Raw genomic sequence first — 57,671 nt, 5'->3', positions numbered from 1 at the left:
TTTAACTGATTAATATGTATGGTGTTGCCGGTTAATAATTTAATGGCCTGTAACGACTGCATACCGGCTATAATCGCTAATACCGGACCGACAATACCAACGGTTTGACAATTTTGGCTAGGCGCTTTTTCACTCGCAGGAAACAAGCATTGATAGCAAGCACTCGCTGGATTTCTGGGGTCAATCACTAATTGCTGACCGTCAAAACCCGTAGCCGCACCAACAATTAACGGCGTTTTTTGCTCAACACAGATTTGATTTAATAAATAACGCGTGGTGATATTGTCGGTACAATCAAGCACCACATCGACCTGTTCAATGTAATAGTTTGCTAATTCTTCATCGAGCATCTCATCAATTACTTCAATCGTAATATCACTGTTATGTTGTTGCAATTTTTCAGCACCAACATCAGCTTTATTATGACCAATGTCATTTTCAGTGAATAATATTTGTCGCTGTAAATTAGTCATCTCGACCTTGTCACCGTCGGCGATAAATAAAGTACCTACTCCGGCGGCCGCTAAATATAAACTGACCGGATTACCTAGCCCGCCGACACCAACGATTAGTACTTTAGCTTCACGCAGCGCTAACTGCCCTTGCTCACCTATTTTATTGAGCATAATTTGACGACTGTAACGTAGTTGTTCGTGTTGAGATAACATTAGCTAAATAATTTCCTTATGGCGATTAACGCAGTATACGCACAGCATTAGCTTTAAATTGAATATAGATAGACTGTTCAAGCACCAAGGATAAGCGATTAGCTGACCAGGCGGTAATGGTGACAAAAAAATCTTGTCCTGAGCAATTAACCGTTAACAGTATTTGTGCATTACAGCGATTAAAACCGGTTATAATTCCCTGTAAATGATTCACTATCGAGCTTTCTCTTGGCTCATGCAAGGTGACACTAATGTCACTAGCGGCAATAATACAGCGCGCTTGTTTAGCTATTTCAAGATGATCATTTAAGGCCATTAATATTTGCTGCTCAGCCAAAACTAAACTTGTTAAGCCATACGCGGGTAAGTGCTCTTTTACCGTTAATGACAAACTCGTTTGATGCAGTATTTCATTGTCGGTGGTCAACTGATGTATCACTTGATGAATATCACCATAATGGCTGACTTTTCCTGAGGATAACACTAACAGACTATTGGCTAACTGCTGAATTTCAGCCAAAGAATGACTGACATATAACATAGGTAAGTTTAACTGCTTTTGCACTTTCTCTAACAAGGTCAGCATCAGGATTTTATTCTGATCGTCTAATGCACTGAGCGGTTCATCGAGTAATAGTAATCGTGGCTCAGCTAATAATGCTCGAGCTAATGCCACACGCTGCTGTTCGCCACCTGAAAGCTGCGCGACTGATTTCACCAATAAACTTTCTAGCTGGGTTAAGGCTACAATTTCTGAAAAATCTAATGGCTTATTCGTAACATTATTCTTTTTACGTTTTTGTCCATAACGTAAATTTTCTTCAACCGTAAGATGAGGAAACAAACGACTATTTTGAAACACTAAGCCTATATTTCTTTGCTGTGGCGCAAGAAAAGTTTTCGCTTGGCTGTCGAATAAAATAGTATCATTAATCAACAACTGACCCTGAGCATCTTTATCAAGCCCCGCAATAACTTTTAATAGCGTCGACTTACCTGAACCCGAATGACCAAAAATACCGGTAATGCCAGTAAGTGATATTTGCTGATCAATAGATAACGAAAAATCGTCATAATCGACATTAATTTTTATTCGTAAATCGGCCATCAGCTAAACCTCTTTGACAAAACAGGCTGAGATTTTTTTGGTCGATTAAGTAAATAAATTAAGGATAATAAAATAAGCGAGCAGATAACCAAACTTATAGAAATAATATGTGCTTGTGCGTAATCGAACGCTTCGACATGGTCAAAAAGAGCAATGGACAACACGCGGGTTTCACCCGGAATATTACCGCCAATCATCAAAACCACGCCAAACTCACCAACCGTATGAGCAAACCCTAAACTAGCTGCGGTAATAAAACTGGCTTTAGTTATTGGTAATACTATGGTGAAAAACCGATCAATCGCGCTAGCGCCAAGCATGGCTGCGGCCTCTAATAAGTCATCACCCAATTGCTCAAAGGCCTTTTGTAATGGCTGCACCACAAAGGGTAAAGAGTATAAAACAGAGCCAATAACAATGGCCGAAAAGCTAAATGCCAGCTGTTGACCGGTTGCCTGTTGCCAAATTTGTCCCGGGAGGTATTGTGGAGAAAACAGCAATAGTAAATAAAATCCCAGTACTGTTGGTGGTAGCACTAAAGGTAAAGCGACTAATGCTTCAATAAACACTTTCGCTCGGCTTTGCATTTTAGCGAGGTACCAAGCGAGTGGTGTGCCAATTAACATCAAAATAACCGTGGTTAAGCCCGCCATTTTTAATGTGGTGATCAGCGCCAGCATATCTGGGTGGCTATTACTCATTGGCACTTATCTCACTCGAAGATGCATAACCTGATTCAACAATAAACTGCTGAGCTTGCTTACTCATCAACAAGGTAACAAAACGTTCAGCTTGGGCTATTTTTTTACTGTGCTTTAAAATCACTAATTGCTGTTTTATCGGTTGATGTAGATGTGAAGAGATCAAGACTCCCTTAAAATTATTGAGCACTAATTGACTATTACTGACAATGCCTAAGTTTACCGCTTGCGAACGTGTTTGCTGAAACGTTTGGCCAATATTAATCCCTTGAATTAAGCGGTTTTTATAATCGTCCCAACGTTGTAAACTTTCTAATACTTGCTTAGCAGCCTTACCGTAGGGCGCGATTCTTGGGTTAGCGATGGCGAGGCGTTGCTTGTTATTATTAAGGGCTACCAATAGATCGCTGTCAATATGCCCCTTTGCAGACCAAAGGGCTAGCTGCCCAAAAGCATAGGTTTGTAGACTATCCTTAACGGCTAAATCACTTGTTGATAATAATTGTGGTCGTTCACTGTCAGCGGATAAAAACACATCAAAAGTAGCGCCATGTTCAATTTGTAGAAATAAAGTACCACTGGATGCCGCGATAAGAATTGGCGCTAAAAATTGTTTTTGATTTGGGTTATAGCGAGCCAGTAACTGTTTTAATGTCGGTGCAAAATTCGAAGCAACCGCAATGCGCAAAGGTGCTTCATTGACACTGACCATGTCTTTAGCCGCCACTAAACTTACCGGTAACATCAGTAGCGCTATCAATAAAAAACGAGTAAATATACCCGCCAGCATTAATGCCAAAGCTATTTACTCCACGCCTGTGCTTTTTCTTTATCACTGGCTTTCGCTGCTAACCAAGTTTCGCCAAGTTCAGTGAGTTCTTTTTTCCAAAACGGCGCTGATACTTTTAAAAAATCCATAATAAATTCATTAGCGGCAAATGCATCTTGACGATGTTTACTGGTTACACCAACAAAAACAATTTGTTCACCAATAGCTAACTGCCCAATGCGGTGGATGATTTTTACACGGCCAATATCCCAGCGTTTTTTTGCCGTTTGAATTATTTCGGCTAATAGCTTTTCGGTCATGTCGGGGTAGTGTTCAAGGAATAATCCTTTAACTGTTAAACCCAAATTATTATTGCGTACTCGACCGCTGAAGGTAACAACGGCGCCATCTTCAACATTATTATTTTCTAACAGATTAACTTCAACACCGTGATCAAAGTCTTCTGTTTGAATACTAATTTCTGGGTACTTATTATTGAGGCTCGTCATATTAACTCTTTTATCCTCCGGTGACGGGTGGAAAGAAAGCCACTTCGTCTCCTGCTTTCACCGAAAAATCACTATTAACCATTTGATGATTAACCGCACAAAGTAATGAATTATTAGTGAGGTAATGTTGCCAATTATTATTTTTTTCACCTAACGCAACTTTAACTTCAGCGACAGTAGTGGCAGAGTCGGCGTTTATTTCCGTACCAGCAGAGCCAAGTTGTTCTCGCAACGCGGCAAAAAATATTACTTTGATCATAGTTTATCCTTTATTCTTTGAATCCTGTAAAGCTTGCTGGGCTTTTGCTTGCCAAGAGCCTGATTTACCACCTTCTTTGGTCATCACCCTGATACCATGAATTTCCATTAAAGGGTCAGCCGCTTTACACATATCAAATAATGTTAAGCAGGCCACAGCAACCGCTGTTAGGGCTTCCATTTCGACACCGGTTTGTCCGGTTAGTTTACATAAACTCGTCACATGCACTTGGCTATTTTCTTCATCAATGGTGAAATCAACTTTTACTTTGGTCAACATCAACGGATGACAAAGTGGAATTAAATCACTACATTTTTTTGCCGCTTGAATACCCGCAATACGAGCAACAGAAAATACATCACCCTTTTTATTATCACCTTGAGTAATTAACGACAAGGTATGTGCCGACATTTGAATAAAACCTTCGGCAGTCGCAGAACGTGAGGTCAGCGCTTTTTCAGTGACATCAACCATATTCGCTTCACCACGTTTGTTGACATGGCTTAACGTGGGCGCATGGCTATTATTTGTTGAATCATTCATTAATCACGCGTCTCACAAACTTCTGCCATTTTTAAATGGGGCACAAAGTTACAAGGGCGATGGCTAGCATCAAGCTGCTCTTTAATGAGTTTATCCCAAGCAGTACGACAAGCATTGGTTGATCCCGGTACACATAAAATAACGGTACTGTTGGCAATGCCGCCAAACGCTCGCGACTGAATTGTCGACGTGCCAATTTCATCAAGCGAAATAGCGCGGAAAACTTCACCAAAACCTTCAACATTTTTATCAAACAACGGCATTAAGGCTTCAGGAGTATTATCACGAGCAGTAAATCCGGTGCCGCCAGTCGAAATAATTGCTTGCACATTATCGTCGGCTATCCATTTTGAAACAATGGCGCGTAGTTGATAAACATCATCTTTAACAATCACTTTATCGGCAAGTTTATGACCTGCCTCAGTTAAGCGTTCAACAAGGACTTGTCCTGAAGTATCATTTGATTCGTCACGGGTATCAGAAACAGTTAATACGGCAATTGATAAGGGAATAAAAGCGTTACCGCTATGTAAAGAGCTCATGGTTTTTCCTAAATGGTATTAAGATTTAAATTATCTGCTAAATCAATTAGTTCAGCATGACAACTTTTTAATTTTGTTGTCTAAATGATTAATTCCCAACTGCGCTTGCTGCCATTCTTGCGGTGTGTTGGTATTAAATAAACACTGTGGTGACTTTAAAGCTAAAGCTTGATGTGGCACCTGTGCAAACATCGAACGGATGGACGGGCCATTTTTCTTGCGATTATTTTTTTCGCTTAACGCACTTTTGTTATTTTGTAGATACTGGACAAAATGTGTGATAAAAAATTGTTCGACAAAAGCATTATTGGGTAAATAAAGTGGTAAAAAATGATCAGCAAAAAAGCAGGCTTTTTGAGCTAATTCACCTTTAATTTTTAACTGTGCAAGTGTTTCCTTGGTCATTAAGGGTAAATCAACCGGTAAAATGAGTAATGATTTAGGTTGGTATTTTTTGATTACACTGTAAATACCGCCCATCGGGCCAAGCTCTGCAAATTGGTCAGCAACATAATGTTCGCTGTTGCCGTTTGCAATATCGCTACCATCAAGATTGCCACTAACGACAATATTATTTATACCAATATTTTTCAGCAAGCCTTTACTGTAACTGAGCATATTTTCATTGCGACCTGCTTGCCCATGCACGGCAGCTTGATTACGCATTAACAAGGCTTTATTACTCCCCATGCGAGAAGATTTTCCGCCGGCTAATACGACACCTAAACACCCTTGATTGAAAAAGGCAGCGCTCATCTTAGCCCCCCAACATCGCAAGGTTTTTAGTGGCACCGGTGAGTTTATCTTGCAGAAAATGTGTCGCTTTTTTATCAGTCATCATCGCGCGAATTTGTGCTTTCAATGGCTCAACATCATCTTCTTGTAAATACTCTTTTAACGGTAAGCCTTCTTCGGTAAATAAACATAAATGTAATTTACCTAATGAACTTACCCGTAAACGGTTGCAGGTATTACAAAAGTCTTTGCTGTACGGCATAATTAAACCGATTTTACCTTGATAATCAGGATGATAAAATTCTTGCGCTGGGCCTGCTGCTTTATCGTTAACTACCGGTAACCAACCATCTAAGATTAGATTTTGCTTAATACGTGCACCTTGTACATGTTGTGCATCAAAAAATTCTTGGTTGTCACCGGTTTGCATTAGTTCAATAAAGCGTAACGTCACCGGAGTCACTTTCAGCCAATCAAGAAAGGTTTTAATATCGTGACCGTTGTATTCGCGCATTAATACCGTATTAATTTTAATCGTTGCACGACCATCTGCCAACGCCATATCTATGCCTTTTAAAATATGGGGTAACTTATTATGACCGGTGATTGAATGGAACATGCGCGGGTCAAGGCTGTCAATACTAATATTAATCGCGTCAATTCCGGCATCTAACCAACTTTCTAGGTGCTCAGGTAATTTATAACCATTAGTGGTTATTGCAACTTTTTTAATCCCGGGCGTTTGCTTACAAGCAGCAATAATTTCAGGTAAGTCTTTACGCAGTGAAGGTTCGCCACCGGTGATACGAATTTTTTCTGTGCCCATTTGAGCAAAAGCGTTAGCAACACGCTTAATTTCGTCAAAGGAGAGAAAGTCACGATCATGGTCGCATGAATAGCCGTCAGGCAAGCAATAGGTGCAACGGAAGTTGCAAACGTCAGTAATAGAGAGGCGCAAGTAATAAAACTTGCGACCAAAGTTGTCTGTTAACATCTCACCTTTCCAAATGTAGGGAGGCTAACAAGTTTCCTTGTTAACCCTGGTGGTTATAGCAAAATTACTATTAACCACGGCTTAAATAGCATTCTAAAAAAAGATTTAGCTAGAAAAGCTCGGCGAATAATTCATTTAATGAATACAAGTATAGTAAACTATTTCACTATTAAAATACGGCTAGACGATAAGTAATTTTGATATGCATCAAAAAGTCATCACTTTGCACGTATTCTTTACTAGCGAATTTACGTCATAATAACGTATTCCTATGCCATTAAGTGAGTTGTAATAGGCGCTTATTGGAATACCCCCGCAAGCGGTGCTAATTTACCGTGTAAAAAAACAAATAAAATAGAAGAGTTACTTATGGTTGATTGTTGTTCTGCTCCCGGATTATTACCTTTCGAACAAGCGATGGAAAAAATGCTATCGGCTATTAAACCCATCAATGAAACTGAAACTATTTCTTTGGCGCTAGGTTTAAATCGTGTACTGGCGCGTAACATATCGAGCCCATTAAATGTTCCTCCTCATCATAATTCGGCCATGGATGGTTATGCGTTTAAGTTAGCAAGTTTACAAACGACCGATAAATTAACCCTGATTGGCCGGTCAATGGCTGGCGCGCCTTTTCAAGGTGAATGCAAAATCGGTGAATGTATTCGTATAATGACAGGTGCAAAATTACCAAGCTGTTGTGATACTGTTGAAATGCAAGAAAACTGCCAAGCAAACGATACCAAGATTACATTTCTAGAAGCCAGGGAATTTAACGACAACATACGCTTTACCGGTGAAGATATTGCGATAAACCAAGCAGTTTTTAGCCAAGGTAAAAAACTCTCAGCGATAGATATTGGCGTGCTGGCCTCTTTAGGTGTGCCAACAGTAGAAGTCTATCGTAAAATTACGGTTGCGGTATTAGCGACCGGTGATGAATTAAAGTCTCCGGGCGAAACTCTCAATGACGGTGATATTTATGAAAGTAATAGCCATGCATTAATCGCGATGTTAACCAAGCTTAATGTCACGGTGATTAACTTCGGTATTATCGCTGATGATGAACAAGCAATACGCGCGGCATTTGAACAAGCCGATCAGCAAGCCGATGTTGTTATTTCTTCAGGAGGTGTTTCTGTAGGTGACGCCGACTATACTAAGTTGATACTTGAACAATTAGGCGAGATTGGTTTTTGGAAAATAGCGATGAAACCAGGTAAGCCTTTTGCTTTTGGAAAATTACCTAATAGTTACTTTTTTGGCTTACCCGGCAACCCTGTTTCAGCCTTGGTCACCGCCCATCAATTAGCCGTACCCGCATTATTAAAATTACAGCATGCCCAAGCTAAAAAGTTACCGCTGTTAAAAGTAAAAACAGCCACCCAATTAAATAAACGCGCCGGACGCATGGACTTTCAACGGGCAGTATTGTCAACTAATCAGCAAGGCGAGATGATGGTTACCAGCACAGGTAGTCAAGGTTCGGGAATTTTAACCAGCATGTCGACAGCCAACTGTTATATTGTTTTACCGGCAAGCCAAGGCAATGTTCCCGCCAATGAAATTGTTAACGTACAGTTATTTGATGATGTTATTCAATAGTTCACGCTATTTTTGACCTATTTTGATAGCTTCTATGAACATTAAAATATATTGCCTGCCAGGTACCATGTGCGATCAACGTTTGTGGCAGGCTTGCATGACTTATTTACCTGAAAATGTCGAGCTTATCCACATTGCCATTCCGGTGGAAAAGAGTATTAATGCAATAGTCACCGCACTTGAGCAAAAACTCCCCGTAGGAAAAATAAATTTAGCTGGCTTTTCTTTAGGGGGCTATATCGCGTCGGCTTTTGCGTTGAAATATCCTGATAAAATTAACAAATTACTGCTTATTTCTAATATGTCTTATTTGTTACCTGCTGCGGAATTAAAAGAGCGCAGCCGAACGATTGCTTATTTAAAATTGCATGGTTACTCAGGCATCCCCACCAAACGTATAACCGCCTTGCTGCACTCAAGCAAACACAACAATCAAGAGATCATTAGCTGTATTCGAGCAATGGATATTGCGTTGGGTAAAGAAACACTGATCCATCAATTAACAGTGACAACCCAGCGCGAAAATTTATTAGTAAAACTTCCTACACTTGCCATCCCTATTCAATTCTTAATTGGTGATAATGACTCACTGGTTAAGTTAACGCGTATTGCCGATATTTTAACGCAATCGACGCTGATTTCTTTAACAACACTTGTCGACACCGGCCATATGTTACCGCTTGAACAACCAGAAAAGTGTGCCGACCATATGATTCGTTTTTTTATCGAGTAATGATACCAATTCTACTTAGTTTCTTCCCGCTCAGCGATATTTAGAAGGTTTATAGGCAAGGCATTGATTGATGAGAATGGTTATTCCCTTATCAAAATCAATAACGCAGCCTGTAAGCCTTTTAAACTCGCCCTTCGGGAGTTTCCCAGCGATTCGATAACTACAGAGAATTACTTTCATATAGAATAGCTATATACAAAATAATTCTATTTGTTCTCAAAGTGCAGGGAAAATCTGAGAGGGAACTAACTAAGTAGACTTGGTATAAGTAAACAAGGTAAAATGGCGCATTATTTTTATACCAAGGAATTCCCGTTGAGCCAGCTTAGTTTTTCCACCTTACAACTCAAACCAGAGTTAATTCAAAATTTAGAATCTATGGGTTATCAACAGATGACCGACATTCAAGCCCAAAGCTTGCCAACTATTATTGCCGGTGGTGACGTTATTGCCCAGGGTAAAACGGGCTCGGGGAAAACAGCTGCTTTTGGTTTGGGTGTTTTAGAAAAACTTGATGTAAAACGTTTTCGTATTCAATCACTTATTCTTTGTCCAACACGTGAATTAGCCGATCAAGTAGCGAAAGAAATTCGTAAATTAGCCCGTGCTATACATAACATCAAAATACTGACCCTTTGTGGTGGTATGCCTTTTGGCCCGCAAGTCGGTTCTTTAGAGCATGGTGCTCATATCATTGTTGGTACGCCAGGAAGAATTGAAGATCACTTAGGTAAAGGCACCTTAAAATTAGACGATGTAAACATGCTAGTACTCGACGAAGCCGATCGTATGCTAGAAATGGGCTTTCAAGCTTCCGTTGATTTTATTATTAGTCAGATCCCTCAACAGCGACAAACCTTATTATTTAGTGCGACTTACCCTGCAGAAATTGCCGATATTGCTAAAAAAATAATGCAATCACCCACCAAGGTAACGGTTGAGGGAAATCACGAAGAAAGCACGATATCACAGCACTTTTATAAAGTAGAAAATGACAGTGAACGTATCGACGGTATCCGATTATTGTTGTTAAAGCACCAACCCGAATCGACTATCGTTTTTTGTAATACCAAAAAAGACGTACAAATTGTTGTCAATGAACTACGTAATTATGGTTTTAATGTTCAAGATTTACATGGCGATTTAGAGCAAAGAGATCGTACCGAAGTATTAGTTCGCTTTGCCAATAAGAGTATTTCAATTTTAGTTGCCACCGATGTTGCCGCGCGTGGTTTAGACATTGATGCGCTAGATGCGGTATTTAATTACCATATCGCTCGTGATAGCGAAATTCACGTCCACCGTATTGGCCGCACAGGTCGAGCGGGTAGCACAGGTATTGCTTGTTCTTTTTTCAGTGAAAAAGAAAGCTACAAAATAGGTTTATTAGAAGATTACCTTGACCGGACTATCGAAGGCGAATTACTGCCAGACGCTAGTGTATTAAACGCCTCGGTGTATTCTCCGAAAATGGCAACGATACAAATAGATGGCGGTAAAAAACAAAAAGTACGTGCGGGCGATATCTTGGGCGCTCTAACCGGCGATAAAACCATTTCCGCAAGCGAAGTAGGAAAAATTCAATTATCAGATAACTGGGCTTATGTAGCTGTAAGCCGAAAGTTTGCCAAGCAAGCTTTCAAAAAACTCAGTGACGGCAAGTTAAAAGGTCGTAAATTTAGAGTCAGATTACTATAGTGACTATCGGTTAAAACAGTGTTTTTCCATAACGAGGTTTTATAAAATGATTGTATTTAATTAAAAACCTCGTATGATACTGTTGTTTTATACAGTTAATTTTGATTGTATAAGCGGTTTTAAATCATATATGATAAAACCATCAAGCATAATATTGATCCTATAAGGGAAAAAAAATGGCAGTTGAAAGTCGATTTGTCGTCATTAGACAAGGTGTGGAGGTAGAAACATTCATGGATAAAAAAGCAGCAGACGAGTATGACAAAATGCTTGATATGGCTGACAGCTTAGCCGAAATGTTTGAAGCCAGTAGCTTTAATATTGATGAAAAAGTGCGTGAAGAACTCTGTATTTACCTAGCTAAAAATCGTGAAGATGTCCTTGTTGCTCTGCAAGCTAAGAAAGCTAAGCCAGAAACTGCGGTTAAAAAGAACGTTACCGCGCCGGTTGAAGCAGCAAATAGCACTGACTCGTCAGCAGAAATTGAAGCGACAGCAAAAGTAAAAGCACCGCGCAAAGCTAAAGCGAGCGCAAACAAATAAAGTGCGGCGTACCGGTTTGAATTTATCTTTACTAAACACGAGATAATATTTAGTTATGCTGTCATATCAACTTATTCGTAGTGCCAAAAGAAAAACGGTTGGCTTACAAGTTAAGCACGGAAAAATTATTATCCGTGCGCCAAAATATGTTTCTGAAGATGATATAGCGAACATTGTTAACTCAAAAAGTCTTTGGTTACAAAGAAAAATTGCTGAGCAACACGCACAACCTGCCACTCAAAATAATTATTATCAAAAAGATAGTCAATTGCTTATTAATGGCGAACTTAAAACACTTGATATTCATTATGGTCTATTTCCAGAAATAACGCTTCAGCAAGATATCATCATAGCGACTCTCGCTAGTAAATTAAAAATAAAAATAGCTGATAATGTAAAAAGCCAAGACAAATATGTAAAGCAACAACTTGAAGCTTGGTTAAAACAGCAAACTCATGCTTATATTGATGAAAAATTATCTCATTTTGCCGAAAAAATTGGTGTTTTACCCAAATCGTTTAAAGTAAGATTATATAAATCTAGATGGGGCAGCTGTAATAGTAGAAGTGAACTTAGTTTCAGTTCTTTATTAGCGATGACGCCAAAATGGATTATCGATTACGTCATCGTTCACGAGCTTTGTCATCTTCGGCACATGAATCATTCGACGAAGTTTTGGCAGTTAGTTGCTCTGAATTACCCTAACTACGGGTTAGCCAAAACCTGGTTAAAATCCCATCAAAACCAATTACAATGGCCGACTATTTAACCATTATAATATCCTCGTAGACAATAAATGAGCTAACAGATAAATCGTCTTATAAAGAAGATAAAATCACTTCAGCATTAGTCCAATAAAATTTACAACAATTTCCTCGGCTTACATTATATTTTTGGCACGAATATCGCTTAGTTTTAGAGTACTATTTTAAATTCACCAGATATGACAATTTATTAACCTTTGTTATAATCAATAGATGAAGAGATAAACCATGAAACTCAAAACCTACAGCTGGAAAGGCATTGCGATTTATACCCTTTCGGCAATAATGTCTCTCATGTTAATTAACCTAATAGTTGCCTTCTAATTAACCTATAAAAGAAAAATATAGCGGAGAAGTTATGACCAGTTTGTTACGATATTATTTATACTTTGTTGCTATATTAAGCTGGTATCAAAGATATCTTCATTAAAAGCGTAAAAAATCAGCATTTTTATGCTTTATTAATTAACAGTACCGCTTATTTAAGGTAGATTAACGCCTTAAAATAAAAAAAATAAAGGATTACCCATTACATGAGCTTTTCAGTTCTTGTTTGTGATGACTCTAACATGGCCCGTAAACAAGTTTTACGTAGCTTACCAGAGCACTTATCAGCTAACGCACAATTGGCAACAAATGGTCAAGAAGCCGTTGAACTTTTACGCAGTCAAGCATTTGACATATTATTTCTTGATCTTACCATGCCTGTTTTAGACGGCTTAGGTGTTCTCCAAACCCTAAAAGATGAAAACATCACACCGGCAATTTTTGTTATATCAGCCGACATACAACCCGAAATGCAAAGTAAAGTACTTGAACTAGGCGCTAAAGCTTTTTTACGCAAACCGGTTGAATTAGAAGTCCTTAACACTAATTTAAGAAATCATGGGTTTTTATGAGCGATCTCAATTTAAATGAAGATCAGCAAGATTGTTTACAAGAAATAATCAATGTTGCTATGGGTCAAGCAAGTGATCAACTTGCCAGATACTTAAACACCTTTGTTTATTTGAAAGTACCAAGTATCGAGCAAGTTAGCACGATTAGCTTACTTAATATGTTAAACAGTAACGAAAACTCTGCTGCGGTTGTTAGCCAAGGTTTCTTCGGTTATGAAGGCATTCGTGGTGAAGCACTGCTTATGTACAAGCCTAAGGATTCTGATCGTCTTGCCGATTTACTTGGCTATGAGCCTGATGAATTATCAGTTGAAGAGCAGATTATCGACTTAAGTTCGATTTTAACCACCACTTTTTTAAATGTTTTTGCCAAACAAATAGATAATCAAATGTCTTATAGTGCACCACGCTTGTTAGCGGGTTCACAAAGTGCGATATCGGATCATCTTGCTCAGCAATCTTTTAATTGGGACTTAGCTTTAAAAGTTAAAATAACTTATCAAGTTACTGATTACTCATTTAATTGCGATATGGTTTTATTTATTCCTGAGTCGGCAATTATCAATATAAAAACAGTAATTGATAGAATTTTGGAAGAGTTCTAAATGCCCGCTGATGATTTTTGCACAGATATTGCTAATAAATTAAATACCGGTATTCTCATCATAGATAGCCAATATAATATCGTGCTATGGAATCGATATTTAGAAGTTCATGCTAACAAAAAGCCTGAAAATGTTATTGGACAAAATATTTTTGAAATATTCCCAGAGCTGCCAGAAAAATGGTTCAAAAGAAAAATTGAAAGTGTCTTTCAACTAAAAACCCAATCTTTTTGTTCATGGGAACAAAGGCATCACCTTTTTGAATTACCTCATACTCGTCCTATGACCACAGACAGTCACTTTATGGCACAAAACTGTTCATTTCTACCACTTGAAATCAAAGACAATAACGAGCACGTTTGTATTCTGATTGAAGATGTTACCGATGTCTGTCATTACCAAAGCAAACTAAAGAAAACACTCGAAGAGCTTGCACAGGCCAATCGTATTGATGGCTTAACACAAGTCTTTAATCGTAAGCATTGGGAAGAGTGTCTCGAAAAAGAATTTTCACGCGCGCGCCGATATAAGCATGGTTTAGCGCTTATTATGTTCGATTTAGATCATTTCAAATTACTTAATGATACTTACGGACATTTAGGTGGCGACATAGTATTAATAGAAACGGCTAAAGTGATCAGTAAACTGCTACGCTTAGGTGATTTATTTGGTCGCTACGGTGGTGAAGAGTTTGCGATTATTCTGCCTAATACTGATATGGTCGGCGCTTTAGATGTTGCCGAACGGATCCGCGTTGCGATTAGTAAAAATATCATTAACTTTCAAGAAACTGAAATAAAAGTTACCGCCAGTGTTGGCGTTGCGGTGATCACCGAAGCTGACACCCGCTATGAAGACTTAATATCCCACACAGACCTTGCCTTATATGACGCTAAGGCTTCTGGAAGAAACATTGTTTGCGTTGCAAAAGATGTTACTGCAGCCTAAAAAACTGAATATATGCGTTTTATTATCCAAATTAAACTACCTTACTGCTTTTTTATGAATAAAATATAACTTTTTATTCATAAAAAACTATTGACAGTAAAACACTGCTCAGGCATTTTATAACCATGAAAACATTTGTCCGTCGTATTACCATTATTATTATCACTACCACCCTCAATGGGATGGTTGTCATCGGCTGACGTGTAAAAAACACAATAAATAAAAGCCCGTGACCCCTTAGGTTCCGGGCTTTTTTTTGTTTTAAGGTTTTAATCATTGTAAATTTTTTGGCTCGCAAAGAATTTACAATAAAAAGGAAGTAAAATGCGTGTATTAAAGTTTGGAGGTTCATCTCTAGGATCAGCGGAACGTTTTGTGCAAGTTGCCAAAATTATAGCTGACAAAAGTAACGACTCTGCCGTTGCCGTTGTTGTTTCCGCCCCACAAGGTGTAACCAACCATTTAGTCGCTATGGCAGAAAATATTAGTGATGAAATAAAGCTACAAAGCGATTTAGAACATTTCAGAAAAGCCATTATTACCATCATTGATGATCTGGGTGCCAGCTTACCAAAATTCAGTCCCTTACATGCAGAGCAAACCCTTATAAACTGGGAACATAGGCTTTCACGTTATTTACAAGGTGCGACTATGCTGTCTTATTGCCCGGATCATATCCGCGCTATAATAATTAGTATTGGTGAGCGCTTAAGTGTTGCCTTGCTTGAATCAGTATTAAACGCACAAGATATTGCAACGTCGGTTATTGAACCAGAAAAATTTCTAATCACTAATGATGCATCTCTCAATGCTGTCGCTGATTTAGTGCTATCAAAAGAAAACTTCGAAAACCATTACCATAATCTCAATAAAGTCGCCTTAATGCCTGGTTTTATTGGTGTTAACAAACAAGGACAAGTAACGACCCTTGGCCGCAATGGTTCTGATTACTCTGCAGCCGTTCTTGCCGTTTGTGCTCAAGCTGAATGTTGTGAAATATGGACGGATGTTGATGGTGTTTTTAACGCAGATCCACGCCTGATAAAGGAAGCAAAATTACTCGATTACTTGTCATATCAAGAAGCGATGGAACTTTCATATTTTGGTGCTAGCGTACTGCACCCTAAAACGATTGGCCCCATTGCCCAGTTTCATATTCCTTGTTTGATTAAAAACACCGGTAATCCTGCTGCGCCAGGGACCTTAATATCTAATGAAGATGATCAAACTAAAAAAGTTAAAGCAATATCTAATCTCGATGATTTAACCATGGTCAATGTCTCAGGACCTGGCATGAAAGGTATGGTTGGCATGGCAAGTCGTGTATTTGCCACCATGAGCCAAGAAAAAATTTCTTTAGTCTTAATTAGTCAATCTTCGAGCGAATACTGTATCAGTTTTTGTATCCACACCAGTGATGCTGAATTAGCCGAACTAAGTCTGCAGCAAGAATTCGAACTAGAGTTACTGAATGGTTTACTTGAACCACTGAAATTACAACATGAATTGTCGATTATTTCTCTGGTTGGTGACGGTATGCACCATCAACAAGGGGTTGCCGCTAAATTTTTCAGTTCATTAGCTCAAGCACGTGTCAATGTAATTGCCATTGCCCAAGATTCGTCAGAGCGTAGTATTTCTGTTGTGGTAGAAAAACGTAAATGTACCGATGCAATGAAAGTCAGTCATCAGAATTTCTTCACCCACAAGCCGACTATTGATGTGTTTCTTGTTGGTTGTGGCGTCGTGGGTAGCGAGCTTCTTGCGCAAATCGCGCGTCAACAACCTAAACTTAAAAAGCAAAATATTTCCTTAAAAGTATACGGCATTGCTAACAGTAAAGGCATGGTCTTTAATACCGAAGGGATTGATTTAGATAACTGGCAAGCAGAAATGAAAGGTGACTCTGTTCCGGTAAATGTTGAAAACATCAAGGCTTTTGTCCGCGAGAATCACCTGATCAATCCAGTGTTAGTCGACTCAACGTCTAGTGAGTCTTTAGCAATGAGCTATGTAGAGTACCTTGAAGAAGGTTTTAATATTGTAACGCCAAATAAAAAAGCCAATACTGACTCTTGGCAATATTATCAAGCCTTGCGCAGTGCAGCACAGAAATCTAATCGTCGCTTCTTATATGAAACGACGGTTGGTGCTGGCTTACCGGTAATTGACACCTTACAAAGTTTGCTAAAAGCGGGCGATGAATTAGTCCGTTTTGAAGGGATATTGTCTGGTTCACTTTCTTATATGTTTGGTAAGCTAGAAGAAGGTATGACCGTTTCTCAGGCCACAGCTATCGCCAAAGACAATGGCTTTACCGAGCCTGATCCACGTGACGATTTAAGCGGTATGGACGTAGCGCGTAAGCTGCTTATTATGGCGCGAGAAGCTGGAATACCGCTTGAGTTATCTGATATTTCTATAGAATCAGTGTTACCTGCGAACTTTGATGCCAGTGGCGATGTTAATGAATTTATGCAGAACTTAGCGAAAATAGATGATGAATTCTCTCAACGCGTAGAAGTAGCAAAAGCCGAAGGTAAAGTTTTACGTTATATTGGCAATATTGTTGATGGAAAATGTAAAGTAGCCATTGAAGCCGTTGCCAGTGATCATCCACTTTATAGTGTGAAAGATGGCGAAAATGCCTTGGCAATACATAGCCGTTATTACCAACCATTACCGTTTGTATTACGTGGTTATGGCGCGGGTGCAGCAGTTACTGCTGCGGGTGTATTTGGTGACTTATTAAGAACATTAGCATGGGAGCAGCAGCACTAATGACTATATCTGTTTTTGCTCCCGCATCAATTGGCAACTTAAACGTCGGCTTTGATGTTTTAGGCCTAGCGGTTAAGCCCATTGATGGCACTTTATTAGGTGATGTTGTTGCTATCGAGTCCGCCACAGAAAATAAACTGATTGTTATTGGCGAATTTGCCAATAAATTACCGGGTAAGGCGACAGACAATATTGTTTGGCATTGTTTAGAGCTTTACAACCTAGCACTTGAAAAAGCGCAACAACCGGTTAAAAAAGTCCAACTAACATTAGATAAAAAGATGCCAGTTGGCAGTGGTTTAGGTTCAAGCGCTTGTTCTGTGGTCGCCGCACTGGTCGCGCTCAATGAATTTTATCAGCAATATTTTGATGAAAAAACGCTGTTATTTATGATGGGGGCAATGGAAGCAAAGATAAGTGGCAGTTTACATTACGACAATGTCGCACCATGTTACTTAGGTGGTCTACAATTAATGGTGCCTGACAAGCACGTTATTAGCCGGAGTTTACCGCAATTTGATAATTGCTATTACGTAATGGCTTACCCTGGTATTAATGTCTCAACGAAGGCTGCACGAGATGTTTTACCCAAGCAATACAGTCGTGCCGATGCCATTACTTTTGGTCAAAATTTAGCGACTTTTGTCGATGCTTGTCACCGTAATGATAAACAACAAGCCTTTTCAGTGCTCAAAGATGTGCTTGCAGAGCCTTATCGCCAGCACTTACTACCCAAATTTATCGAAGCCAAAGACTATTTAAGCGCTCAAGGCCATTTAGCCGTAGGCATTTCAGGCTCAGGGCCTACTTTATTTTGTGTCTGTGATTCCCTTGAAAAAGCACAAAATACTGCGCTTTGGTTGCAAACAAATTATTTACAAACAGACTCAGGTTTTGTTCATGTCTGTCAGGTTGATTTAACCGGCGCTGAGCGATTGCCCGCTTAATCACTTTATTAAAAATACCGAATTTATTAGGAATATGTTGTGAAATTTTATAATTTAAAAGAAAACGATGAACAAGTCAGTTTTGCTGGTGCGGTTAAGCAAGGACTAGGGAAAAATCAGGGGCTCTTTTTTCCTGAAACAATCCCAGTGTTAGATAATATCGATGAATTACTCGCCATGCCGTTAGTCGAAAGAAGTGTGCAAGTCCTCTACCCTTTTGTAGAAGGTGATTTAACCAAAGCGCAATTAACTGAGATTGTGACCAGTGCTTTTAACTTTCCAGCACAAATTCAACCCATCAATAAAGACAGAGCCATATTAGAGCTTTTTCATGGTCCGACACTCGCCTTTAAAGATTTTGGTGCGCGTTTTATGGCTAAATGCTTGCAAGTTTTTAGCAAAGATAAAAAGATCACTATATTAACGGCAACCTCAGGTGACACAGGCGCGGCGGTTGCTCATGCTTTTCATAACATTGAAAATATTCGCGTGGTGATATTATACCCGAAAGGGAAGATCAGCCTGCTACAAGAAAAAATGTTTACAACCTTAGGCGGCAATATTGAAACACTGGCTATTGACGGCAGTTTTGATGATTGTCAGGCATTAGTTAAAAAATCATTTGATGATAGAGAACTCGCCACTACCATAGGCTTAAACTCAGCTAACTCAATAAATATCAGCCGCTTATTAGCTCAGGTATGTTACTACTTTGAAGGTTTTGCGCAATTATCTCGTCAAAAGTGTAAAGCTGAATTAAACGATGTTGTGGTTTCGATTCCTAGTGGTAACTTTGGTAACTTAACCGCCGGTTTATTTGCTAAAGCACTCGGCTTACCGATAAAAAGATTTATCGCGGCAACCAATGCCAACGATACGGTGCCTCGTTACCTTAAAACAGGTCAATGGACGCCAAATGCTACTGTAGCAACAATTTCAAATGCTATGGATGTTAGCGATCCAAACAACTGGCCTCGCGTTGAACACATGCTAAAGTCTGGCATAGTTCCTAGCGATTGTATTAGCTCGGTTGCTATTGATGAAGAACAAACACAGTCGACTGTTTTACAGCTAGCCAAACTGGGATACATCAGCGAACCACATGCAGCCGTTGCCTATAAGGCGTTACAGTACAATGCCAATGACGATGAATTTGGTGTGTTTTTAGGTACCGCACATCCAGCAAAATTCAAAGAGGTGGTTGAAAGTATTTTAGGACAACCGATAGGTTTACCGAAAGAGCTTGCTGACTGCGCTAGCGAAACCATTTTATCAAAAGATATGGCCGCTAACTTTAACGACTTGCGTGATTATTTATTATTAAACGATCACTAATTTCGTTCAGTTAAAAACACGTTTATAATGGTCGTTAATTTAGATTAACGGCCATTTTTATACCTCATGATAAATCAAAATATTAAGCCACAATGGCAACAACTTATTAATGAAGAACAAGCCAAGCCATATTTCATCGAACTAAGTCAAGCACTTGCTCAACAACGAGCAAAAGGCGAGGTTATCTTTCCGGCGCAAAACGATATTTTTAATGCTTTTTGTTATCAAGATATTAAAGACACTAAAGTGGTAATTTTAGGGCAAGACCCTTATCACGGTGAAGACCAAGCCCATGGGCTGGCTTTTTCTGTACAATCAGGTATCAAAGTCCCACCTTCTTTAGTAAATATTTATAAAGAGCTTGTTAATGAATTCGATGATTTTAATAAGCCAAACCACGGCTGTTTAACGCCTTGGGCAGAGCAAGGGGTGCTGTTACTGAACACGGTATTAACGGTAAAACAAGCACAAGCACACTCTCATGCTAAGTTAGGTTGGGAAAAATTTACTGATGCGGTGATAAAGCACATTAATCAGGAAAGTAGCGGTTGTGTGTTCTTACTTTGGGGAGCGCATGCACAAAAAAAAGGTAAAAATATTAATATTGAAAAGCATTTGGTATTAAATGGTCCACATCCTTCACCCTTATCGGCCTATCGCGGTTTTTTTGGCTGTCAGCACTTCTCAAAAGCCAATCACTGGTTACTCTCAAAAAAAATGTCCCCAATAAACTGGCAGCTTCCTGAATAGGCAATAAGGTGAATTAAAAAAGAGACTGCCCTTAGTGAACAACATTAAAGGGCTCCTTTCTATTGTGCCTACTTTTGACTTATAACTTGAATAGTCCTAAATTTTTATCAGTCAACGCATCACGCCAACCCCCTAGCCACTCTGATTTTGCATCAGTATTTTGATAAGGACATTTTTCTTTGGTTTTTCCAGTAAGGCCTGCTTTATACCCATTAGAATGTGCTCTGCCTAAACGATCTCTTTTCTTTGTTTGCATCGATAACTCTCCATCATTGTCTTGGTAATACTTATTAATACTTGTCGAATAAAACAGCAGTCGACAATTCAGTTAAGATTAAGCAAGAGGCTAAATCAAGTAACATTACGATTAAAAAGTGTTCGATAGTTAATGGTGAAGAGCTGAAAAATCTTAATTATAAGATTAAATAAATAAAACAATTTGTTAGCGAAAAACTTTATACCTTTTGAGTATTAAAAATTTTTTTTTATAAAAAATTATTTCAATGTTTTGGAATACCTAAGCGGCTTGAACGTAATAGCGGTTCTAACATGCCCTCAAGGCCATTAAGTTTTACTTCGTAGATTAATGCAAGTTGCTGCCCTAGCTTGCCTTCAGGAAAACCTTTCGATTTAAACCAAACTAAATAAGGCTCTGGCAATTTTAGCAAGGGTCTGCCGGCATATTTTCCAAAAGGCATTATTTGATTGACGGCATCGAGCAAAGCTTTTTGATCTGAAAACATAGTGTCTCTACTAATTGAATTTTTCCTGTCAGGATGATAACCCAAAACCTTTTAACATCATAAAAGTGTCACAAGGTCTATTTATAATCACTATAAGATTATCGACTAACTTCAAACAGGGAACGAACATGTCTATCGTAAGAAAACGCAGTGCGGCACATAAAGCTTATATTCCTTCAAATTCGCGAGATAACCAATATATTTTAGCTGAGTTTGCCATTACCGATGAATTGATACAGTTAATTTCTCCGAGCATTTCAATGCATAGCGCTCAACCTTACTATGATTTTTATCAAAGCTTATCACAATTATTATTTACACTAAGTAATGACTATGCGATAAAAAGTAGCTTATTTATTGCTAACGATAAATTGGTACGCGTGCGCTACAGTCAAGAAATGCATCAATGGCAAACCAGTCAGCAAATTTTGTTTTATTACGATCCACAAAATCATCAATTACAAAATTCATTTTTTGATGCCAGTATTCGTGCAAAAAAGATCACCTTGCTGTTCTTAGCTTCCGGTGACGATATTCGCTTTAATGCCGCGGTATTTCATCAAAAAGTCACCCAGTTACTGTATAGCTTTACCGAGCAGACAAAACTAGCTAACAAAGCGATACGTTTGCGTGATCATCAGCATCTTACCTATGATTTATTTGCTAAAAACAAAGGTTGTTTAGGTACACAAGCACATAAATTACGACCTATTGATGAACGTTATAAATCGCAAAATGTTGTTATCACACCGAACGCATCGGCAATAAGTTATGCGGTAATTAATCTAACGGTTGATAATCGTTTATTGAGTTTAGTTGACATTGATGCCAATTCTAAAGATCCATACAATCCACTTTATACCTATTTAACCGATACTTTTTCACTGGTAGCAAAGCGCTTTAATCTCAATAATGGCGCGTTAATCGCTAATGGATTAGTGCCCATTGTCCGACATAGTTTGCATGAAATAATTTCAAAAATGGGTGAGTTACAAATGTTAGGCTATAACCCTAAACAAAGTCCGTGTGGCTTGGTAAGTAAATGGAAAGCCGATGAGTTGGTTGATAACGTGCAATTTATTTTTGTCGCTACCGCAGAAGATTCGCAGCACAGCGGCTATGGCAGGTTTATTAACCAAATAGAACAAGCAATGCGTTTATTAGCGACCGAACTCGAAATCCCCATTAATAAAGATGAATTAACGCTGAGATTTCATCAGCATATTGCTTACAACCTTGAAACTAATATTTAATCTACTTCGCCATTAATCGTTGGTTTTTTTTGTAGCTTGCGTTGTAAGGTTCTGCGGTGCATTGAAAGCTGACGTGCTGTTGCTGAAACATTACCATTATTAAATTTTAAGACTTGTTGAATATATTCCCATTCGACCTGCTCGGTTGACAGCGTTGGCTCATTTATAATCTTTTGTCCTGAATTTGCAGTCAACGTTGATTTTTTTAGCGAAGAACTGTTATCGTTTTTAGCTAAGGCCGATAATAAAGTCTGTGTATCGACCGGCTTGGTTAAGTAATCATCTGCGCCAAGCTTTATTGCGTCAACGGCAGTAGCGATACTGGCAAAGCCGGTTAACAAAATAATACGACTCTTTGGCAATAACTTCCTCATCGGATTAATTAAATTTAAGCCACTTTCATGATGGAGTTTCATATCGAGTAATATGAATTCTGGCAATTGTCGATGACAAGTTAATAAGGCATCATTAATATTATCGGCCAACCAACAGATGTAGCCATGCTTTTCCATACGCCTTTTAAGCGTATTAGCAAAAGTACTGTCATCTTCAACAATTAATAATTTCATTCACTTTTTTCCTGCATATTATTAAGCACTAACGGCAATTTCAACGTTACTAATGCACCACCCGCAACGTGATTAGTTAAGGTAAGTGTAACGCCTAATCGCTCTAAACTTGCATGACTCAAAAATACTGCCATACCTAATCCTTGTTTACTGTTGACGGGTTTAACCCCTAACTCACTTAATGTTGACTGAGTAAAACCACGGCCAAAATCACGAATGCTTAGCTGCCAATTTTTTTCATCGTAAATGCTAGATAATTCAATTTTATCACTATCGCTAGTTTTAGTGGCTCGAACCGCATTATTAATTAAGTTTAGAATCGCTGGCAATAAAGACGCATCGGCTAACACTTTAGCGTTTTTATTGGCTATATATTGGTTTTTTTCAGATAAAAACGTCACCCTAACATTAGGGTAATTTAAGTTAATATGATCGCGCATTTGTTTAATAATATCAGCACAAAGCACCTGTTTTGACTTTTGCTCTTTAATCTCAAAAACCATTTCACGAAACTCAGCTAAACTTCTGCCACAACGTAATAACTGTCCTTGTAGTTCAACAATCGCGGGATGCTCAGGTAACTCTTCACTAAGTTCATCGACGAGTAGCTGTACCGTTGCTATAGGTGTAGCGAGCTGATGAGTTATTTGCGCAGAAGCGACCCCTAATGACATGATTTTTTCTTGCTTTAATTGCTCTTCACGAAATGCAGCTATCGCTTGTTCTTTTTGAGAGATCCTTCGTGCCATTTGCCCAACAACAGTTGCAACAACAATGCTCGAAAAGAGGAAGTTAATCCACATACCAATAAAGTGGCTTTGCATATTGCCGTGCATAACTGACATCGGTAATAACCACAGTAAAACACTGTATGAAGCAATCGCTAGTAGTGCGACACCTCCCAGTAAGAGCGGTGTTAACGTCACAGCAGCAATGGCAATAGGAATAAGCAATAATGAGACAAAAGCATTCGTGGCTCCGCCACTGAAATACAAAATAAATGAGAGAAATAGAATGTCGGCACAAATTTGCCCAAGTAAGGCGAGTTTATCAGCCTCCCTCCCAGACTGATAATATAAATAGCTGACTAATGTAAATAAAGCTTCAATTGAAATAACAACAATTAACGGTAACCAAGGCAGCTGATAGTTTAAAACGCCATTGACAAAAAGTATTAATATCAGCTGAATAATAATAGCCACACTGCGCAATAAAAGAACGGTGCGAACTTGATTAAACTTTCTAAAAAATAACGACATAATGTTTTATATTGGTTAATAATATTTGTTGATGTTACGCTAATTTTTATATTTTTAACTGATCAAAAACAGTTTTTATTAAATTTCAGACAAAAACATATAGACATCTAAACGTCTATTGTTATACAGTTATTTTAATCATATCTATTAAGGTTTATTTTAATGTCATCACATGAAGAAAAAATCACCCTGGCAGGCGGTTGCTTTTGGTGTATTGAAGGTGCATACAACCAATTAGTCGGCATAAAATCTGCCGTGTCAGGTTATATGGGCGGCAGCGCAGCGCTAGCAACTTATGAAGACGTTTGCTCAGGTCAAACCGGCCATGCCGAAGTCGTGCAGTTAACTTTCGATAGCGCAGCGATCACCTGTCGTGAAATATTAGAAGTTTTTTTTACGCTACACGATGCCAGTCAATTAAATCGTCAGGGTAACGATATAGGCACTCAGTATCGTTCAGGCGTTTTTTATCACAGTAAAGAACAGCAGCAAATTACCGAAGATATTATTAAAGAAGTCGACGCCAGTAATATGTATAACTCAGCTGTTGTGACCGAAGTGACTCAAGCATCAGAATTCTTTTCTGGTGAAAATGTTCATCAAGACTATTTCAACAATAACCCAGGTAACCCTTACTGTCAGGCGATTGTTTCGCCTAAGCTCGCAAAATTTAGAAAAACATTCGTCGGTAAGCTAAAGCCATCAGAGACTTAAAGCGACATGGTTAGCTTGGGAATAAAAGCTGATATTTAACAGATACGTCGCACTGAAAGATAACAGTGTGACGTATCTGCTGCCAAGTACCGGCTTAATACATCAAGGTATATAATTTTCTGCGGTATTTATTTGCTAATGAATCACCATCAGGTAAGGCTTTTAGCACATCAAGATAAAGATCTTTACTCGCAGCATCACCACTGTCTTTTTGCATTAAACGAAACAGTAAGATTAACGCTTCTTCATGACGATTGACTTGGCTGTATTGCGCCACAAGTTGATGTTGTAGAGCAATGTTGTTAACGTCGTCCACTAATTGCGCCTCTAGTGCTTTAATTTCTGGCGAGTCTGCCGCTTGACTAGCAAGCTCAAGTTTCGCGATAAGCGCTTGGTAATGACTGTCTTGATCAACCATTAAAATAGTGGCTAATAAAGCTTCTGCTTCGCTTATTTTACCGGTTTGTAAATAAACATCTGCCATCATTAATTTAATGTCGGCACGTTCACTGTTAAGTTGATAAGCACTATTAATTACCGTGAAGGCATCATTAATATTATTATCAGCTAACAACTTTTGTGCCTGAATAAGTAATAAGTCTTCTTGTTTAGGTAGATGATTCGCTAAAAATGCTTTAATACTATCGTCATCTTGTGGCCCAGTTAAGCCATCAAGTGGTTGGCCATCTTTCACTAAAATAGCCGTAGGTAGCCCTTGAATACCAAACTGTTGGGCAATTTGTTGCTGAGTTTGACAATCGACCGTGGCGTATAATATATATTGCTCAAAACCTTGTAAGCCAATGGCTAGTTTATCTTTTAGCTCTAAACTTTCAGGGACCTGTTCCGCCCAAAAGTCAACTAAGACTAACTTTGTTTTTGATTCTTCTAAAATAATTTGTTGAAAATTTTCTAGGGTAATTTCAATGGCATTTGTAGTCACATTCACTTCCATTTAGTTTATTGATGAGCGTCTATAATCTATATTTTGGGGCAATTATAAAAAGCGCAAGTGTCTTAACGCAAAAAGCTGAACGCCTATCGATAGAAAGAAGTTCAGCTTTAATATCATTAAGAGTGATAGTAATTAGACTTCGCTTAACAACTCGCGAGCAATAATTATTTTTTGTATCTCGCTGGTACCTTCATAAATAGTGGTAATGCGCACATCACGTGCCATGCGCTCGAGCGGATATTCTTTTATATAACCGGCGCCACCCATTAATTGTAAAGCGTCGTAACAAGCAATATTTGCTTTTTCTGCGGCAAATAACTTCGCCATAGAAGCAGCCTTACCAAAGGGTAAGCCTTGTTCTTTGGTGTAAGCTGCCTGCATTAATAATAAACGTGCTGCTTCTAAATCTGTGTAACGCTCGGCAAGTTTCCATTGTAAACCTTGGAAGTTTGATAATGCTTGGCCAAACTGCTTACGTTCAGTGATAAATGCACGGGCGTAATCCATGGCGGCTAAGCCAATCCCTAATGCTAAGGAACCAATACCAATACGGCCGCCAGCAAGTTCGCCAACAGCAACACCAAAGCCTTTATTTTCTTTGCCCATCATAGCAGTTGCCGGTATGCGACAATTATTAAAATTCACTTCATTGGTAGGTGATGCTTTTTGTCCCATCTTTTCTTCTGGCTTACTGACCGTAATACCTGGCGTATTTGCTTCCACTAAGAAACATGAAATACCCTTACCTTTTCGAGCTGTTGCGTCAGTGACCGCCCAAACAACAAAAATATCGGCAAAGCTAGCACTCGTGATATATAACTTGCTGCCATTGAGAACGTATTCATCACCATCAAGTACCGCTGAAGTTTTCATACCAGCAGGGTCTGAGCCGGCGTCATTCTCTGTTAAACAAAAAGCACCAGCTTTATATTCACCACTACAAATTTTAGGTAAATACTTTTGCTTTTGCTCTTCGTTACCAACCGCTTGAATAACTTCAGCGACCATATTTGTCACTGATGTTGTTACGGCTGTCGATGCGCATGCCCGTGCAATTTCTGTTATCGCTAAACTAAAAGCAACAGTACCCGCTTCTACACCGCCATATTCAGCTTTAATATTTAAGCCCATAAAACCCAGCTCAGTTAACTGTGCAAGGTTGTTGAGAAAAAGTGTTTGATCTTGGGTTTCATCAAGTTCGGCGGCTACAGGAGCTAATTCGCTTTCAGCGAATTTTTTTGCCATATCTTGAATCATCATCTGTTCTTCGGTTAATGATAAATTCATACGTTACTCACTTTTGTATTTTATATTTGTATTAAATGCGCATTTAAAATCAGTTTAAATGCTTTATTTTATCTTTATTATTAGTTATATATTAACTAAACGATCGCAGCATCGATTTAGATCAATCAAGCCAGCACAAACCAAAGTAATGCCACACCCAGTACTAAGCGATAGATAACAAATGGCATCATACCGACTTTTTCCAATAGAATAAGAAAGTAGTGAATGCAGGCATAGGCGCTAAAAAAAGCTAACACACTGCCAAGACCAATAGCGCTCCAATCAACGGGGCCTGTTTCAGTAATTAGCTTTAAGGTTAAATAACTCCCCGCCATTGCAATCGCAGGAATTGACAGTAAAAAAGAAAATCGAGCCGCATTTTCACGACTTAGCCCAAGCATCAAACCGATAGTCATTGTGATACCTGAACGCGAGGTACCAGGAATTAATGCCACCGCTTGTGCTAAACCAATCAGCATAGCGCCTTTAAAACCTAGTTTTTCAAAATCGATATGCTCAGTCGCTTTTCTTTTACCCGCTTTAATGTCTGCAAAGCCCAGTAAAAAACCAAAAATTAAGGTAGTAGCAGCAATAACCAGCGCCGTACGTAAATGCGCTTCGATAAAGTCTTTACCGAGTAGACCAAATATTCCTAACGGGATAGTGGCAAATAATATCCACCAAGCAAGCTTGCCATCAAAGCTAGTATTATCACCCTTTATACTGCCAATCCAAGCAACAGCCATATTAGCGACATCTTTGCGAAAATATAAAACAACCGCGAGTAAGGTCCCAACATGCAGAGCAACATCGAGTGCTATACCTTGGTCTTTCCAGCCTAAAACCGCCGAGGGTAAAATTAAATGTGCTGAACTCGATACCGGTAAAAACTCCGTTAAGCCTTGCAGAATAGCTAAAATAAATATCTCTGTAATGGTCATTGCTTATTATATTCCTTATGTATAATTCAATTTTTTCAGTGTCTAACTTTTATAATTGGCTTGACCAAGAAAAGTCTACTGTCGTTATCTGTTGTTGTTTTTTATCGTAAGCTTGCCAAAGTTGCTGGTAAGATTTTTTTAAAATAGGGTGTTTTAGCTCAGGCGCTACTTCAGCCAGTGGCCATAAAACAAAGGCATTTTCTGTTATTTCGGCACGTGGAATTTGCGCCGGAGTGTCTAGCACTAAATCGTCAAATAGCAATAAATCTAAATCTAAGGTACGTGGGCTATACTTTTTGGCATCAATTTCTCGACCATTGGTAAACTCAATTTCACGAAGTGCTTTAGTAACTTGCACTATATTAAGCTCGGTCGTCGCGCCAATCACCATATTATAAAATTCAGCACCGTCGAACCCTACGGCTTTGCTGGCAAATAAAGACGATAGCGTTAACTCACCGAGCAGCGCCTCAAGTGCAGTTAGACCTTTATGCAAATAGTGCTGGCGATTTACATTACTGCCAAGCGAAATATATAAACGCGCCATTACCCATGATTACTGTTATTTGCTTGGCTACCACGTTCAATTTCAACACCAACCGTTATGGCATTATGCACCGCATTAGGCTTAGCTACTTTTAATTTAAGCCAAGGGATATGATACGTGTCGATTAAGAATTTAGCTAAACGCTCTGCTAATGTTTCAATCAAATCGACGGGGTTTTTATTAGCAAATTCAGCTATTTTTATTGATATGTCGGCATAGTCGAGTGTTTTAGCTAGTTCGTCATTTTCGGCCGGTTTGGCGGTATCCCACCCCATAACTAAATCAATCACTAAGGTTTGTTTTATCTCTTTTTCCCATTCGAAGAAACCTATGGTGGTTTGAATGCTCAAGCCTTCAATATAAACTTTATCCATTAACGTATACTCGTCTTTAATGAAACAACTAAAAATATAGGTCGATTTTACCTGTGCAAGGTTATAAAAACTAGTGGTTGACGGATCAATTCATTTTTTTTATTAATAGACGATAGAAAAACTTATTTCCATTGGCATTATGACAGGCTAGAATATCTAAAATTGTTGAAAATTTGTAATAATTAACCATCATTTTAACAATAAACTGGGAGTTTTTGGTATTAGCGCTCTATTAATAACATTGATGATAATGCTTGCTGCCTATTTGGTCGGCTCGATTTCTAGTGCTATTTTATTGTGTAAGTTATTAAAACTTCCTGACCCTCGCACTATCGGTTCAAACAATCCTGGCGCAACCAATGTTTTGCGTATCAGTAACAAATTCATAGCGGCATTGGTGCTGGTCTTTGATATCCTCAAAGGCACTATTCCGGTGTGGGGCGCTTATTTCCTTAATTTAGAACCTCTTAATTTAGGGTTAATAGCACTGGCGGCTTGTTTAGGTCATATGTACCCTATATTTTTTAATTTTCAAGGTGGAAAAGGCGTTGCCACCGCACTGGGCGTATTATTACCAATAGGTTTAGACTTAGGAGGGTTATTGATACTGACTTGGGTAAGCGTGATTTATTTTACTCGCTATTCAAGCCTAGCCGCTATTATGACGGTATCGCTTGCGCCTTTTTATATCTGGCTGTTAAAACCGTTATATATGTACCCAGTGATGATGTTATCGGTATTAATTATTTTTCGTCACAAGGACAATATTTGGCGATTAATTAAAGGAAATGAAAGTAAAACATCCTTTACTAAAAGCAAATAAAGTCATTATATGTCGCCATTAACTCGCGCGTTATTAAACAGCAGATAACGTATCTAATGGCCAACGTGGCGTAGCTTTAAACGACAAATCTGCATCTGTTCCCGCTTTTAAACGCTGCAAACCTGCATAAGCTATCATCGCACCGTTATCAGTACAAAACTCAGGTCGTGGATAAAAAACTTCACCACCAAGCTTTTTCGTGATTTCCGCTAATTTTTCTCGAAGTGACGTGTTAGCGCTAACGCCACCAGCAATCACTAAACGTTTTAGCTGACATTGCTGTAAAGCACGGCGACATTTTATTGCTAAGGTATCAACAACCGCTTCTTGAAATGCATAAGCGACATCAGCATGTGTTTGCTCATCCATACCTTCATTACCTTGTGCTTTTTGTAACGCTATTTCTTTGCGAATAACGGTACCCGCAGCGGTCTTTAAACCACTAAAACTAAAATTCAAACCTGGACGGTCGGTCATTGGACGTGGCAATTTAAACCGTCCTTTTGTACCTTGTTCAGCCATCTTTGATAAAGCAGGGCCGCCTGGGTAATCAAGTCCAAGTAGCTTAGCGGTTTTATCGAACGCTTCACCCGCAGCATCATCAACGGATTCACCCAGTAATTCATATCGGCCAATACCGTCGACACGCACCAACATGGTATGTCCACCAGAAACCAGCAAAGCAACGAAAGGAAATTCTGGCACGTTTTCTTCTAACATAGGCGCCAGTAAATGCCCTTCCATATGGTGAACAGGTACGGCAGGTAGTCCCCAGCCATAAGCTAAACTTCTGCCAATAGAACAACCCACTAATAATGCCCCGACTAAACCAGGTCCAGCGGTATAAGCAACACCGTCTAAATCAGCGGGGGTTAAGTTGGCTTCTTTTAACACTTCTTTAATTAAAGGTATTGTTTTACGGACATGATCTCGTGACGCTAATTCAGGAACAACTCCGCCGTAGTCGGCATGAACAGCTATTTGACTATATAAACGATGGGCAACAATACCTTTTGGCAAATCGCCCTCACCATCATCATAAATAGCAATACCCGTTTCATCACAAGATGTTTCTATACCTAAAATTCGCATAATACCCTTAACCTAAAAACCTAAATAATGTTTATTTCATTTTATCGAGCGATTTTAACGCCACATTCACTATTATACCCATTTGATTAAGGTTGTGATCTACTTTTTTAAGAGAAAATCGATAAAGGTAAGCGCCAACACTTATCAAGTAGTGATTGGTTTTATCCCATAAAAATGAGTGGACATATAATCAACTGAGTATTAAACCCGCTAATTTTAGTTTTAAAAAATATTACACTTTACTTTAACTAGTGCTTCGCTTTAGAATACGTCACCCAATTTTGATAGAGTGGGTGTTTGCGAAGCAATAATGCTTAAGCGATACACCAATCATATAGATACATACTAAGGTTATACATGCCAGTAATTAAAGTTAGAGAAAACGAACCATTTGACGTTGCATTACGTCGTTTTAAACGTTCATGTGAAAAAGCAGGGATCCTTTCAGAAGTTCGCCGTCGCGAATCTTACGAAAAGCCTACTTGGGAACGTAAACGTAAGAAAGCTGCCGCTGTTAAGCGTGCTGCTAAAAAAGTTTCTCGTGAAAACGCTCGCCGCGTTCGCATGTACTAAGATACCTTAGTAGTATTTAAGACTATCGAGTAAAATAAATGAGTTTAATAGACCAACTCAGAGATGAAATGAAAATTGCGATGCGTGCTAAAGACAAATGTCGTCTTGGTGTTATTCGTATGGCCATATCATCAATTAAACAAGCCGAAATCGATCATAACCTCGAACCCACTGATGAGAACATCATTGTGATTTTAACCAAAATGGTTAAACAGCGCAAAGAGTCCATCAAAATGTTTACTGAGGGTGGTCGTGATGAATTAGCTGCTAAAGAAGCTGAAGAAGTAACCGCGTTAGGATTTTTTCTTCCGCAACCGCTTTCAAGTGAAGAAATTAGTCAGTTAATTACCAAAACTATTGCTGATACCGGTGCCGCTTCAATGGCTGACATGGGTAAAGTAATGGCGGTATTAAAACCTTTAATGCAAGGTAAAGCAGACTTAGGCGCAGTAAGCGGCCAAGTTCGTAATACCTTAAACGCATAACGGGTTCTGATAAAAGTTTACTGTTTTCGTTTTATTAAAAAGTACATTTTAAAGCCGTGGAATTTATTTTCACGGCTTTATTGTTTTATATAATACCTATTTATCGTTTCACTTGGCTGAGAAGTTAAAAAACACCTATCCAGTACAGGCCAATTAGGTTTAAAATAACCTTCGCACAAACAACCAAAGAAAATGTAGACATGGCTGGTATGATCCCTCGACAATTTATTGATGATTTATTAGCGCGTGCTGATATTGTTGAATTAATTGACTCTCGAGTACCGTTAAAAAAAGCCGGTAAAAATTATCAAGCTTGTTGCCCGTTCCATACCGAAAAGTCTCCCTCGTTCAGTGTTAGCCAAGATAAACAATTTTATCATTGCTTTGGCTGTGGAGAACACGGCAATGCTATTTCGTTTTTGATGGAATTTGACCGTTTAGAGTTCCCTGACGCTATTGAAGAACTTGCCTCCCATTATAATATGGAAGTGCCACGCGAACAAAATAACCAAAGCCCTGCGCAACTAAAGCAACAACAACAAGTTCACCAACAAAAACAAGATGATTACGAACTGATGGAAAAAATCAGTCGTTTTTATCAACAACAATTAAAGGTCGCTACCGATAAAGACTCTGCCATTGATTATTTAAAAGGTCGCGGCTTAAGTGGCGAAGTGGTAAAGCGCTTTGGTATTGGTTATATCAGTGATGCTTGGGATGGGATGATGAACCATTTTGCCAAAAACCCTCAAACCACTCAGCAACTTGTAGATTTAGGTATGGCAATTCCTGGCGATAAAAATCGTCCTTATGACCGTTTTAGAGGTCGCATTCAATTCCCCATTCGTGACAAGCGAGGTCGGGTTATTGGTTTTGGTGGCCGTGTATTAGGCGATGGCACGCCAAAGTATTTAAACTCTCCAGAAACACGTATTTATCATAAAGGCCATGAACTTTACGGATTGTTTGAAGCAAAACAAGCTAATAAACAATTGTCACGATTGGTCGTGGTTGAAGGTTATATGGATGTTGTGGCACTAGCACAACATGGTGTTGACTATGCCGTAGCATCGCTTGGTACCTCTACCACCCCAGAGCAATGCCAGACGTTATTTAGAACCGTTAAAGAAGTTATTTGTTGTTATGATGGTGACCGAGCAGGACGAGATGCCGCATGGCGAGCCATGGAGAATGCCCTGCCTTTAATCAACGATGGTACCAGTTTAAAATTTGTATTTTTACCTGACGGTGAAGACCCCGATTCCTTGATCAGAGAAAAAGGTCAACAAGCTTTCGAAGAGATCCTAGATAACGCGACACCCTTGTCAGTTTTTCTCTTTGACCACCTTTCTTTGCAAGTGAATATGAGTACCTTGGAAGGGAAATCAAAAATGATTGAGCTCTTCCAACCCTATTTAAATAAACTGCCTGATAGTACCTTAAAAGATTCAATTTTGACCGAATTAGCCAATAAATTCGCTCGTGGCAACGAAAAACGTTTAGACGAATTACGTAAAAAGAACAATCAAAACAACAAGGCGAGCACGGTAAAGAAGCAAAGTAAGATCACACCATTACGCCTTGCTATTGCATTATTACTTGAGCACCCCCATATCATTAGTGCATTACCAGATATTACTATTTTACAACAGCTCGATATGCCAGGTATTCCTTTGCTCAATCGACTGTTAGTTTTATGTAAACAAAATTCAGAAATTAACAGTGCTCAGCTCATTGAACATTTTCGAGGGACCACTGAAGGTAGCCAATTAACAAAGTTAATGTGCTTACAACATCATGTTGAACCTGAAAATGCTGAATCGATGTTTATTGATGTAATAGAAAGTTTTTTAAACAAATTTATTGAACAACGTACGGAGCAATTGCTTGCCAAAGAACATGCAAGTGGCTTAAGTAAAAATGAGAAACAAGAATTACATGCATTGTTAAGTGCGTAGCAAACAAAAATAAGTTGAACATAGTTTAACGCTGGCAATATACTAAGCAATTAGCTATAATTTCCGGCTTACTGTTTTCATTTTGATAGCCATAATTTAGGTGGACACTCGTCAATGAATCAAGCCCCACAATCTAGACTTAAAGAGCTCATTACCAAAGGTAAAGAGCAAGGTTACTTAACTTTTGCTCAAGTTAACGATCACCTGCCACAAGATATAATCGATTCAGACCAAGTTGAAGACATCGTTAGAATGATCAACGACATGGGTATTCAGGTATTCGAAACTGCTCCAGATCAAGATACCTTGATGATGACAGAAGGTAATACTGATGAAGATGCTGCAGAAGCAGCTGCCCAAGCACTTGCTACGGTTGAAAGCGAAATTGGTAGAACAACTGATCCTGTCCGTATGTATATGCGTGAAATGGGTACGGTTGAGCTATTAACACGTAAAGGCGAAATTGTTATCGCCAAGCGTATTGAAGAAGGCATCAAGGAAGTTCAGCGTAGTGTTGCTGAATATCCGCCGGCAATCAATTTCTTACTCGATATGTGGGACAACTTTGAAGCTGAAGAAGTTCGTTTAACCGATATTATTGTTGGCTTTTTAGACCCTGATGCTGAAGAAGAAGAAATCCCAGCAGCAGCGACACATATTGGTTCAGAGCTTTCAAAAGAAGAGCTTAACGACGAAGATAAGTCTGATGGTGACGAAGAAGATGAGGAAGAAGAAGATACCGGTCCTTGTCCTGAGCTTGCTAAAGAAAAGTTCACTCTACTTCGCAATGCCTACGAAAAAGCAAATAAAGTAATTAATGCTAAAGGTCGCGGTCATAAAGACGCACAAGCAGCAATTGATGATTTAGCTGAAGTATTTAAAGAATTCCGCTTAATTCCTAAACTTTTTGATAAGCTTGTTAAAAACATGCGTAGCGTAATGGATAGATTACGTATTCAAGAACGTTTAATCATGAAGCACTGTGTTGTTGGTGCTGGCATGCCTAAAACAACCTTTATCAAGATTTTTCCAGGTAATGAAACCTCTAAAGATTGGTTTAACGAACAAAAAGCTGCGGGTCATGCTTACTCAGCAAAAATGTCTGATATTGAATTAGACGTTGAACGTTGTATTTATAAATTAAATCAATTAGAGAAAGAAACCTTCTTAAATGTACACGGTATTAAAGATATTAACCGTCGTATGTCTATCGGTGAAGCTAAGGCTCGTCGTGCGAAAAAAGAAATGGTTGAAGCTAACTTACGTTTAGTTATCTCGATTGCTAAAAAATATACCAACCGTGGTTTACAATTCTTAGATTTAATTCAAGAAGGTAACATTGGTTTGATGAAAGCGGTTGATAAATTTGAATACCGTCGTGGTTACAAATTTTCAACGTATGCAACGTGGTGGATCCGTCAAGCGATCACCCGTTCAATTGCTGACCAAGCCAGAACGATCCGTATCCCAGTACATATGATAGAAACGATTAATAAATTGAATCGTATTTCTCGTCAAATGTTACAAGAAATGGGACGTGAGCCAACACCTGAAGAATTAGCTGAACGCATGATCATGCCGGAAGATAAGATTCGCAAGGTATTAAAAATTGCTAAAGAACCTATTTCAATGGAAACCCCTATTGGTGATGACGAAGATTCACACTTAGGCGACTTTATTGAAGATGGTAATGGCGAGCTACCCGTTGACTCTGCTACCGCTGAAAATTTGAAAGATGCGACGCACGAAGTATTAGCAGGGCTAACGGCTCGTGAAGCTAAAGTGTTGAGAATGCGTTTTGGTATTGATATGAATACCGATCATACGTTAGAAGAAGTGGGCAAGCAGTTTGATGTTACCCGTGAACGTATTCGTCAAATTGAAGCAAAAGCGTTACGTAAACTACGTCACCCTTCTCGCTCTGAGCAACTTAAAAGTTTCTTAGACGGCGAATAAAACTTTCATTTTTAAATAGATGACTTAAAATCCAGTAATTAGTTACTGGATTTTTTTTGTCTTCAAATAACTCGACTTAACAAACAGCCAATCAAATTTTTCATAAAAGGACTTTCTATGCGCTTTTTCATCTTACTATTTTCTATATTCTTAACGCTACCCACTTTAGCCACTAAATCTGGACCAATCGAAGTAACACCCTTTGCAGGTTATCGTTTGGGAGGAGATTTTGATATTTCAGGAAATTTTTACGAAGAAAATGATCTTCAATCATTACAGGTAGATATAGATGACAGCTCAAGTTTTGGGGTGATTGTTGCCTGGCCTTATGACAATAAACGCCAAGGTGAATTGCTAATAAGCCATTATGAGAGCGAATTAATTCCTGACAGTTTATTCACCCCTGATACCATCGATTTGGCAGTGACCTACCTACACATTGGAGGAAATGTACCGTTTTCAAACAGCTTAATACCGGTGTGGTTTTCTGGTGGCTTTGGTGTTACTCATTTTTCACCCGAGGCAAAAGAACTTGATGATGAAACCAAACTGTCGGTTAACTTAGGCCTTTACAGTAAATTGCAATTAAATGACCGTATAGCGATTCGTTTAGGTGCAAGAGTTTATGCGACACTTATTGATTCTCAAGATGCACTTTTCTGTGATAACAACAGCTGTAAAATCGCAATATCGAGCGATATGTGGGTACAAAGCGAATTATCAGCCGGATTAACCTTTACCTTTTAGTCCTTATTATTCGGTGATAACATGTTGCGGATCAGATAGAAATGTTTGGTCCGTCAAGGTTTTCAAAAAGGCAATTAAGTCTGCTTTTTCTTCTTTTGTTAAGACAAATCCTTTAATGAACTGACTTTTTAGGGGATTACTTCGCCCATCACCTTGATATTCACCTTTGGTAATATTTCGTCCACCTGCCGCATAAAAATCAATAACTTCCGCTAGGCTTCCAATACTTCCATCGTGCATGTAGGGCGCACTAACTTCAATATTACGTAATGTTGGCGCTCTAAAGCGACCATTATCTCTCATTAACGTTGAAATTTCAGACAAACCGGTATCATGCTTAGGGTAACCTGATTTGTTACTACCACTTTGCTGGCTCACATTATACAAACCGGTATTGTGGAAGGGTCTGCGATCAATAAGTTGCTTTTCATGACTGGTAGACTGGGTAAAATTAAATCCACCATGGCAATGATGGCATTCAAGCTGCTCAGAGAAAAATAAATTCATACCACGTAAAGCTGATGCAGAAATAGCATTATCATCAGCCAAATAGGCATAAGCATCGAACGGCGAATCTAAAGAAATTAAACTGCGCACGTAACTTGCTAATGCTTTAACAATTAAATCAAAACTTATGGTTTTTTCTGGGAAGGCTTCAGTAAATAAACGCTGATAACTCGTGGTATTAAATCGCGCTAAAACCTCATCTTCATGACCGGTTATACCTAATTCGACCGGTGATTCACCAAACATAGGTAATAGTATTTGCTGCTCAATAGAGGTTAAACCGTCATGGGCCCAGGTTAACGTTTTGTTGTACGCTATGTTAACTAAAGCAGAGGCATTACGGCGATGTGGTTGTGCGGTGCTACCAAATGAGTGAGGGGTATTTTCGCCAAAAGCAAATTGTTGATGATGACAACTGGCGCAAGCTTGTTGTTGATTAGCAGATAAATTTCTATCAAAAAATAGCTGCTTACCTAAATTAACTTTTGCTTGGGTCATTGGGTTATCTTGCGGTACTTGCGGCTTAGGAAAACCTTCGATAATGGGCCACTGATATTCTGCTGCTAACTCTTTACTATCACTACAAGATTGTATTAATAAACAAAGAGTTACTAGCACTAAGCCCGATAAGTAAAGTGTTACTGTCTTTAAACGTTGGCTAACCATCTATTTGCGCCTTAAGATTTGTTTTAAATAGCATGGACTGATCAGTATTATTGGTATTTATCCCTAAATTTTTAAATAACACTTTACAGCTTTCTTCATCTACCGCCGACTGACAACTGTTCGCACGTGTTAATGCTATATCAGCAATTAATGCGGCTAAATCAAACTCGATGGTAGTTATTTGTGAAGTAAAAGGCAAAGAAATGACAACTCGGTTAGGGTACAAACATTCACTTTTTGGCGCACGAACAGGACTTAAAGCTTTACAACCGGTAGAGCCTAGATGAAACAACCAATCATCATCGGGTGAAGCTAACTCTGCACGTATAAATTTGTGACCACCCTGCCATCCCCAGAACATTGAAGCTTCATTTAACGGGCTAGGCTGTGTTAATGGATTAAGATGATTCAGTGCAAACGGTACACCTAAGGTAAAACGAATATCGGTTATAACCCTAGTTTCATTTAAAGGCGTTAATTCAAGTTGCCAATAGTCTTGATGACCTTCTCTGTTACACTCCTCTCCCAATAAGGCGATATTCTCTGCTTGATGGGCGTTTGTTGTCATCAACCATGGCTGCCAGCCACTTTTTTTAGTGTTAACTTCAACATCATGTATAAAAAACTGTAATTGTTGATACTGCCACTTTGTTGATGCTACACCTAGTGCTTGTTCATTATTACCACTGAAGTTACTGGCACAGTTCAAAGCAACCTCTTTATAAACCGGTGTAAAAGTAAGCGTGGTTGGTTTTTCTTTTTGAAAACATCCTGAAAGTAACGTTACGCTTAACAGTAAAATAGCAGCGCCAGAGAGAGATTTATTTAATATATAAGTCATTTTAATTTGGCTTAATCGTTGAATGCAAAGTAATATTTACATTAGGTTAAACTACCGTTAACTGCCTGGTGTTAAATTGTACGTTAACTTGCTATGGTAAAGCCAACAAAAACTCAACAGCTAACGAAGAAACGAGCACCTTATGGCTAAATTATCACTGCCCATCGGTATTGCAATTATTTCAATATCATCTCTTATACTCTCTGCCGATATATTTGCGCACTCAGAACATGATAAATCAAGGTTTGTCGCAAGCAATGGCATAGACAAGGAGCGGTGTGATAATGTTCTTAGACCTTGTAAAACAATTGCCTATGCGGTTAGCCAAGCTAACAAGGGTGACAAAGTACTCGTAGGTTCAGGGGAATTTACCATTACTTCTAGCGAAGAGCTATTCTTCTTAAAAAGTGCTCTTGTGCCAGTTTTTGGAGGCTATAATCGTTTCGATCATTATCAATCACAAAGCCCACAATCTAATGTAACCACTTTATATAATATTCCAACTGATATGGTTGATGAATTAAGAAAAAATGGTTTTAGGGTCATTGCCGATGGTAAAGCCTTTGCTAAAGATAAAGACTTAACACTCAAACTTGCCAGTTATCACCAATTAAGCCAAAGCCAATCTAATGAAGCATGCGTAAGTGGTAGAGCCGATGTATTTGATTGTAATAATATCGATTTACTTACTCATTTACCTTTATCACAAATGTCTAGCTTACCGAGTGCGGGTAATGATATTTGGGGACATGTAGATTTAAATACCAATAATGAATTTGCCATCATGGGTGTAAATAATGGTGTGATTGTCGTTAACGTTACCACCCCTACTACACCTGTAGAAGTCGGTACTGTTCAGGGAGTTAACTCTTCTTGGCGTGATGTTAAAGTTTATCAATACTTTGATGAAAATATTAATCTATGGCAAGCTTATGCCTACGTGACCACTGAAGGAAGTAATGGTGGCGTAGCAATTATTGACCTTAACAACCTCCCTAACTCGATAAGCCTAGTTGAGAAGAATAATGTGGTGAGTACATCGCATAATGTTTACATAACTAATGTCGATCATACCCTTAACATTACTCTGCCTGACCAAACTGCTTCGCTGCAACTTATTGGCGCAAATAGTAAAAGTGGTGCATTTCAAAGCTATTCATTAGCAAACCCAAAAACATTAGTTAATGTTATCGCTAAAAACTTTGGTAGTGGCTACACCCATGATGGTGCTTCTTTGGTGATTGATGATCAGCGCTCGGTTAATGATTGTGGTTTAACCTCGGGTAGTTGTACTGTTTTCATTGATTTCAATGAGGACGTCATGAAGTTATGGAATATCACCGATCCTAATAACTCAACTCAATTAGGTACAGCCAGCTATAACGATGTAGCTCAAAACAATAAATATGTCCATTCTGGCTGGGGAACAGAAGATAAACAGTTCATCTTATTACATGACGAGTTTGACGAACAGCGCGGTGGTTTAAACTCTACCGTTAGAATATTTTCGATTGCAGATCTTAACAGCCCAACACAGGTAGGCCAGTGGACCGGCCCTACAAGAGCGATAGATCACAATGGTTTTGTTCGTGGTAACAGATACTATATGTCTAACTATGAGCGAGGGTTAACTGTTTTAGATATAACTGACCCAGCAACTCCAACAGAAGTTGGCTTTTTTGATACTTTCACACCAAGTAATAACGCTAGTTTTAATGGTGCTTGGGGCGTTTATCCGTTTTTACCTTCCGGAAATATTTTAGTCAGCGATATTAATAGTGGCCTCTATGTATTAAAAGACAACACCAATGCTTCAACTAAAGGTATGTTCGGCTTTGAAAATAAAAGTACACAAACCGCTCAAGGAACAAGTTTTGACTTAACAGTGCAACGTAATGCCTCAAATGCCAGTACAAGCGCTGCAGTTAGTTACCAAGTGATTCAGGGGAGTGCCAAGCAAGATACTGACTTTACAGTAGCAAGTAGCACACTGACTTGGGCAGCCAATGACAATGCAGACAAAACAATTAGTATCGCCATTGCTGATGACCCAACAAGTACTGAAATAGCAGAGTCATTTTTTATACGTTTATATAATCCAACCGATGGCGCCACGCTCGGCGCTAATAATTACAACACCATAAATATTGATGGCCTAGTCGATAATGGCAGCGGAAGCTTTGAGTTTAACCAGCAAACTATCGCAGAAAATGTGGGTGAGTACATTGTAAACGTAAATCGTATGGGCAGCACAAAAGGTAGCATTGCCTTTGGGTATCAGCTAACGTCAGGTGAAGCCATTATTGGTAGCGATATGCTTGATGCATCTGGTCAAATATCTTGGGCTGACGGCGAAAATGATACTAAAGAAATTACCCTAACGATTATTGATGATACCGAAGAAGAAGAAAGTGAGATTTTCACCTTAACGTTATCAAGCGTTGACGACAGCAACCTTGGTAGTAATGCTGAAATAACGTTTACTATCGCTGATGACGATCAAAATACCGCCCCTGTAGTGACACTTAGTGAAGATTTTGAAGTAAATACCGGTCAAACACAAAGTTTAATAGCTCAAACAAGTGATAATGAAAACGACGCTATGACTTACCGATGGGAGCAAACGTCAGGCTCTGAGGTGGTATTAACGAATGCAGATACATTATCAGCAAGTTTTACTGCACCCAATAGTGCTGAATCGCTAATGTTTCAATTCACGGCAACAGACTTTAGGGGCGCATCAACAACAAAGAGTATTACCATCTCAGTTATTGCGCCTCCGTTGAATACCGCCCCTATTGTGACACTGGGAGCGAATTTCGAATTAACTGGTGGTCAGACACAAAGCTTAGCAGCACAAGCCAGAGATGCAGAAAGCGATACGATGACCTATCTTTGGGAACAAACTGCAGGTTCGAGTGTAACCTTGTCTAATGCCGATACTTTAATCACAATTTTCACAGCGCCTAATCGTGCTGAGTCACTAACATTTAAATTTACTGCAACAGACTCTAAAGGAGCATCAACAACAGATAGTATTACCATTACCGTAGTGGCTTCATCTCCAGTAGTTACATCGACACCGAAAAAATCTTCTGGTGGTTCAATATTTTGGTTAACAATGCTTTCATTATCTTTATTGATTAGAAAAATAGTAACGATTAAGTAATAGAGTTTAGGCAATACTGATAAAAACCACCCTTATTGCCTAACAATTGACCAAACACTATATAATTTAGCACTTTTTAAAAATACGCTAGTGACAACAAAATAAAAAATGCTTATACTTCACGCCGCTTTAAGTTGAACCCTCAATACAAAGCAGAAATAAATGGCCCCTTAGCTCAGTTGGTTAGAGCATCCGACTCATAATCGGCAGGTCCCCTGTTCAAGTCAGGGAGGGGCCACCACTTTTTCAATAAAAATCAATCAAAGACAAAAACCCACCGACTTTACTTATTCGGGTCAAAAACGCGTACTAAAGTAATGGAATACTTGATTTAACATATAAAATTTTAAAGGATTAAAATGAATAAATTTCTAACGTCTATCTGTTTTTCAGCCGCTTCACTTCTTACATTCTCAGTATCAGCTGAAGAATCAAATCAAACAATTAAATTGTGGAGCGTTGGTGTCGGTTCTTATGCATCTACCGTTAACGTTGATGGTAAATATGGCGATGAAGATATTGAATTTGATGGCTTAAACTTTTCAGCGAGTTATGCATTTTCTGACAACACAGCCATTAGAGCTAGTTATTTTTCTTTAGAATACACTGATTCTTCTGAACTAGAATCTAATGGTTTAGATGTCGCCGCATATTATGGTACAGGTCTGGCTTCACAAGGTTTCAAGGCTTATATTGGTGGTGGTTTTTTCAACGACACATGGTCAAGTCAAAACCAAGATGAAAAGTTCTCTGGTATTCAGCTAAGTGGTGGCTTTGGTTATAACTGGGATGTTATATCTCTTGAACTTATGGTTGGGATAAGAGCTGCTGATGATTATGCCGATTTTATAGCAAATTCTGGTTGCGAAGGTGAAGTTGTGGCTGTCTCAAGTTCGTTACTTCTTAGCCTACGATTTTAAGACACTAAACAGTAAGTTCGAGTGAGCCCCTTTGCATTAGCAGGGGCTTTTTTGTTTAGCCACTTTATAATGAGCAGTGATTTCTAAAAAAATCATATATTTCAAACCCATTCTCTGTTGCAGCAACACTAAAACTATATTTCATCATGAAATTAGAGTAAAATATCTAATTAGAAAGGATTCTAAACAGCGTGTATAACGTTGAGCCTTTCTAATATTAAAGGTTTAATAATGAATAAATGTAAGTTTTGCAATAACGAATCACCTGTTAAGAAGATCCAGAGAAGTTGGACAGAAAAACATTTCAGCCATAGGAATGAATTTAAATATCAATGTAGAAGTTGCTATAAATTGATGTTTAAAAAATAAAAATTATCTCTCTCTCAACCCATCAAATAGAAGTTCCCTCTCCCCTTAATATCCACTGAAGCTGCATCTGACACCCAAAGGCTGGCTAGTTATCAGGTTGTGCTATAACTTATTTAAACCAGTACTCAACAGTATTGGTTTTTAGTCAAGTCAAAACCAAGATGAAAAGTTCTCTGGTATTCAGCTAAGTGGTGGCTTTGGTTATAACTGGGATGTTATATCTCTTGAACTTATGGTTGGGATAAGAGCTGCTGATGATTATACCGATTTTATAGCAAATTCTGGTGGCGAAGGTGAAGTTGTGGCTGTCTCAAGTTCGTTACTTCTTAGCCTACGATTTTAAGACACTAAACAGTAAGTTCGAGTGAGCCCCTTTGCATTAGCAGGGGCTTTTTTGTTTAGCCACTTTATAATGAGCAGTGATTTTCTAAAAAATCATATACCTCAAACCCACCGACCTTATGTATTCGGGTCTATTCGTTTATACGAAATTTAAATCTTTAACGCTTATGCCTGTTATTTTGAAGAAACTACAATTGCACAACACTAAAAACTGAGACAGTTGGCTGTTTACGATGTAAATCCTTCGCTAGCTTTACTTGAACCTACTACTTCAAATCCCTTAGGTGGTATGCCATATCTAAAATCATACTTTAATAAAGTGATTTTCATCACTGAAGATAATTTTTCATGTGTATTTATCCTAATATTCACATAAAAAAAGGAGATACGCATATTTTACGTATCTCCTTATTAAGCTGTCTGATATTTAAATTTAAGCGGCTCTTTTTATCAACTGTCTTCTAAATAATCCAAAACTCATTACGATAAGTATCCAGCCCATAGAGCCTCCACCACTTTCTTTTGGCGGCGTTACTAAAGGAGTCACAGTAGCTACATTATTAACAGTCACCGTCGTCGTTTTAGATATAGCATCAACACCATCTGACACCGTTACCTTGAACTCGAAACTCTGATCACTTGAAACGGCTGGTGCCGTAAAAGTAACTGTTATATTTGAAGCTCCAGATAGCGTTACTGCAGGGCCTGTGGTTTGCTCCCATTGATAACTTAGCGCGTCGTTATCTTCATCAGCACCTGTTGCGGTTAACGAGATAGTAGTACCTTCATCATAAGATGAAGCATGACTATCAATTGAAACCGTTGGTGCAACATTCACTTGAAGAACTAATACGTTAACTTCGGTTGCAGAGCTGTCTTGACCATCATTGACAGTGAGCTCAAAAGTTAAAAACTCATCGTTACTAACCTGTGGCGCTGTAAAGCTTAATATCCCCGTATCTTGCCCTGAGAGCTCAACCGTTGGACCCGTTAACTGTACCCATAGATAGGTTAATACGTCATTTTCTGCATCGGTAGTCGCTGATGCATCCAAGGTAACAACACTGCCTTCATTTACTGTTTCATCAGTATTAACAACAATAACAGGTGCTTGGTTGGTGAATTGTGACGTTAGCGCTCCAGGGTCTTTAATCATACCATTTGCAAGACCGTCTGCATCATTTTCTCCACCATCTTTAATGAGTAGTTGAATACAGTTGTTGCCAGCAGTTAGACCTTGTTGATACTGGGTTGATAATGGGTAAGGACAGTTACCGTCTTCATCAGTTAAAGCCGAATAAACACCATTATTACTATCAACCACAAAATCAAACCAACCTTTACTGTTGCTATACTTTCTATAGATACTACCTTCAGGTATTGTTTTGCCGTTTGCTAGAGGAATGACAATAGGCACAGATTGACCAGCCTCAGTCAAACCTGAAACATTAAAGTTAGTGATAGTCGATAACGTAGTAAAATGCTCATCGTTAGAAATATTGTTAACATTAACTGTTGCATTAGCTGCTGTTGCGCCACCTGACGTTGTAACTATATCACCAAGGCTTAAACTTAAGCCACTCACAGTTTGCATTGCTGCTGTTGAGTCATCAATCGGTAAACGACTTGGATTATCGTCAATATCTAAGTAATCAGATATACCATCATTATCACTATCACTATAGCCTTCGTCAGCATCTGAAATTCCATCGTTATCACTATCCGTATTTATATCCAATGGTGGAAGTGAAGCATCGACAACAATATTTTTATCAACAGAAATACTATATAGCTCACTAGTGTTACTTTCACTTACATTCACGGTTAATTGATAAGTGTCTGACGTTAAGCCATCAGGAGAGAACTCAAAAGTAGATATTAAACTATCAGTATTTAAATCAACCAGAGTATTGTTCAATGAACTCCAAGTAATATCGTGTATATCATTTACATTAATATCATGAACAAAGGCCTTCACAGTGACAATGCCACTTTGACCATCAACAACACTGATTTTTTTATCATTTTGTTGAGTCACTAATATTAGTGTGGGTGTAAAGTTGGTTTGATCTACCGTTAATTGAATAGACGTTACAAAACCTAATGCTGCGTTGTTAGCTGATGTTATGGCAACAGCGTAAACATCACCATTAAGTGCGTCATTGGGTATTTCAATGGTAATAACACCTGAAATATTTTCAGCAATTGAAAGTTCGTTCGTTTTAACGATTGAACCAGACTTCATCAGCGTATAAGTTACTCCAACAGGGTAAACCGCAGCATTACCTGAAAGCGTTACAGGTAATACAACCGTAGCGCCTGGCTCAACTTTTCTGCTTTGGCTTAATTCTACAAGTGGGTTAATGTGCACGTCTACCTCTGTTTCAGCAATATTACCTGAGCTATCGGTTGCCGATACTGGCACAAGATGAGCACCCGAAGGATAAAGCGTATCACCAATAACAACTGCATTAATGTTTCCATCAACTAAGTCATAAGCCTGAACATTGTTTATCGCGTCTGAAACATCGCTAAGAATACCTATTGCAGTCAGAGTTTGTATTTGAAGCTCATCAAACATCGCAACGGTTGTATCAACAATTATCACTAATTGTATAGCTGTAGTGACGTTTCCAGCAAAATCTGTTGCTGTCCATGTTACCTCATGCGTACCCAATGACAGTGCATCGCTATAGTCAGACACAACAGTTGGCGCATTAAGGTTATTATCAGTGACTTCTGGCACAACTAATTCTACATCAGTCGTAGTACCTGTAGCTTCAAAAGTAACATCAGAAAGTTCAATAAAAACAGGTGGTTCATTGTCGCCAAGAGAGTCATCTAAAGGAGCACTATCATCTTCGTCAATAATTCCATCATTATCATCATCAATATCTGCGTTGTTACCAATACCATCTAAATCTGTATCTACTGATTCCGTGCCGTCTAATGGGAAAGCATCATCAACATCTAAGACACCATCATTATCATCATCGGTATCTGTGAAGTCAGAGATGAAATCACCATCATTATCAGTTGGTATGCTTTCATTATTTAATGGATCAGTTTCAGCAGCAACTTCATCAGTATCGATAAAACCATCACCATCATCATCTGTATCAGCACTGTTGCCAATACCATCTAAATCAGTATCTATAGTTTCCGTAGCATCTAGTGGGAAAGCATCCGCGGAATCAGCAACACCATCGTTATCATCATCAGTATCAGCATTATTACCTGTACCATCCAAATCAGTATCGACAGACTCACTGGCATCTAGTGGGAACCCATCGTTAGTATCTAAAACACTATCGTTATCATCATCTGTATCAGCATTGTTGCCAATACCATCCAAATCTGTATCGACAGACTCAGTTGCATCTAACGGGAAGGCATCTGAATCATCTAAGACACTATCGTTATCATCATCAGTATCAGCATTATTACCTGTACCATCTGAATCTGTGTCTACCGACTCTGTTGCATCGAAAGGGAATGCATCAAGGGTATCTGCGACATTATCATTGTCATCATCAGTATCACTATTATCACCGAAGCCATCAGAATCAAAATCGGCAAATTCGTTAGCATTTAATGGAAAAGCATCTTCACCGTCGAGAACACCATCACCATCATCATCATCATCAGTATTATTGCCTACACCATCACCGTCCGTATCTAATTTCTCACCAGGATCTAGTGGTAATGCGTCTTCATCATCATTAGTGCCATCACCATCATCATCGGTATCGGTATTATTACCTATACCATCACCATCAGTATCAAGGGATTCCGTTGCATCCAACGGAAAGGCATCTGTGCCGTCTACAACACCATCATTATCATCATCGGTATCGGCATTGTTACCAATACCATCTAAATCAGTATCTACAGATTCAGCTGCATCTAATGGGAAAGCATCGTCTGCGTCTATAACAGTATCGTTGTCATCGTCGGTATCTAGTACATCAACAAAACCATCTAAGTCTGTATCTAAATTTGATCGACGAAGTGAGCTAGTATCCGACTCTAATTCACCTACTTGTTGGAATAAGAAAGTTCCATTGATATTAACAATTGAAATAAGTTCGCTGGTATGAACTAATTCTTCATCAAATGAAGTATCTTCCTGCAAGCTAATGGCAAAGGTATCAATTGATGTCCAATCAGAATTTACTTCAAGAGTTGAGGATGTTACAAGCGGAACACTCTGCTCTATGGGGTTTAATTCGTTTTTGTAATAGGCCAAGTAACCAATTACTTCACTATAGTCACTTACAGTATTGTTTTCTTGTTCAACTAATTTTGCTGAAAAACCAGTGTTGGTAATATCGTAAGAAAGTAAGTTAAATACTTTATCATTTGAATTACTTTGACTTGTTAAGAACACCTGAGGAGTAGCAGAAAATGGGTTTTCAAATGAAACATTTTGCCACTGTTGAATAGAAGAAAGCTTAATATTACCCACTTCAAACTCATCACCGTTATCTAGTAAGTATTTGCCTTTTGTAAGCGCAGCGTAAGGAACACTTTCTTCAGCATGAACACCATCTTGGCTTTCCCACTCAGAAAATAAAGCCGTAACACTATTTTCAGTAATACTCGTTATTTTCGCTACACCAGCGCCGCTGTCCTTAAAAGTAGGTGCCCCTAATAAAATAACAGGGTCTGGAATTACGGTAGAAAAATCTTTAGTTGCTTCCTGGCTGCTAATAGAAAACTCACCAATTCGCATAGCTTCTTTAGAGTCTGTATCGCCAATATAAAAGCGCTTAGAAGTTATGGCTTCTTGATGACCTGCTATATCAACAGAGAAAAACTTAATAACACTAGTTTCACTAAGCGTTATGGAGCTTTCATACATCGTAGAGTTAGTTGTTGGTTCGCTACCATCATTAGTGTAATACGTTTGACTACAGCCAGAGCTAACACCACCAATATCATCATTACACGACAACGTGATTTCAAAAGATAAAGGTGAAAGTATACTCGTGCTTGATAAGGTAGTTACTGGTGGTGTTTGATCTTGAATTGAGAAGCTCAACCAGCCCGCATAATTAACCTTTCCTGCACCACTACTAGTGTTGCCATCATAAATAAAACTTAAGGCTTTCGGGTTTGTGCCTGCATTAATTTCAGCGCTGTCATCAACACCCCACCAGTTATTCTTCGCAACAAGTGCAAAGCTAGTATGGTTTTCTAATGCATATCCCGTATTACCAACAATATCATTGTTGTTGATTAGCGGCTTGGCATAACCATTAACATTAATACCGTAACCTTGGTTGTTAGTAATAATATTATCAGTTAAATCAAAGTCACCATTACCATTAACATCGTCGTAATTTACATAAATACCTGAGCCATTATTATCAATAGTATTTCCAATAATTGAAGGGATAGCTTTACCTGAAACGTACAAACCTATATTACTGTTACCCGTTATTTCATTATTATGAATGGAAGGTTGGGTATTATTTTCAGATGTGTAAATATAAATCCCATAACCTGAGTTATTACGCACTTTATTACGGTTAATAGCGGGGTTAGCATTACCTATGCTATTAAAATAGATCCCATAAGAGTCATTATTATCGATGATGTTATCTTCGATAATAATACTATCGGTCATACTGTCCCCTGACGAATAGCCACTCTGAAACTCTAAACCATGGCCTGAATTGTCCGTAACCACATTACCAGTAAAAATAAAGTTACTGCGTACATGATAAATATTCACCGACCCTGAATTATTGCTGACTTTATTATTAACCAGTGATACATCATACGCTTGGGATATATATATCGACTGTCCATTTTTATCGAGGATATTTTCATTTAGAGACCAATTTGCATAACTGCTTGAGCCATACACAGCATAACTATTGTTATCTTGAAAGATATTACTCGTTAGTGTGATTTGAGCATTGTAGGAGGATTCATCTTTAATTCCGTAACCATTATTACGAATTATACTATTGGTTACCGTAATGGACTTAGAGTTACTATTATAAATATCAATACCATACGCACTATACTCAATCGTACTATAAGAAAAACTTGCACTTCCTTGCTCTATACGAATACCACCCCAGTCACCTGTTGCAGGCTCTCGATTACTACTGGTTAGTGTGACACCTTTAGACTCAGTTCCAGCAACATTTAAGCTGCCCTTAATAATCAGTTCACTGTCATAAGGGGCTTGCCCTCCTACTGTGTCATCGGTGTTTGCTAGGAATAACACCTTAACGCCTGGCATAATAGTTAACGTGGTATTAGCTGAAACCGTAACATCACCCGTGACAAGATAAGGACTATTCTCTTCTGTCCAAACGGTATTTGCTAATAAGGTAGAGCCTTTAATCACCGTCGCGGCATAAAGTGCAGTGCTACGTACTTGCTCTGCATCGCCCCAATCACCACTGACATCTTCATAAAATACGGTAATTAAATCGCCCGATTGAACATCTAAAATGCCATCGGCAGTATTCGGTATTTCTGATTCATTAAGTGTAATGCTGCTAATGAAGATTCCGGTATCAACGTCCGTTTCCGTTAGCGTAACGCTTTCGCCAACAATGGTGCCCGCGCTGGTTGAAAAGGTAATGGTATCGCCTACAGAAAAAGCAACACTGTTATTTTCTATTTTAAAACTTACTTCATTATTGTCACTGGTATAACTAACAGACTCTCCTGTCATCATGTCTGTCATGAAGTAGTTTTGGTTTTGTAGTCCTGAGACACTACCTGTAACTCTAAAGTATGAGGTGCCCATCGCCATATCTTGACCCAAAGATAAGATTGTCCAATCTTCGGTTTTGGTATCGTAAGAGGTTTTTAAAACAGTCAACGTGCCATCGCCAACATTACTTGTTGGTGCAACTGGTGTGGTCGCACTAAAAGGCGTACCCGTATCTTCTGTTTCTGAGGTAATTTTAACCGTTAAGGTTTCAGCTACCGCAGGGTCTACATTTCCGTCGCTATCGACAACTTGTATGTAGGCACTTTCACCATTTTGATAAGTCGGTACAACAACATCCGATGAATCCGTTAAGCTGAGTTGTCCTGTCATGGTGTCTGAAACTGGGGTTCCACCACCAGAATTACTATTATTCAACCAGCCCGCATAGTTAACCTTTCCTGCACCACTACTAGTGTTGCCATCATAAATAAAACTTAAGGCTTTCGGGTTTGTGCCTGCATTAATTTCAGCGCTGTCATCAACACCCCACCAGTTATTCTTCGCAACAAGTGCAAAGCTAGTATGGTTTTCTAATGCATATCCCGTATTACCAACAATATCATTGTTGTTGATTAGCGGCTTGGCATAACCATTAACATTAATACCGTAACCTTGGTTGTTAGTAATAATATTATCAGTTAAATCAAAGTCACCATTACCATTAACATCGTCGTAATTTACATAAATACCTGAGCCATTATTATCAATAGTATTTCCAATAATTGAAGGGATAGCTTTACCTGAAACGTACAAACCTATATTACTGTTACCCGTTATTTCATTATTATGAATGGAAGGTTGGGTATTATTTTCAGATGTGTAAATATAAATCCCATAACCTGAGTTATTACGCACTTTATTACGGTTAATAGCGGGGTTAGCATTACCTATGCTATTAAAATAGATCCCATAAGAGTCATTATTATCGATGATGTTATCTTCGATAATAATACTATCGGTCATACTGTCCCCTGACGAATAGCCACTCTGAAACTCTAAACCATGGCCTGAATTGTCCGTAACCACATTACCAGTAAAAATAAAGTTACTGCGTACATGATAAATATTCACCGACCCTGAATTATTGCTGACTTTATTATTAACCAGTGATACATCATACGCTTGGGATATATATATCGACTGTCCATTTTTATCGAGGATATTTTCATTTAGAGACCAATTTGCATAACTGCTTGAGCCATACACAGCATAACTATTGTTATCTTGAAAGATATTACTCGTTAGTGTGATTTGAGCATTGTAGGAGGATTCATCTTTAATTCCGTAACCATTATTACGAATTATACTATTGGTTACCGTAATGGACTTAGAGTTACTATTATAAATATCAATACCATACGCACTATACTCAATCGTACTATAAGAAAAACTTGCACTTCCTTGCTCTATACGAATACCACCCCAGTCACCTGTTGCAGGCTCTCGATTACTACTGGTTAGTGTGACACCTTTAGACTCACTTCCAGCAACATTTAAGCTGCCCTTAATAATCAGTTCACTGTCATAAGGGGCTTGCCCTCCTACTGTGTCATCGGTGTTTGCTAGGAATAACACCTTAACGCCTGGCATAATAGTTAACGTGGTATTAGCTGAAACCGTAACATCACCCGTGACAAGATAAGGACTATTCTCTTCTGTCCAAACGGTATTTGCTAATAAGGTAGAGCCTTTAATCACCGTCGCGGCATAAAGTGCAGTGCTACGTACTTGCTCTGCATCGCCCCAATCACCACTGACATCTTCATAAAATACGGTAATTAAATCGCCCGATTGAACATCTAAAATGCCATCGGCAGTATTCGGTATTTCTGATTCATTAAGTGTAATGCTGCTAATGAAGATTCCGGTATCAACGTCCGTTTCCGTTAGCGTAACGCTTTCGCCAACAATGGTGCCCGCGCTGGTTGAAAAGGTAATGGTATCGCCTACAGAAAAAGCAACACTGTTATTTTCTATTTTAAAACTTACTTCATTATTGTCACTGGTATAACTAACAGACTCTCCTGTCATCATGTCTGTCATGAAGTAGTTTTGGTTTTGTAGTCCTGAGACACTACCTGTAACTCTAAAGTATGAGGTGCCCATCGCCATATCTTGACCCAAAGATAAGATTGTCCAATCTTCGGTTTTGGTATCGTAAGAGGTTTTTAAAACAGTCAACGTGCCATCGCCAACATTACTTGTTGGTGCAACTGGTGTGGTCGCACTAAAAGGCGTACCCGTATCTTCTGTTTCTGAGGTAATTTTAACCGTTAAGGTTTCAGCTACCGCAGGGTCTACATTTCCGTCGCTATCGACAACTTGTATGTAGGCACTTTCACCATCTTGGTAAGTCGGTACAGTAATACCTGATGAGTCTGTTAAAGAGAGTTGCCCTGTAGTACTTGCTGTCACAGCCAGTGATATTAGAGAAAAAGTTAGTGCTAAAGTTTTTTTATAGTATGCGTTCTTCATATTATTATTCCATTTATTGAAGTTTGCTTATTAATTTATTTTTCTGACTTTTTTATCCAATCGACCATCACTGGTGATCTGGGAGGGGTATGCGTATTTGGAGGTTGGCTATTTTTCTTTTCTAATATGATTTCTTGTTGCCATTCAATCTTATTGCCAATAAATAACTCACCTGAAATACGTTCACTTTTAACAATCAGTTCTTGAAGACATTGTTCTTGCTGAACGCTTAGAAAGGTATTTTTATCAACTGACTTAATAGCGGTAATCACGCCAGTTTTAATTGATTCATCTTTAATAGTCGCCATATATAGTTGCTCAAAATTTTTCTTAAGCGCATGACTATAGTAATTTTTGCTTAAACGAGGATTTTCCCAATTAATAACATTACCAACCAAAAGCTTGTTTGGTAGATTAGCAGCAGCTAAAGTTAATGTTTTTCTTGAAGGCAATTCCACGTTTATGAAAGAGTAACCGCCACCCGTTTGAATAGACAATATCTTCCCGGTATTTTTAATAATACGGTCTGCAAAATTTTGGGGATTTGGGGTTGGTTGAGTTAACTTATTAGTTATGGGTAATGCAGACTGATTAACTTGAGTATCTACATTTTTATCTTCTTCAGTTGTTATCAACAAAAAGCTTAAAACAATAACTCCAAGCATAATCAAAAACAACAACTTACTATTAAAGTATTCTTTATTCATTCAAATTCCATTTACTACTACAAAATCCAGTTATGATTTTAGAAGTATCTTTAGTACCAGTAAGCGATACTAACAATAGGTTGGGAGTATTTAATAGCTAAAAATTCATGTTGACCAATTTGTGCATATAATTGCCTCTTTTATGCTAATGATAATGATAATGTTAATGTTAATGTTAATGTTAAACACTATAAGGATTACAGGAGTTTTATGTCGTGAGCTTATACTTTTTATAAAGTGTTGAAAAGTATCCAAGGTGCTTAAAACCAACTGCATATGCAGTTTCTGCTAATGTTTTATGAACCTTAGATTGGATAAACTCATCCGCCTTGAACAACCTCTTTTGGCGAATAAATATTGCGGCACTTAGTCCTGTTTCTTTTTTTAATCTTCGTTGTAATGTTGAACGGCTCATAAATAACTTTTCAGCTAAGGCGTTTACATCAAAGTTATTATCATTCATGTTAGCGAGAACAATATTTTCAACTTTAGTCATAAAACTTATATTAATTTTTTGATTAGCCTGCTCTTTTATGGATTGCTCACCTATGTTTTCTTGGAGGTTTTTAAGTTTTGATAACTTTACATCCGCCTCGTTGCTTAAAGGTGATTCAATAGATATGACTAATATGCTTTCATTTTGGTCACTTTCACATTCGACAGGAATAATAATTGAGTGAAAACGTAATTCATTTCCCTTGAAATCAACTACATTAGCTTCTTGTTCAACGATTTCATTCGTTTTTTGTGCTTTATTTAAACTCTTAGTCATATTTTCACGAAATGATTGCGGATAAAAACTGAAAGGATACGGTTGCCCATAAAAGCTAGTTATATCATCAATATTGAGTAATTTAACACCCGCTGGGCTCATATATTTTAAGTTACAATCAAGGTCTAATACTTTGATACATATGGGAGCGTTATCAAGTAAGGCATTTATTTGTTTTTGAGAAAGACTTGACTGGAGTACTGATGTTATAGATTTTGATGCTTCTTTATCTAATAAATTTATTACCGACTTATGGTCATCGATTTGAGCTAATTTATACATTATTATATATCCATATATATATTGAAAAATGTTTATAACATTAAATATATAAACCTGTTAGTAATATTTGCCATGTTTATGGTTTTTTTTACCCTTGTTAACAACAGGTTACCTACAGGTAACAACTAAAAGGCACTTTGACCTACCTGTGCAATATACTGCACCATTTGTGCTATTTTCAACAAGTAGGCTCTGTAAACTAATCTTTTTGATTTTTATAGACCCATGATCGTTTACTACCTCTCACTTTAGGTTTCTAATAAATCTATCAACGATACTCACAAAGAGTTGATGAAACGAATGACTAAGCGGTTTAGTTGTTTATAAAAGTGCACTTAGCTTTGCAAATTTTGTATCTACAAAGCTAAGTAGATTATTTACTCTTTAACACTCCCTATTTTGTTACTCTAAAAAATCCTTCAGCTTCTTCAATTATGATGGCTAACACTAAATTATTAGCAAAATCTGGTTTTAAGTACGTTCATATCAATAATAATTTGTTATTTTTAATGTAATATAAGTTTGGACTTGCTTACTAGGCTATGAACGTTCAAAGCCCTCTAAGAAATAAAAACAAATCAAATAGGGATAAATAAACTATGGTAAACATGTTAATTGCATATCAACTTGATGGCGGTGATGTTGTTGAGATTAATCATCCAGAAGAGTTCGAGTTCAAAGATTTAGATGGAAATAGCTTAGGAAATGCTCAGATTATAAAGCGTCATAATAACGATCTAATATTGGCTGAAGCTGCATTTGTGATCTCAGCCGAACATGCAAAAGTTATAATACCAAGCGATGCTGCATTCATGGAATCAAAAGCAGGTGTAAAGCAGCCTTTTGACTTTAACGGGCTCGTAAAAGTCTGTGGGTTTGCCTCAGTTAAATATAAATTTGATAAACAAGGTGATGAGCCAGCTGATTGGGTTATCGCCTATCCTCAGCAGCATTAAGCTTAAAATGGTCGCTAGTTATACTAGCGACCTTTGTTATAGCTTTGAATAGACATAAATTTCAACATCAGGCTAAGCAAATATATCTGTTTCAGAACTACTGAATATTGATTTAAACAGAGGTTTACTTATCAGGTTAAGAAACACTCATACGTTGACCAAACTTAGCAATACTAATGATCATTTTGTCGGTGTTATAGACATTCATGCAATACTTTATTATGTGTTTTTAACAAAATATAACCGATATGATCAAGATAACAAGCTGTAATATGTGCCAAAATATTACATTTTAATCAATGTGATATAAAATAAATTATTATTTTATTAACCAAAAACATTAATGGAGCTGTATATGTATAAAACTATTATTTGCGCAATAGAAGCTAGTGAAGAAGGACTAGGAGTGCTTTCAAAAGCCCATGAGTTATCTCAAATATACAATGCTAAATTGTTTGTTACTCATATCATCCCATATACATTGCTTCCTAAAGACTATCAAAAAGAATTAAAAGAAAGTGCATTACCTTCAATTGAATCAAAAGCCTCGTCATTAGGTATATCAAAGAAAGATGTCAAGGTGATGTTTGGAAAACCATACGAGCAAATTTGCATATTTGCAGAAAGAAAAAAGGCAGACCTAATTATACTTGGTACCCATTCTAAAAAAGGTATTCATGCTTTGATTGGCTCAACAGCAAATGGTGTTGCCAATTATGCTAAATGTGATGTTTCACTCATTAAAATTTAAAGTGCTTTTTTTGATAAGAAAACTAAATGCTCTCTTTCAAATAAATAATTAATGCCGCTAAAGTGCCATTAGTTAGTATTAGCATAATGAGGATTTCACTCATTTGGGTATTTAAAAAGTGAATGAAATTTAATCAAACTCACATGACTAAAGCTCATTCGTAATATATTATTATTTTTAGGAAATTGTATATAAAGACGGCAATTATAAAAATTATGGATCTAGATACATTTAAACAAATTAATAAAGCATTCGATTACCTCTTTGATTCCTTGGTGATCACTGACCTACAAGGCATTATTACTGACTGGAATAAAGGCTCTGAAAATTTATATGGCTATTCCAAAGAAGAGGTCATCGGTAAACCTGTCAATATCCTACACCTTCCTGAAGACACTGAGCATATTACTTCAGAAGTGATAAGCGCTGTAGAGAAGTACGGAAAATGGACCGGTGAAGTTAGGATGCTCCATAAAGATGGCAGTATTGGCTGGATTGAATCTATGTGTGTGCCACTTTTTGATGCTAATAATCAACTCGTAGGTGCATTAGGTGTTAATCGAGATATATCAGATAGAATAAACGAGACCAAACGTCTTGAACACCTAGCGCATTATGATCAACTAACAAAAATTCCAAATCGATACCTAGTGTTTGATCGAATTGATCACCTAATCGAACAATCAGAACGTGACATGAGAAATTTTGCCCTACTTTTTATTGATTTAGATAAGTTTAAAATAATTAATGATACCAAGGGTCATGCGTTTGGCGATCAAGTTCTGATAGAAGTATCCTTACGTCTTAAGCAGTCAATTCGTAATTCAGATACGGTAGCAAGAATTGGAGGTGACGAATTTGTTGTTTTACTTGAGAATACGATTGATAAGTCTAACGTATCTACTTTGGTTGAGAGTATTATGAATGCTATCAGTAGACCCTTTATTATTAATAATGAAAAGTTAACCGTGGGTTGTAGTATTGGTGTTTCCGTTTATCCTGACGAGGGTATTACCACAGATACCTTAATCGCGGCAGCCGATAAAGGACCCTGTAACAAAATCTGTGTAACTGCCTATCATTAATACCCATATAGGGTTTAGGATAGGCAGACTATGAATAAGAAAGAACTAGAAGTATTTGCTAAGCAAGCAGCCAAAGGTATTAAGTCCGAGCAAGACTTAACAGACTTTCGTAGAATATTAACCAAGATAACCGTTGAAGCCGCGTTAAACGCTGAGCTTGAAGAGCATCTTGGTTATGCACTCCATGAGAAATCCACCACGAACAATAGCCGAAATGGCTACTCCTCGAAATCTATTCGCACCGAAGACGGTCAAGTTGAACTTGAAACCCCACGCGATAGAGAAGGAAGCTTTGAACCGAAATTAGTCAAAAAGAACCAAACACGATTTACGTCAATGGACGATAAAATCCTGTACCTGTATGCCAAAGGCATGA

51 protein-coding genes, 1 tRNA gene and 1 riboswitch (1 of these 53 running past the window's edge) are annotated in these 57,671 nt (G+C 38.2%); of the genes, 27 read left to right on the top strand and 25 right to left on the bottom strand.

Going from position 1 to position 57,671, the window contains the following annotated elements; genetic code table 11:
- From ESZ26_RS02555 to moaA, 10 genes are all read right to left on the bottom strand, one after another.
- A protein-coding gene (locus tag ESZ26_RS02555; RefSeq protein WP_146797948.1) for a HesA/MoeB/ThiF family protein crosses the window boundary here: on the bottom strand, positions 1-668 show its 5' portion. It extends 82 nt beyond the left edge of the window; only the first 668 of its 750 coding nucleotides appear in the window; its start codon is at positions 666-668; its stop codon lies beyond the left edge, outside the window.
- Positions 669-693: 25 nt separating this feature from the next.
- Positions 694-1,776, bottom strand: coding sequence for a molybdenum ABC transporter ATP-binding protein (gene modC / locus ESZ26_RS02550; RefSeq protein WP_146797949.1), 1,083 nt, complete (start codon positions 1,774-1,776; stop codon positions 694-696).
- A complete protein-coding gene (gene modB, locus ESZ26_RS02545; RefSeq protein WP_146797951.1) occupies positions 1,776-2,477 on the bottom strand; it encodes a molybdate ABC transporter permease subunit in 702 nt (233 codons plus the stop codon). Before modB ends, modC begins: the two co-directional genes overlap by 1 nt.
- A complete protein-coding gene (gene modA, locus ESZ26_RS02540; RefSeq protein WP_223271540.1) occupies positions 2,470-3,267 on the bottom strand; it encodes a molybdate ABC transporter substrate-binding protein in 798 nt (265 codons plus the stop codon). Before modA ends, modB begins: the two co-directional genes overlap by 8 nt.
- An 11-nt stretch (positions 3,268-3,278) precedes the next feature.
- Complete coding sequence (gene moaE, locus ESZ26_RS02535; RefSeq protein ID WP_146797954.1) at positions 3,279-3,755, bottom strand: molybdopterin synthase catalytic subunit MoaE; 477 nt, start codon at positions 3,753-3,755, stop codon at positions 3,279-3,281.
- 10 nt (positions 3,756-3,765) lie between these two features.
- A complete protein-coding gene (gene moaD, locus ESZ26_RS02530) occupies positions 3,766-4,014 on the bottom strand; it encodes a molybdopterin converting factor subunit 1 (protein WP_146797956.1) in 249 nt (82 codons plus the stop codon).
- Between the two features lie 3 nt (positions 4,015-4,017).
- Positions 4,018-4,557, bottom strand: coding sequence for a cyclic pyranopterin monophosphate synthase MoaC (gene moaC, locus ESZ26_RS02525; RefSeq protein ID WP_146797957.1), 540 nt, complete (start codon positions 4,555-4,557; stop codon positions 4,018-4,020).
- Positions 4,557-5,099, bottom strand: a complete 543-nt coding sequence (moaB, locus tag ESZ26_RS02520; protein WP_146797959.1) for a molybdenum cofactor biosynthesis protein B — start codon at positions 5,097-5,099, stop codon at positions 4,557-4,559. Before moaB ends, moaC begins: the two co-directional genes overlap by 1 nt.
- Positions 5,100-5,150: 51 nt before the next feature.
- Positions 5,151-5,855, bottom strand: a complete 705-nt coding sequence (gene mobA, locus ESZ26_RS02515) for a molybdenum cofactor guanylyltransferase (protein ID WP_146797960.1) — start codon at positions 5,853-5,855, stop codon at positions 5,151-5,153.
- A gap of 1 nt (position 5,856) precedes the next feature.
- The gene (moaA, locus tag ESZ26_RS02510) at positions 5,857-6,828 is read right to left on the bottom strand and encodes a GTP 3',8-cyclase MoaA (RefSeq protein ID WP_146797961.1); all 972 of its coding nucleotides are present in this window, start codon (positions 6,826-6,828) and stop codon (positions 5,857-5,859) included.
- A riboswitch (molybdenum cofactor riboswitch) is annotated at positions 6,815-6,965 on the bottom strand. (Overlaps the previous gene by 14 nt.)
- A 232-nt stretch (positions 6,966-7,197) precedes the next feature.
- Between moaA and moeA the strand changes: the two genes are divergently transcribed.
- The 12 genes from moeA to ung all read left to right on the top strand — a co-directional run bounded on the left by moeA (position 7,198) and on the right by ung (position 20,435).
- Positions 7,198-8,433: a molybdopterin molybdotransferase MoeA gene (gene moeA / locus ESZ26_RS02505; protein ID WP_146797963.1), complete on the top strand. Its 1,236-nt coding sequence runs from the start codon at positions 7,198-7,200 to the stop codon at positions 8,431-8,433.
- A 34-nt stretch (positions 8,434-8,467) separates the two neighbouring features.
- Positions 8,468-9,166, top strand: a complete 699-nt coding sequence (locus ESZ26_RS02500; RefSeq protein WP_146797964.1) for an alpha/beta fold hydrolase — start codon at positions 8,468-8,470, stop codon at positions 9,164-9,166.
- Positions 9,167-9,448: 282 nt separating this feature from the next.
- Positions 9,449-10,864: an ATP-dependent RNA helicase DbpA gene (gene dbpA / locus ESZ26_RS02495; protein ID WP_190278377.1), complete on the top strand. Its 1,416-nt coding sequence runs from the start codon at positions 9,449-9,451 to the stop codon at positions 10,862-10,864.
- A 176-nt stretch (positions 10,865-11,040) separates the two neighbouring features.
- The gene (locus tag ESZ26_RS02490; protein WP_146797967.1) at positions 11,041-11,406 is read left to right on the top strand and encodes a YebG family protein; all 366 of its coding nucleotides are present in this window, start codon (positions 11,041-11,043) and stop codon (positions 11,404-11,406) included.
- A 55-nt stretch (positions 11,407-11,461) separates the two neighbouring features.
- Entirely contained in the window at positions 11,462-12,175 is a 714-nt protein-coding gene (locus tag ESZ26_RS02485; protein ID WP_146797969.1) for a M48 family metallopeptidase, read from the top strand.
- Between the two features lie 528 nt (positions 12,176-12,703).
- Positions 12,704-13,069 carry a response regulator gene (locus ESZ26_RS02480; protein WP_146797971.1) on the top strand — a complete coding sequence of 122 codons (366 nt, stop codon included), beginning with the start codon at positions 12,704-12,706 and terminating at the stop codon, positions 13,067-13,069.
- Entirely contained in the window at positions 13,066-13,674 is a 609-nt protein-coding gene (locus ESZ26_RS02475; RefSeq protein WP_146797973.1) for a chemotaxis protein, read from the top strand. Before ESZ26_RS02480 ends, ESZ26_RS02475 begins: the two co-directional genes overlap by 4 nt.
- A complete protein-coding gene (locus ESZ26_RS02470) occupies positions 13,675-14,622 on the top strand; it encodes a sensor domain-containing diguanylate cyclase (protein WP_146797975.1) in 948 nt (315 codons plus the stop codon).
- Between the two features lie 324 nt (positions 14,623-14,946).
- Positions 14,947-17,403 carry a bifunctional aspartate kinase/homoserine dehydrogenase I gene (thrA, locus tag ESZ26_RS02465; RefSeq protein ID WP_146797977.1) on the top strand — a complete coding sequence of 819 codons (2,457 nt, stop codon included), beginning with the start codon at positions 14,947-14,949 and terminating at the stop codon, positions 17,401-17,403.
- Positions 17,403-18,350 (top strand): homoserine kinase, encoded by a 948-nt coding sequence (thrB, locus tag ESZ26_RS02460; RefSeq protein ID WP_146797979.1) that lies wholly within the window; start codon positions 17,403-17,405, stop codon positions 18,348-18,350. Before thrA ends, thrB begins: the two co-directional genes overlap by 1 nt.
- A gap of 39 nt (positions 18,351-18,389) precedes the next feature.
- The gene (thrC, locus tag ESZ26_RS02455; protein WP_146797981.1) at positions 18,390-19,685 is read left to right on the top strand and encodes a threonine synthase; all 1,296 of its coding nucleotides are present in this window, start codon (positions 18,390-18,392) and stop codon (positions 19,683-19,685) included.
- Between the two features lie 66 nt (positions 19,686-19,751).
- Positions 19,752-20,435, top strand: coding sequence for a uracil-DNA glycosylase (gene ung / locus ESZ26_RS02450; RefSeq protein WP_146797983.1), 684 nt, complete (start codon positions 19,752-19,754; stop codon positions 20,433-20,435).
- Between the two features lie 79 nt (positions 20,436-20,514).
- Here the strand turns inward: ung and rmf are convergent, their stop codons facing one another.
- Positions 20,515-20,691 carry a ribosome modulation factor gene (gene rmf, locus ESZ26_RS02445; RefSeq protein WP_070374838.1) on the bottom strand — a complete coding sequence of 59 codons (177 nt, stop codon included), beginning with the start codon at positions 20,689-20,691 and terminating at the stop codon, positions 20,515-20,517.
- 244 nt (positions 20,692-20,935) lie between these two features.
- Positions 20,936-21,178, bottom strand: a complete 243-nt coding sequence (locus tag ESZ26_RS02440) for a DUF3820 family protein (protein ID WP_146797985.1) — start codon at positions 21,176-21,178, stop codon at positions 20,936-20,938.
- A gap of 128 nt (positions 21,179-21,306) precedes the next feature.
- On the opposite strand from ESZ26_RS02440, the gene ESZ26_RS02435 reads away from it, so the two are divergent.
- On the top strand, positions 21,307-22,431 hold the full coding sequence (locus ESZ26_RS02435) for a DUF3083 family protein (protein ID WP_146797987.1): 1,125 nt from the start codon (positions 21,307-21,309) through the stop codon (positions 22,429-22,431).
- Here ESZ26_RS02435 and ESZ26_RS02430 read toward each other — a convergent pair.
- Both ESZ26_RS02430 and ESZ26_RS02425 read right to left on the bottom strand, forming a co-directional pair.
- On the bottom strand, positions 22,428-23,000 hold the full coding sequence (locus ESZ26_RS02430; protein ID WP_146797989.1) for a response regulator transcription factor: 573 nt from the start codon (positions 22,998-23,000) through the stop codon (positions 22,428-22,430). The two genes, ESZ26_RS02435 and ESZ26_RS02430, sit on opposite strands and share 4 nt — an antisense overlap.
- On the bottom strand, positions 22,997-24,259 hold the full coding sequence (locus ESZ26_RS02425; protein ID WP_146797991.1) for a sensor histidine kinase: 1,263 nt from the start codon (positions 24,257-24,259) through the stop codon (positions 22,997-22,999). The genes ESZ26_RS02430 and ESZ26_RS02425 overlap by 4 nt, the downstream gene beginning before the upstream one ends.
- A 162-nt stretch (positions 24,260-24,421) precedes the next feature.
- On the opposite strand from ESZ26_RS02425, the gene msrA reads away from it, so the two are divergent.
- Complete coding sequence (gene msrA, locus ESZ26_RS02420) at positions 24,422-24,973, top strand: peptide-methionine (S)-S-oxide reductase MsrA (protein ID WP_146797993.1); 552 nt, start codon at positions 24,422-24,424, stop codon at positions 24,971-24,973.
- Between the two features lie 94 nt (positions 24,974-25,067).
- On the opposite strand, the gene ESZ26_RS02415 is transcribed toward msrA, so the two are convergent.
- The 5 genes from ESZ26_RS02415 to folB form a co-directional block, all read right to left on the bottom strand.
- A complete protein-coding gene (locus ESZ26_RS02415) occupies positions 25,068-25,916 on the bottom strand; it encodes a tetratricopeptide repeat protein (RefSeq protein WP_223271538.1) in 849 nt (282 codons plus the stop codon).
- A 144-nt stretch (positions 25,917-26,060) separates the two neighbouring features.
- Entirely contained in the window at positions 26,061-27,215 is a 1,155-nt protein-coding gene (locus ESZ26_RS02410) for an acyl-CoA dehydrogenase family protein (protein WP_146797996.1), read from the bottom strand.
- Between the two features lie 125 nt (positions 27,216-27,340).
- A complete protein-coding gene (locus ESZ26_RS02405) occupies positions 27,341-28,156 on the bottom strand; it encodes an undecaprenyl-diphosphate phosphatase (RefSeq protein WP_146797998.1) in 816 nt (271 codons plus the stop codon).
- A 49-nt stretch (positions 28,157-28,205) separates the two neighbouring features.
- Positions 28,206-28,703, bottom strand: a complete 498-nt coding sequence (gene folK / locus ESZ26_RS02400) for a 2-amino-4-hydroxy-6-hydroxymethyldihydropteridine diphosphokinase (RefSeq protein WP_146798000.1) — start codon at positions 28,701-28,703, stop codon at positions 28,206-28,208.
- The gene (folB, locus tag ESZ26_RS02395) at positions 28,703-29,077 is read right to left on the bottom strand and encodes a dihydroneopterin aldolase (RefSeq protein WP_146798001.1); all 375 of its coding nucleotides are present in this window, start codon (positions 29,075-29,077) and stop codon (positions 28,703-28,705) included. Before folB ends, folK begins: the two co-directional genes overlap by 1 nt.
- A 244-nt stretch (positions 29,078-29,321) precedes the next feature.
- Here folB and plsY point away from each other — a divergent pair, with 244 nt between their 5' ends.
- Complete coding sequence (gene plsY, locus ESZ26_RS02390) at positions 29,322-29,900, top strand: glycerol-3-phosphate 1-O-acyltransferase PlsY (RefSeq protein WP_146798003.1); 579 nt, start codon at positions 29,322-29,324, stop codon at positions 29,898-29,900.
- Between the two features lie 33 nt (positions 29,901-29,933).
- Here plsY and tsaD read toward each other — a convergent pair whose 3' ends face one another.
- The gene (tsaD, locus tag ESZ26_RS02385) at positions 29,934-30,992 is read right to left on the bottom strand and encodes a tRNA (adenosine(37)-N6)-threonylcarbamoyltransferase complex transferase subunit TsaD (protein ID WP_146798005.1); all 1,059 of its coding nucleotides are present in this window, start codon (positions 30,990-30,992) and stop codon (positions 29,934-29,936) included.
- A 357-nt stretch (positions 30,993-31,349) separates the two neighbouring features.
- Here tsaD and rpsU point away from each other — a divergent pair, with 357 nt between their 5' ends.
- The 5 genes from rpsU to ESZ26_RS02360 all read left to right on the top strand — a co-directional run bounded on the left by rpsU (position 31,350) and on the right by ESZ26_RS02360 (position 36,711).
- On the top strand, positions 31,350-31,565 hold the full coding sequence (gene rpsU / locus ESZ26_RS02380) for a 30S ribosomal protein S21 (protein ID WP_011045067.1): 216 nt from the start codon (positions 31,350-31,352) through the stop codon (positions 31,563-31,565).
- Positions 31,566-31,603: 38 nt separating this feature from the next.
- A complete protein-coding gene (locus ESZ26_RS02375) occupies positions 31,604-32,050 on the top strand; it encodes a GatB/YqeY domain-containing protein (protein WP_146798008.1) in 447 nt (148 codons plus the stop codon).
- Positions 32,051-32,250: 200 nt separating this feature from the next.
- Positions 32,251-34,008: a DNA primase gene (gene dnaG, locus ESZ26_RS02370; RefSeq protein ID WP_146798010.1), complete on the top strand. Its 1,758-nt coding sequence runs from the start codon at positions 32,251-32,253 to the stop codon at positions 34,006-34,008.
- Between the two features lie 114 nt (positions 34,009-34,122).
- A complete protein-coding gene (rpoD, locus tag ESZ26_RS02365) occupies positions 34,123-35,964 on the top strand; it encodes an RNA polymerase sigma factor RpoD (RefSeq protein WP_146798012.1) in 1,842 nt (613 codons plus the stop codon).
- Between the two features lie 117 nt (positions 35,965-36,081).
- Positions 36,082-36,711 carry a hypothetical protein gene (locus ESZ26_RS02360; RefSeq protein ID WP_146798014.1) on the top strand — a complete coding sequence of 210 codons (630 nt, stop codon included), beginning with the start codon at positions 36,082-36,084 and terminating at the stop codon, positions 36,709-36,711.
- Between the two features lie 6 nt (positions 36,712-36,717).
- On the opposite strand, the gene ESZ26_RS02355 is transcribed toward ESZ26_RS02360, so the two are convergent.
- Complete coding sequence (locus tag ESZ26_RS02355) at positions 36,718-37,884, bottom strand: MbnH family di-heme enzyme (protein WP_146798016.1); 1,167 nt, start codon at positions 37,882-37,884, stop codon at positions 36,718-36,720.
- A complete protein-coding gene (locus tag ESZ26_RS02350) occupies positions 37,877-38,725 on the bottom strand; it encodes an MbnP family copper-binding protein (protein WP_146798018.1) in 849 nt (282 codons plus the stop codon). The genes ESZ26_RS02355 and ESZ26_RS02350 overlap by 8 nt, the downstream gene beginning before the upstream one ends.
- Before the next feature lie 142 nt (positions 38,726-38,867).
- Between ESZ26_RS02350 and ESZ26_RS02345 the strand changes: the two genes are divergently transcribed.
- From ESZ26_RS02345 to ESZ26_RS02335, 3 genes are all read left to right on the top strand, one after another.
- Positions 38,868-41,894 carry a choice-of-anchor B family protein gene (locus tag ESZ26_RS02345; RefSeq protein ID WP_146798020.1) on the top strand — a complete coding sequence of 1,009 codons (3,027 nt, stop codon included), beginning with the start codon at positions 38,868-38,870 and terminating at the stop codon, positions 41,892-41,894.
- 164 nt (positions 41,895-42,058) lie between these two features.
- A tRNA-Ile gene (locus ESZ26_RS02340) sits at positions 42,059-42,135 on the top strand.
- Positions 42,136-42,253: 118 nt separating this feature from the next.
- Positions 42,254-42,814 (top strand): hypothetical protein, encoded by a 561-nt coding sequence (locus tag ESZ26_RS02335; protein ID WP_146798022.1) that lies wholly within the window; start codon positions 42,254-42,256, stop codon positions 42,812-42,814.
- Positions 42,815-43,958: 1,144 nt separating this feature from the next.
- Here the strand turns inward: ESZ26_RS02335 and ESZ26_RS02330 are convergent.
- From ESZ26_RS02330 to ESZ26_RS02320, 3 genes are all read right to left on the bottom strand, one after another.
- Complete coding sequence (locus ESZ26_RS02330) at positions 43,959-52,742, bottom strand: right-handed parallel beta-helix repeat-containing protein (protein WP_146910709.1); 8,784 nt, start codon at positions 52,740-52,742, stop codon at positions 43,959-43,961.
- Positions 52,743-52,777: 35 nt separating this feature from the next.
- Complete coding sequence (locus tag ESZ26_RS02325; protein ID WP_146798026.1) at positions 52,778-53,449, bottom strand: hypothetical protein; 672 nt, start codon at positions 53,447-53,449, stop codon at positions 52,778-52,780.
- 208 nt (positions 53,450-53,657) lie between these two features.
- Positions 53,658-54,503, bottom strand: coding sequence for an AraC family transcriptional regulator (locus ESZ26_RS02320; protein ID WP_146798028.1), 846 nt, complete (start codon positions 54,501-54,503; stop codon positions 53,658-53,660).
- A 599-nt stretch (positions 54,504-55,102) separates the two neighbouring features.
- On the opposite strand from ESZ26_RS02320, the gene ESZ26_RS02315 reads away from it, so the two are divergent.
- The 4 genes from ESZ26_RS02315 to ESZ26_RS02300 form a co-directional block, all read left to right on the top strand.
- Complete coding sequence (locus ESZ26_RS02315; protein WP_146798030.1) at positions 55,103-55,459, top strand: hypothetical protein; 357 nt, start codon at positions 55,103-55,105, stop codon at positions 55,457-55,459.
- Positions 55,460-55,814: 355 nt separating this feature from the next.
- A complete protein-coding gene (locus ESZ26_RS02310; protein WP_146798032.1) occupies positions 55,815-56,210 on the top strand; it encodes a universal stress protein in 396 nt (131 codons plus the stop codon).
- A gap of 215 nt (positions 56,211-56,425) precedes the next feature.
- Complete coding sequence (locus ESZ26_RS02305) at positions 56,426-57,295, top strand: sensor domain-containing diguanylate cyclase (protein WP_146798034.1); 870 nt, start codon at positions 56,426-56,428, stop codon at positions 57,293-57,295.
- A 30-nt stretch (positions 57,296-57,325) separates the two neighbouring features.
- Positions 57,326-57,671: transposase (locus ESZ26_RS02300; protein ID WP_211361196.1), on the top strand; the 346-nt coding region annotated here is incomplete at its 3' end.

The organism is Colwellia hornerae (genome assembly GCF_007954355.1).
In the GTDB taxonomy this organism is placed as follows: domain Bacteria; phylum Pseudomonadota; class Gammaproteobacteria; order Enterobacterales; family Alteromonadaceae; genus Colwellia_A; species Colwellia_A hornerae.
Note: the sequence above shows the minus strand (reverse complement) of the source record. Positions and strands in the feature narration are given on the sequence as shown.

Bases quoted from the DNA above. Each gene is read 5' to 3' on its own strand.
- modC (WP_146797949.1), bottom strand. From the start codon at position 1,776: ATGGCCGATTTACGAATAAAAATTAATGTCGATTATGACGATTTTTCG.
- modB (WP_146797951.1), bottom strand. From the start codon at position 2,477: ATGAGTAATAGCCACCCAGATATGCTGGCGCTGATCACCACATTAAAA.
- modA (WP_223271540.1), bottom strand. From the start codon at position 3,267: ATGCTGGCGGGTATATTTACTCGTTTTTTATTGATAGCGCTACTGATG.
- moaE (WP_146797954.1), bottom strand. From the start codon at position 3,755: ATGACGAGCCTCAATAATAAGTACCCAGAAATTAGTATTCAAACAGAA.
- moaD (WP_146797956.1), bottom strand. From the start codon at position 4,014: ATGATCAAAGTAATATTTTTTGCCGCGTTGCGAGAACAACTTGGCTCT.
- moaC (WP_146797957.1), bottom strand. From the start codon at position 4,557: ATGAATGATTCAACAAATAATAGCCATGCGCCCACGTTAAGCCATGTC.
- moaB (WP_146797959.1), bottom strand. From the start codon at position 5,099: ATGAGCTCTTTACATAGCGGTAACGCTTTTATTCCCTTATCAATTGCC.
- mobA (WP_146797960.1), bottom strand. From the start codon at position 5,855: ATGAGCGCTGCCTTTTTCAATCAAGGGTGTTTAGGTGTCGTATTAGCC.
- moaA (WP_146797961.1), bottom strand. From the start codon at position 6,828: ATGTTAACAGACAACTTTGGTCGCAAGTTTTATTACTTGCGCCTCTCT.
- moeA (WP_146797963.1), top strand. From the start codon at position 7,198: ATGGTTGATTGTTGTTCTGCTCCCGGATTATTACCTTTCGAACAAGCG.
- ESZ26_RS02500 (WP_146797964.1), top strand. From the start codon at position 8,468: ATGAACATTAAAATATATTGCCTGCCAGGTACCATGTGCGATCAACGT.
- dbpA (WP_190278377.1), top strand. From the start codon at position 9,449: ATGGCGCATTATTTTTATACCAAGGAATTCCCGTTGAGCCAGCTTAGT.
- ESZ26_RS02490 (WP_146797967.1), top strand. From the start codon at position 11,041: ATGGCAGTTGAAAGTCGATTTGTCGTCATTAGACAAGGTGTGGAGGTA.
- ESZ26_RS02485 (WP_146797969.1), top strand. From the start codon at position 11,462: ATGCTGTCATATCAACTTATTCGTAGTGCCAAAAGAAAAACGGTTGGC.
- ESZ26_RS02480 (WP_146797971.1), top strand. From the start codon at position 12,704: ATGAGCTTTTCAGTTCTTGTTTGTGATGACTCTAACATGGCCCGTAAA.
- ESZ26_RS02475 (WP_146797973.1), top strand. From the start codon at position 13,066: ATGAGCGATCTCAATTTAAATGAAGATCAGCAAGATTGTTTACAAGAA.
- ESZ26_RS02470 (WP_146797975.1), top strand. From the start codon at position 13,675: ATGCCCGCTGATGATTTTTGCACAGATATTGCTAATAAATTAAATACC.
- thrA (WP_146797977.1), top strand. From the start codon at position 14,947: ATGCGTGTATTAAAGTTTGGAGGTTCATCTCTAGGATCAGCGGAACGT.
- thrB (WP_146797979.1), top strand. From the start codon at position 17,403: ATGACTATATCTGTTTTTGCTCCCGCATCAATTGGCAACTTAAACGTC.
- ung (WP_146797983.1), top strand. From the start codon at position 19,752: ATGATAAATCAAAATATTAAGCCACAATGGCAACAACTTATTAATGAA.
- rmf (WP_070374838.1), bottom strand. From the start codon at position 20,691: ATGCAAACAAAGAAAAGAGATCGTTTAGGCAGAGCACATTCTAATGGG.
- ESZ26_RS02440 (WP_146797985.1), bottom strand. From the start codon at position 21,178: ATGTTTTCAGATCAAAAAGCTTTGCTCGATGCCGTCAATCAAATAATG.
- ESZ26_RS02435 (WP_146797987.1), top strand. From the start codon at position 21,307: ATGTCTATCGTAAGAAAACGCAGTGCGGCACATAAAGCTTATATTCCT.
- ESZ26_RS02430 (WP_146797989.1), bottom strand. From the start codon at position 23,000: ATGAAATTATTAATTGTTGAAGATGACAGTACTTTTGCTAATACGCTT.
- ESZ26_RS02425 (WP_146797991.1), bottom strand. From the start codon at position 24,259: ATGTCGTTATTTTTTAGAAAGTTTAATCAAGTTCGCACCGTTCTTTTA.
- msrA (WP_146797993.1), top strand. From the start codon at position 24,422: ATGTCATCACATGAAGAAAAAATCACCCTGGCAGGCGGTTGCTTTTGG.
- ESZ26_RS02410 (WP_146797996.1), bottom strand. From the start codon at position 27,215: ATGAATTTATCATTAACCGAAGAACAGATGATGATTCAAGATATGGCA.
- ESZ26_RS02405 (WP_146797998.1), bottom strand. From the start codon at position 28,156: ATGACCATTACAGAGATATTTATTTTAGCTATTCTGCAAGGCTTAACG.
- folK (WP_146798000.1), bottom strand. From the start codon at position 28,703: ATGGCGCGTTTATATATTTCGCTTGGCAGTAATGTAAATCGCCAGCAC.
- folB (WP_146798001.1), bottom strand. From the start codon at position 29,077: ATGGATAAAGTTTATATTGAAGGCTTGAGCATTCAAACCACCATAGGT.
- plsY (WP_146798003.1), top strand. From the start codon at position 29,322: ATGATAATGCTTGCTGCCTATTTGGTCGGCTCGATTTCTAGTGCTATT.
- tsaD (WP_146798005.1), bottom strand. From the start codon at position 30,992: ATGCGAATTTTAGGTATAGAAACATCTTGTGATGAAACGGGTATTGCT.
- rpsU (WP_011045067.1), top strand. From the start codon at position 31,350: ATGCCAGTAATTAAAGTTAGAGAAAACGAACCATTTGACGTTGCATTA.
- ESZ26_RS02375 (WP_146798008.1), top strand. From the start codon at position 31,604: ATGAGTTTAATAGACCAACTCAGAGATGAAATGAAAATTGCGATGCGT.
- dnaG (WP_146798010.1), top strand. From the start codon at position 32,251: ATGGCTGGTATGATCCCTCGACAATTTATTGATGATTTATTAGCGCGT.
- rpoD (WP_146798012.1), top strand. From the start codon at position 34,123: ATGAATCAAGCCCCACAATCTAGACTTAAAGAGCTCATTACCAAAGGT.
- ESZ26_RS02360 (WP_146798014.1), top strand. From the start codon at position 36,082: ATGCGCTTTTTCATCTTACTATTTTCTATATTCTTAACGCTACCCACT.
- ESZ26_RS02355 (WP_146798016.1), bottom strand. From the start codon at position 37,884: ATGGTTAGCCAACGTTTAAAGACAGTAACACTTTACTTATCGGGCTTA.
- ESZ26_RS02350 (WP_146798018.1), bottom strand. From the start codon at position 38,725: ATGACTTATATATTAAATAAATCTCTCTCTGGCGCTGCTATTTTACTG.
- ESZ26_RS02345 (WP_146798020.1), top strand. From the start codon at position 38,868: ATGGCTAAATTATCACTGCCCATCGGTATTGCAATTATTTCAATATCA.
- ESZ26_RS02335 (WP_146798022.1), top strand. From the start codon at position 42,254: ATGAATAAATTTCTAACGTCTATCTGTTTTTCAGCCGCTTCACTTCTT.
- ESZ26_RS02330 (WP_146910709.1), bottom strand. From the start codon at position 52,742: ATGAAGAACGCATACTATAAAAAAACTTTAGCACTAACTTTTTCTCTA.
- ESZ26_RS02325 (WP_146798026.1), bottom strand. From the start codon at position 53,449: ATGAATAAAGAATACTTTAATAGTAAGTTGTTGTTTTTGATTATGCTT.
- ESZ26_RS02320 (WP_146798028.1), bottom strand. From the start codon at position 54,503: ATGTATAAATTAGCTCAAATCGATGACCATAAGTCGGTAATAAATTTA.
- ESZ26_RS02315 (WP_146798030.1), top strand. From the start codon at position 55,103: ATGGTAAACATGTTAATTGCATATCAACTTGATGGCGGTGATGTTGTT.
- ESZ26_RS02310 (WP_146798032.1), top strand. From the start codon at position 55,815: ATGTATAAAACTATTATTTGCGCAATAGAAGCTAGTGAAGAAGGACTA.
- ESZ26_RS02305 (WP_146798034.1), top strand. From the start codon at position 56,426: ATGGATCTAGATACATTTAAACAAATTAATAAAGCATTCGATTACCTC.